Origin of the sequence: Salipiger aestuarii (assembly GCF_003259905.1) — a bacterium.
Taxonomy (GTDB): Bacteria; Pseudomonadota; Alphaproteobacteria; order Rhodobacterales; family Rhodobacteraceae; genus Salipiger; species Salipiger aestuarii.
The window spans coordinates 1-47,183 of the sequence record NZ_QLMG01000034.1 but is presented as its reverse complement, the minus strand read 5'-3'; the positions used below and the strand labels follow the sequence as shown (position 1 = coordinate 47,183).

The 47,183-nt window shown below is 60.0% G+C and carries 48 protein-coding genes, 2 tRNA genes and 3 pseudogenes; 23 read left to right on the top strand and 30 right to left on the bottom strand.

Annotated elements, in window-relative coordinates; genetic code table 11:
- The coding region (locus tag ATI53_RS16075; protein ID WP_146609895.1) for a transposase at window positions 1-233 on the bottom strand (233 nt) is incomplete at its 3' end.
- 96 nt (window positions 234-329) lie between these two features.
- On the opposite strand from ATI53_RS16075, the pseudogene ATI53_RS24645 reads away from it, so the two are divergent.
- Together ATI53_RS24645 and ATI53_RS24640 are read left to right on the top strand one after the other, a co-directional pair.
- Window positions 330-485: pseudogene (locus ATI53_RS24645) on the top strand (recombinase family protein); the annotation flags it as partial.
- Window positions 474-662, top strand: a complete 189-nt coding sequence (locus ATI53_RS24640; protein WP_282958003.1) for a helix-turn-helix domain-containing protein — start codon at window positions 474-476, stop codon at window positions 660-662. The pseudogene ATI53_RS24645 and the gene ATI53_RS24640, both read left to right, overlap by 12 nt.
- 383 nt (window positions 663-1,045) lie before the next feature.
- Here the strand turns inward: ATI53_RS24640 and ATI53_RS16065 are convergent, their stop codons facing one another.
- From ATI53_RS16065 to ATI53_RS16050, 4 genes are read right to left on the bottom strand one after another with little or no spacing between them, the layout of a single operon-like run.
- Window positions 1,046-1,954, bottom strand: coding sequence for a DMT family transporter (locus ATI53_RS16065; RefSeq protein WP_009507338.1), 909 nt, complete (start codon window positions 1,952-1,954; stop codon window positions 1,046-1,048).
- A 28-nt stretch (window positions 1,955-1,982) separates the two neighbouring features.
- Window positions 1,983-3,278 (bottom strand): alanine racemase, encoded by a 1,296-nt coding sequence (locus ATI53_RS16060; RefSeq protein WP_111550847.1) that lies wholly within the window; start codon window positions 3,276-3,278, stop codon window positions 1,983-1,985.
- An 11-nt stretch (window positions 3,279-3,289) separates the two neighbouring features.
- A complete protein-coding gene (locus ATI53_RS16055) occupies window positions 3,290-4,384 on the bottom strand; it encodes a pyridoxal-phosphate dependent enzyme (RefSeq protein ID WP_111550846.1) in 1,095 nt (364 codons plus the stop codon).
- Between the two features lie 16 nt (window positions 4,385-4,400).
- A complete protein-coding gene (locus ATI53_RS16050; RefSeq protein WP_111550845.1) occupies window positions 4,401-5,327 on the bottom strand; it encodes a GHMP family kinase ATP-binding protein in 927 nt (308 codons plus the stop codon).
- 225 nt (window positions 5,328-5,552) lie between these two features.
- Between ATI53_RS16050 and ATI53_RS16045 the strand changes: the two genes are divergently transcribed.
- Together ATI53_RS16045 and ATI53_RS16040 are read left to right on the top strand one after the other, a co-directional pair.
- The gene (locus ATI53_RS16045; protein ID WP_009507334.1) at window positions 5,553-6,476 is read left to right on the top strand and encodes a LysR substrate-binding domain-containing protein; all 924 of its coding nucleotides are present in this window, start codon (window positions 5,553-5,555) and stop codon (window positions 6,474-6,476) included.
- Window positions 6,477-6,857: 381 nt separating this feature from the next.
- Window positions 6,858-7,586: a tyrosine-type recombinase/integrase gene (locus tag ATI53_RS16040; RefSeq protein ID WP_111550844.1), complete on the top strand. Its 729-nt coding sequence runs from the start codon at window positions 6,858-6,860 to the stop codon at window positions 7,584-7,586.
- Between the two features lie 6 nt (window positions 7,587-7,592).
- Here the strand turns inward: ATI53_RS16040 and ATI53_RS16035 are convergent.
- Window positions 7,593-7,666 (bottom strand) — tRNA-Cys (locus ATI53_RS16035).
- A 1,254-nt stretch (window positions 7,667-8,920) separates the two neighbouring features.
- On the opposite strand from ATI53_RS16035, the gene purE reads away from it, so the two are divergent.
- The 3 genes from purE to ATI53_RS16020 all read left to right on the top strand — a co-directional run bounded on the left by purE (window position 8,921) and on the right by ATI53_RS16020 (window position 11,140).
- Window positions 8,921-9,415, top strand: a complete 495-nt coding sequence (gene purE, locus ATI53_RS16030; RefSeq protein WP_009502321.1) for a 5-(carboxyamino)imidazole ribonucleotide mutase — start codon at window positions 8,921-8,923, stop codon at window positions 9,413-9,415.
- Between the two features lie 207 nt (window positions 9,416-9,622).
- Window positions 9,623-10,693, top strand: a complete 1,071-nt coding sequence (locus tag ATI53_RS16025) for a 5-(carboxyamino)imidazole ribonucleotide synthase (RefSeq protein ID WP_009502322.1) — start codon at window positions 9,623-9,625, stop codon at window positions 10,691-10,693.
- A gap of 240 nt (window positions 10,694-10,933) precedes the next feature.
- Window positions 10,934-11,140, top strand: a complete 207-nt coding sequence (locus ATI53_RS16020; RefSeq protein WP_009502323.1) for a cold-shock protein — start codon at window positions 10,934-10,936, stop codon at window positions 11,138-11,140.
- 84 nt (window positions 11,141-11,224) lie between these two features.
- On the opposite strand, the gene ATI53_RS16015 is transcribed toward ATI53_RS16020, so the two are convergent.
- Window positions 11,225-11,830 carry a CDP-alcohol phosphatidyltransferase family protein gene (locus tag ATI53_RS16015; protein WP_111550843.1) on the bottom strand — a complete coding sequence of 202 codons (606 nt, stop codon included), beginning with the start codon at window positions 11,828-11,830 and terminating at the stop codon, window positions 11,225-11,227.
- 106 nt (window positions 11,831-11,936) lie between these two features.
- Between ATI53_RS16015 and modA the strand changes: the two genes are divergently transcribed.
- The 7 genes from modA (at window position 11,937) to ATI53_RS15980 (ending at window position 17,849) form a co-directional block, all read left to right on the top strand.
- Window positions 11,937-12,704, top strand: coding sequence for a molybdate ABC transporter substrate-binding protein (gene modA / locus ATI53_RS16010; RefSeq protein ID WP_009502325.1), 768 nt, complete (start codon window positions 11,937-11,939; stop codon window positions 12,702-12,704).
- Window positions 12,701-13,393, top strand: a complete 693-nt coding sequence (gene modB / locus ATI53_RS16005; protein WP_009502326.1) for a molybdate ABC transporter permease subunit — start codon at window positions 12,701-12,703, stop codon at window positions 13,391-13,393. The genes modA and modB overlap by 4 nt, the downstream gene beginning before the upstream one ends.
- Window positions 13,390-14,487 carry a molybdenum ABC transporter ATP-binding protein gene (gene modC / locus ATI53_RS16000; protein ID WP_111550842.1) on the top strand — a complete coding sequence of 366 codons (1,098 nt, stop codon included), beginning with the start codon at window positions 13,390-13,392 and terminating at the stop codon, window positions 14,485-14,487. Before modB ends, modC begins: the two co-directional genes overlap by 4 nt.
- Window positions 14,488-14,608: 121 nt before the next feature.
- Entirely contained in the window at window positions 14,609-15,463 is an 855-nt protein-coding gene (locus tag ATI53_RS15995; protein ID WP_111550841.1) for a UDP-2,3-diacylglucosamine diphosphatase, read from the top strand.
- Complete coding sequence (locus ATI53_RS15990; RefSeq protein WP_111550840.1) at window positions 15,460-16,578, top strand: ceramide glucosyltransferase; 1,119 nt, start codon at window positions 15,460-15,462, stop codon at window positions 16,576-16,578. The genes ATI53_RS15995 and ATI53_RS15990 overlap by 4 nt, the downstream gene beginning before the upstream one ends.
- A gap of 3 nt (window positions 16,579-16,581) precedes the next feature.
- Entirely contained in the window at window positions 16,582-17,154 is a 573-nt protein-coding gene (locus ATI53_RS15985) for a DedA family protein (RefSeq protein WP_111550839.1), read from the top strand.
- Complete coding sequence (locus ATI53_RS15980) at window positions 17,151-17,849, top strand: glycosyltransferase (protein WP_111550838.1); 699 nt, start codon at window positions 17,151-17,153, stop codon at window positions 17,847-17,849. The genes ATI53_RS15985 and ATI53_RS15980 overlap by 4 nt, the downstream gene beginning before the upstream one ends.
- 9 nt (window positions 17,850-17,858) lie before the next feature.
- Here ATI53_RS15980 and argE read toward each other — a convergent pair whose 3' ends face one another.
- The 9 genes from argE to ATI53_RS15935 form a co-directional block, all read right to left on the bottom strand.
- Window positions 17,859-18,926 (bottom strand): acetylornithine deacetylase, encoded by a 1,068-nt coding sequence (gene argE, locus ATI53_RS15975; RefSeq protein ID WP_111550849.1) that lies wholly within the window; start codon window positions 18,924-18,926, stop codon window positions 17,859-17,861.
- Window positions 18,926-19,603, bottom strand: a complete 678-nt coding sequence (locus ATI53_RS15970; protein WP_111550837.1) for a DUF1028 domain-containing protein — start codon at window positions 19,601-19,603, stop codon at window positions 18,926-18,928. The genes argE and ATI53_RS15970 overlap by 1 nt, the downstream gene beginning before the upstream one ends.
- Before the next feature lie 81 nt (window positions 19,604-19,684).
- A complete protein-coding gene (locus ATI53_RS15965; RefSeq protein ID WP_009502334.1) occupies window positions 19,685-20,809 on the bottom strand; it encodes an aromatic ring-hydroxylating oxygenase subunit alpha in 1,125 nt (374 codons plus the stop codon).
- Between the two features lie 116 nt (window positions 20,810-20,925).
- Window positions 20,926-22,296 (bottom strand): aminotransferase class III-fold pyridoxal phosphate-dependent enzyme, encoded by a 1,371-nt coding sequence (locus tag ATI53_RS15960; protein WP_111550836.1) that lies wholly within the window; start codon window positions 22,294-22,296, stop codon window positions 20,926-20,928.
- Between the two features lie 3 nt (window positions 22,297-22,299).
- On the bottom strand, window positions 22,300-23,067 hold the full coding sequence (locus ATI53_RS15955; RefSeq protein WP_111550835.1) for a carbon-nitrogen hydrolase family protein: 768 nt from the start codon (window positions 23,065-23,067) through the stop codon (window positions 22,300-22,302).
- Window positions 23,064-24,083, bottom strand: a complete 1,020-nt coding sequence (locus ATI53_RS15950; RefSeq protein WP_009502337.1) for an extracellular solute-binding protein — start codon at window positions 24,081-24,083, stop codon at window positions 23,064-23,066. Before ATI53_RS15950 ends, ATI53_RS15955 begins: the two co-directional genes overlap by 4 nt.
- Window positions 24,084-24,103: 20 nt before the next feature.
- Window positions 24,104-24,910: an ABC transporter permease gene (locus ATI53_RS15945; protein WP_009502338.1), complete on the bottom strand. Its 807-nt coding sequence runs from the start codon at window positions 24,908-24,910 to the stop codon at window positions 24,104-24,106.
- A gap of 8 nt (window positions 24,911-24,918) precedes the next feature.
- Window positions 24,919-25,839, bottom strand: coding sequence for an ABC transporter permease (locus tag ATI53_RS15940; RefSeq protein WP_205912151.1), 921 nt, complete (start codon window positions 25,837-25,839; stop codon window positions 24,919-24,921).
- Window positions 25,839-26,903 (bottom strand): ABC transporter ATP-binding protein, encoded by a 1,065-nt coding sequence (locus ATI53_RS15935; RefSeq protein WP_111550834.1) that lies wholly within the window; start codon window positions 26,901-26,903, stop codon window positions 25,839-25,841. The genes ATI53_RS15940 and ATI53_RS15935 overlap by 1 nt, the downstream gene beginning before the upstream one ends.
- A gap of 117 nt (window positions 26,904-27,020) precedes the next feature.
- Between ATI53_RS15935 and ATI53_RS15930 the strand changes: the two genes are divergently transcribed.
- Entirely contained in the window at window positions 27,021-27,821 is an 801-nt protein-coding gene (locus ATI53_RS15930; protein ID WP_111550833.1) for a helix-turn-helix transcriptional regulator, read from the top strand.
- Between the two features lie 26 nt (window positions 27,822-27,847).
- Here the strand turns inward: ATI53_RS15930 and nusB are convergent, their stop codons facing one another.
- The 4 genes from nusB to rlmB form a co-directional block, all read right to left on the bottom strand.
- Entirely contained in the window at window positions 27,848-28,339 is a 492-nt protein-coding gene (gene nusB, locus ATI53_RS15925; protein WP_009502342.1) for a transcription antitermination factor NusB, read from the bottom strand.
- Window positions 28,336-28,887 carry a 6,7-dimethyl-8-ribityllumazine synthase gene (locus ATI53_RS15920; RefSeq protein ID WP_009502343.1) on the bottom strand — a complete coding sequence of 184 codons (552 nt, stop codon included), beginning with the start codon at window positions 28,885-28,887 and terminating at the stop codon, window positions 28,336-28,338. Before ATI53_RS15920 ends, nusB begins: the two co-directional genes overlap by 4 nt.
- A complete protein-coding gene (gene ribB, locus ATI53_RS15915) occupies window positions 28,887-30,011 on the bottom strand; it encodes a 3,4-dihydroxy-2-butanone-4-phosphate synthase (RefSeq protein WP_009502344.1) in 1,125 nt (374 codons plus the stop codon). The genes ATI53_RS15920 and ribB overlap by 1 nt, the downstream gene beginning before the upstream one ends.
- Window positions 30,012-30,118: 107 nt before the next feature.
- Window positions 30,119-30,898, bottom strand: coding sequence for a 23S rRNA (guanosine(2251)-2'-O)-methyltransferase RlmB (gene rlmB / locus ATI53_RS15910; protein WP_009502345.1), 780 nt, complete (start codon window positions 30,896-30,898; stop codon window positions 30,119-30,121).
- 133 nt (window positions 30,899-31,031) lie between these two features.
- Here rlmB and ATI53_RS23380 point away from each other — a divergent pair.
- A tRNA-Tyr gene (locus tag ATI53_RS23380) sits at window positions 31,032-31,115 on the top strand.
- 562 nt (window positions 31,116-31,677) lie between these two features.
- On the opposite strand, the pseudogene ATI53_RS23995 reads toward ATI53_RS23380, so the two are convergent.
- From ATI53_RS23995 to ATI53_RS15890, 5 genes and pseudogenes are all read right to left on the bottom strand, one after another.
- Window positions 31,678-32,652 (bottom strand): annotated as a pseudogene (locus tag ATI53_RS23995) (recombinase family protein); the annotation flags it as partial.
- A 32-nt stretch (window positions 32,653-32,684) separates the two neighbouring features.
- Entirely contained in the window at window positions 32,685-33,242 is a 558-nt protein-coding gene (locus ATI53_RS23020; protein WP_146609945.1) for a hypothetical protein, read from the bottom strand.
- 28 nt (window positions 33,243-33,270) lie between these two features.
- The gene (locus tag ATI53_RS15895) at window positions 33,271-34,893 is read right to left on the bottom strand and encodes a type IV secretory system conjugative DNA transfer family protein (RefSeq protein ID WP_111550830.1); all 1,623 of its coding nucleotides are present in this window, start codon (window positions 34,891-34,893) and stop codon (window positions 33,271-33,273) included.
- A 100-nt stretch (window positions 34,894-34,993) separates the two neighbouring features.
- Window positions 34,994-35,143: a hypothetical protein gene (locus tag ATI53_RS23375; protein ID WP_170134597.1), complete on the bottom strand. Its 150-nt coding sequence runs from the start codon at window positions 35,141-35,143 to the stop codon at window positions 34,994-34,996.
- A 22-nt stretch (window positions 35,144-35,165) separates the two neighbouring features.
- Entirely contained in the window at window positions 35,166-35,378 is a 213-nt protein-coding gene (locus tag ATI53_RS15890) for a hypothetical protein (RefSeq protein ID WP_111550829.1), read from the bottom strand.
- Between the two features lie 304 nt (window positions 35,379-35,682).
- Here ATI53_RS15890 and ATI53_RS15885 point away from each other — a divergent pair, with 304 nt between their 5' ends.
- Together ATI53_RS15885 and ATI53_RS15880 are read left to right on the top strand one after the other, a co-directional pair.
- Window positions 35,683-36,549, top strand: a complete 867-nt coding sequence (locus tag ATI53_RS15885) for a hypothetical protein (protein WP_111550828.1) — start codon at window positions 35,683-35,685, stop codon at window positions 36,547-36,549.
- A gap of 168 nt (window positions 36,550-36,717) precedes the next feature.
- Window positions 36,718-37,092: a hypothetical protein gene (locus ATI53_RS15880; protein ID WP_111550827.1), complete on the top strand. Its 375-nt coding sequence runs from the start codon at window positions 36,718-36,720 to the stop codon at window positions 37,090-37,092.
- Here the strand turns inward: ATI53_RS15880 and ATI53_RS23015 are convergent.
- From ATI53_RS23015 to ATI53_RS24445, 3 genes are read right to left on the bottom strand one after another with little or no spacing between them, the layout of a single operon-like run.
- A complete protein-coding gene (locus tag ATI53_RS23015) occupies window positions 37,084-37,515 on the bottom strand; it encodes an aspartyl protease family protein (RefSeq protein WP_146609944.1) in 432 nt (143 codons plus the stop codon). The genes ATI53_RS15880 and ATI53_RS23015 overlap by 9 nt on opposite strands.
- The gene (locus ATI53_RS23010; RefSeq protein WP_146609943.1) at window positions 37,512-37,724 is read right to left on the bottom strand and encodes a hypothetical protein; all 213 of its coding nucleotides are present in this window, start codon (window positions 37,722-37,724) and stop codon (window positions 37,512-37,514) included. The genes ATI53_RS23015 and ATI53_RS23010 overlap by 4 nt, the downstream gene beginning before the upstream one ends.
- A complete protein-coding gene (locus ATI53_RS24445; RefSeq protein ID WP_375342741.1) occupies window positions 37,708-38,055 on the bottom strand; it encodes a trypco2 family protein in 348 nt (115 codons plus the stop codon). Before ATI53_RS24445 ends, ATI53_RS23010 begins: the two co-directional genes overlap by 17 nt.
- Window positions 38,056-38,730: 675 nt before the next feature.
- On the opposite strand from ATI53_RS24445, the gene ATI53_RS15875 reads away from it, so the two are divergent.
- The 4 genes from ATI53_RS15875 to ATI53_RS15860 are packed head-to-tail and all read left to right on the top strand — an operon-like array spanning window position 38,731 to window position 45,109.
- Complete coding sequence (locus tag ATI53_RS15875) at window positions 38,731-41,466, top strand: class I SAM-dependent DNA methyltransferase (RefSeq protein ID WP_111550826.1); 2,736 nt, start codon at window positions 38,731-38,733, stop codon at window positions 41,464-41,466.
- Window positions 41,459-41,863 (top strand): hypothetical protein, encoded by a 405-nt coding sequence (locus ATI53_RS15870; RefSeq protein ID WP_205912150.1) that lies wholly within the window; start codon window positions 41,459-41,461, stop codon window positions 41,861-41,863. The genes ATI53_RS15875 and ATI53_RS15870 overlap by 8 nt, the downstream gene beginning before the upstream one ends.
- Window positions 41,864-41,865: 2 nt before the next feature.
- Window positions 41,866-43,920, top strand: a complete 2,055-nt coding sequence (locus tag ATI53_RS15865; RefSeq protein ID WP_111550824.1) for a DEAD/DEAH box helicase — start codon at window positions 41,866-41,868, stop codon at window positions 43,918-43,920.
- Window positions 43,913-45,109, top strand: a complete 1,197-nt coding sequence (locus ATI53_RS15860) for a GIY-YIG nuclease family protein (protein WP_111550823.1) — start codon at window positions 43,913-43,915, stop codon at window positions 45,107-45,109. Before ATI53_RS15865 ends, ATI53_RS15860 begins: the two co-directional genes overlap by 8 nt.
- 61 nt (window positions 45,110-45,170) lie before the next feature.
- Here ATI53_RS15860 and qatD read toward each other — a convergent pair whose 3' ends face one another.
- Together qatD and qatC are read right to left on the bottom strand one after the other, a co-directional pair.
- Entirely contained in the window at window positions 45,171-45,884 is a 714-nt protein-coding gene (qatD, locus tag ATI53_RS15855; protein WP_111550822.1) for a Qat anti-phage system TatD family nuclease QatD, read from the bottom strand.
- Window positions 45,877-46,995: a Qat anti-phage system QueC-like protein QatC gene (gene qatC / locus ATI53_RS23005; protein ID WP_146609942.1), complete on the bottom strand. Its 1,119-nt coding sequence runs from the start codon at window positions 46,993-46,995 to the stop codon at window positions 45,877-45,879. Before qatC ends, qatD begins: the two co-directional genes overlap by 8 nt.
- 3 nt (window positions 46,996-46,998) lie before the next feature.
- On the opposite strand from qatC, the pseudogene ATI53_RS15845 reads away from it, so the two are divergent.
- Window positions 46,999-47,183 (top strand): annotated as a pseudogene (locus ATI53_RS15845) (IS256 family transposase); the annotation flags it as partial.

Here is a 47,183-nt window from a genome sequence, read left to right as displayed (position 1 = left end):
GTCCGCGCCTCACCAAAATCGACCGGAAGGAAAACGGTCCCGCGATCCGGCGACCACAAGCCCTTCTTCTTCAGATCACGCCGCCAGCCGTAGATCTGGGAGCGCGTGATCTCGTGCCGCTGCGCCACCTGCGTCACCGACGCGCCGCCGACACCGACCTCCGACAGGATCTCGAGCTTCTCGTCTTCGCTCCACCGCCGGCGCCGCTCAACGCCCAGAACCTCGCCCAGCATGGCCCCTCCTAATAAGACACGTCGTTAAGGACGTCGTTATGCACGTGTCTTAGCTCGGAACCCCGCCGTCAGGCAGGCGGCCTCAATCGGGCGGTTACGTTGGATGCGAAGGGCGCGTCGTTACGTATCCTTGAACCCGAGGTGACGACGGCAGGCGACATGGGGCGCATGGTGATCACCGTCCTCGGCATGGTTGCCGACATGGAATTGAAATTCATCCGGGACCGCCAACGTGCAGGTATCGACGCCGCGAAGGGCAAGGGGATCTACAAGGGGCGGCAGAAGAAGGTCGATGACGCTGAAATTCAGAGACTGGCCGCAGCGGGCACATCCAAATCCCAGATTGCCCGAGATCTAGGGGTTTCGCGCATGACCGTATATAGAGCGCTTGATACGGGAAGTACCAAAGCGGACGCAGATGCGGACTAGGCCCACTGGCAGCTATGCGGACCTTCCGGCCGTTCGCCGCATCTGCAGCCTCACCTTCTCTACTTATCTCCATATCTGCCCGAGAAGCAAAGATCCGCCTGATGGCGGTGCAGCATGCCGGGCATGCTGCCTCCGATAGCGGACATCCACATTTCGCTTCATAAACGGAAAAATCCTAACGCGCAGCTAGTATGCGGGGCTGGTATGTTGACCGTATATAGCTGACGGTTCCACAACGATGATTGTGGAGCATCAGGCTCTATCTGAGACGCATACAAGGAGTACGTCAGTCGATGAAGAAGCGGGCGGCTCATGTATTTGAGCGTTAGCGTCCAAGGACCGCCTGACCGTCTGTCACACCACCACCACCGTGCCGCGGGTCTTCATTGCATCGGCTTTCGGTTTCGGGAGAAGGCTAGGTAGCAGCCTCCGCAAAGGATAAGAACCATGCCGCCCCATGTCGCGGCCAAAGGAATTTCGCCGAAGAAGAGCCATCCGAAAAGGGCGCCCCAGATGATCCAAGTGTAGCGGATTGGACCGATTAGGGCGGCGTCCGATCGTCTGAAGGCGAAAATGTTGCAGAGCTGGCCCGCTAGGGCGATTGGTCCCAGAAGAAGAAGCAGACCGATTGCGGCGGGACCGAGTGAGTTCCAAGAAGCCGCGGCCGGAACCGAAAAGAGGACTGTTCCGAAAAGACTGACATAGAAAAGTACGCTCACGCTCGTCTCTGAGCGCGCCAGCTTCTTGATCATGATGCTCTCAGTTGCCACGAGAAACGCACCTAGTAGTGCCGCACTGGCCGGCAACATGTCCTCAAGCCGCACCGTGGCCGCCCCGCTGGCAAGAACGACTACGGCTGCCCCGAGAAGGCATAAAGCGGCGGCCGCCCACTGCTTGGCAGAAAAGCGTTCACCCAACAGCACCACGCCTAGGATGATGACGAACAGGCCGTCCAAGAGTCCGATTGCGGTTGCACTGGTTACCGACATATGGCTCGCGGCGTAGATCGCGGCCATGCCGCCGCCGCCGCCGGCCATGGCTCGCAGCCCATGCACCGGCACCTGCCGCGAGCGCACCTTGGCCCGTTCGGAAGGGAAAATGGTGATCCAGAGTGTCATCGCGATCAGCGCGCCGACGTATCGGAACCAGATGAGCTGGCCTGCGGAGATGCCGCCGCCGCTGAGCCTTCCGGAGATGTAGATGAAGCCGAACAGCCCTACGCCGAGGAATGCCCAGAACACCCCGGTCAGGTTGCTGCCCGCAAGATTCGGCTTCATTGTCGCATAGGTCATGGGGGCATATCTTTATGAGAGGTTAGTATCAGAAGAGGAAGCGCAAGCTGGAGGGGCTGGCCCCGAATGCCGACGTGACGAACTCGTGCTGCACGCCACCCATCCATTTGGCGATGCGCGGGATCGTAGGGGCGCAGTCTGTCCCGTGGAAGTCGGTCGTGAGGAAGCACATGTCGCCCGTCTTAAGGTTGCCGCCTCGCGCGGATTTGGCGGCGATGGTCGAGATGTTCATGGATTGCCGTCCAAGGAACCTGTGAGGCGAACCATCGGGACCTATGCACCAAGCCGGTAGCTCCGTTTTCCCGATGCCTTGCTGATAGCGGCTCAGGGTTAGCCAGCCTGCACCTAGGAGAGCCACGTCCTCACCGTTCGCCGCCTCGACTGCGTATGACCGCTCATAGCCAACCGTCTCCCCGACCTGACGGTGCACGACATCACAGACAGCCGTGGATACATGCATCACCTGGGACGTGTTCCGCTCTCCATGCCCGTTGCCCTCCGTCAATCCGAGGAGCGAGCTGCCGATGCGGTCGAATACAGCACAGCCGAGATCCAAGAGACTATCGCTCTGTCCGAACGCACAGGACGACGCGGATGAGTAGGCGGATAGTTCTGGCAGCTTGCGACCATTCTCCCGCATATGACGCAGAAGCACCGAGACCGCAGCGCGAAACTTGTCGATGGCAACGCGGCTCGGGTCGTCTCGATCCGACGGGTCTGCGTTTCCGGCATCCGGAAGATGGCAGGCGATGCTCGCGACCGTTACATTCGGCATGGCCATGATGTCGCGCGCCAGGACGTCGATATCATCAAGGTCCCTGAAGAAGAACCCGTTCCGTCCTAACCCGGCCGCATCTAGGGTGAGGTGGATCTCCGCGCGTGCCCCAAAATGAGCGTGAAGACGGGAGATTCGCTCGATCTTGTCGCGCGAGGCGGCCATCTCGCGAATGCGCCACCCGGCGCGGGCGGCCTGACTAATTTCAGCCTCTGTCCCGACCCTGAGCCGGAGGAGCGGGGTGTTGGGGGCCATCTTCCGCAGCGCGACGAGCTCATAGTTATCTACGGCTGCCATGTGAGTGCACTGGTCAAGAAGGCACGAGCCAACGAGGTCGATGCCATGCCCATAGGCATCGCCTTTCAGGACCGCGCAGAGGCCTCGCGCTCCAAGTCGACGTCGAATGATGCCGACGTTTAGGGATAGCGCCTCACGGTCAATGCCCACCAACACCGGCTTCCCGCCGTCGCGCTGCTGAGATGCCAAGGTCGCTCTGTTGAACCTCAACCTGCGGGATGCACTGAATGAAGAATCGGAATGCATGTTCATGGCGCGGCCCTTCAGGGATTGTAACCGGCGTGCCGGGGGAGCGGCGGGTGACCGGCGATGGCCTCGAAGGGCTTTCGGCCCCACGTCATCCGGCACCACCCCTCGGTAATGTCCTCAAGGCTTTCTTTGTCTTGGGGGCTGTCCCACGTTACACGCAGGTCGTCCGGCCAGCGATCGAGCCATTCCGGATCAAAAAGGGTCTCAACATATCTCACGCCGTGATCGGGAAGAATCGTCAGCACGTTGCGGTCCGGCTCCCGTTCCGCATGCCACTTCGCTACCGTCAGCGCGGCTCCGCTCGACGCGCCGACCAGCAGCCCGGTCTCGGCGTGAAACTGATGGACTTGCTGCACCATCTTGGGAACTGGCACCCAGTGGACCTCGTCGCAATCTTGGAAGCTGACATTGCCCATCGGAATGCCGGCGCCCATAGCGAGAACCTGCTCGAAGGACTCACGGCACATTCGTGTAATCTTGCTGGCCTTCGCCCCGAAAATGACACTCCTGTTGTGGTCGACTGCAACGACCTTCAGGCTAGGGTTATCTTCTAGCAGGACGCGGGCGAAGCCAAACAGGGATCCCCCCGAGCCGACAGTTCCGACGAGCGTGTCAAAACGGCGGCCTTCATCGAGAAGCTTCGTGGGAAAAGGGCGATAGGACGCGGCATTCAACGGGTTCGTGTGTTGCTTGGGCCAGAAGGCGTCAGGGTTCTCTTGGAGCAGCTCTGCAAGCACGCCAAGCCGCGCCTGCTGGATCCCGCCTTCGCAGAGATTGCTCTGATTGACCACATGGAGCTTTGCCCCGAGACTTTCGAGTCTCCAGCGAACGACTTGGGAGACCGGCCCTGTGACGAGGGTGAGGTGTAATCCGAATTGGGAGCACAGGATCGCGAGCGCGAGGGCAAAGGTGCCCGAACTGCTTTCGATGACGTGACTGCCATGCACCAAGCGCCCGGATGAAAGCGCGTCCTCAATTATGCTCTTTGCCGGCGTGAATTTCATGAGGTCGAACTTCGCTGCGGTCAGGTTCGGGCGAAGGTTGACGAACATCGGCTCGGAGAAGGTCCGAAGCACACTGGGGTGGGGCTTGGCAAAATTGATGGTCATGGTGAACTTTCCGATGTCAGATTCTGTAAAGACCGAGATAGCGGCTGCCCCATGACGTGATTTCCGATGAGGCTTCATTTAGGCTGGATTGGAGGGGGAGAGCATCAAGGGGAAAAATTAGTCCTGTGACCGTTCCCGAGTGAGAAATGCAGATACCCGACGCACTCAACGTCTTCCGGAGTACCAGCAAGTGCTCAATATTGCTCTTGGGGTATTTCCGCTCGTTGATCATGGCGCTTTCCGTGGCGATCGCCGCCAAGGAGCGGACGTCGCCGTCACGGACTGCAAGTCTCAGGCGTTGCAGGAGCTCGTCGAAGTGGCCGATTTCGGCAGCAGAGTATTCGGCCGGAGGCATGTCATCGGTAACGAAGACTTCGCCAGGCATCATGTTGACGCCAAGGACGTAGAAGGGCGGAAGCCTGACGCCGAACTCCTCCCTGACCTTGCCATCGCGCTGCGCGAAAAGCCTTACGTTGTGATCCAGCATCGTGGAGTCGCACGCTTCCTCGACGCTGAGCACGAGCGCGACGAGATCATCGATGCCCGTCAGGTGCCCGCATGCCTGATCCAGGGCGCGGACGGTGGCAACGATATCGGCAGTTGATGAGCCCATTCCGATGCCAGATGGGATGCTGCTGATGATGTCGATCCGGAAATCTTGATCACGCGGCACATGGTGGAGGTTGCGGTATGTTTGTGCGGCCCGTGCCACCTTGCTCAGGCCGCGTGGCGCCTCAATGTCGCCATCCCCGGGAACGATTATCGCGCGAGCAGTCGAGCCGACGCTCCGGCACGACAGCGTCACCAAACCCCTGAAGCTGCCTCCCTGGCCATCGCTAAACCGCCCTTGCAGCAGTTCCCCGAAGTGCCCCGAGCAATGGCCGACCCCCTGCCACAGCCAGCTATGGGGATCCAGTCTCTCGAAATTCATCGTCTGCAGCATGTTCGCACCCGGGTTGCGTTGCAGCGCGGCAGACGCTCATGAAAATACATGGCACCATACCGCAGCAGATTATTGCAAAAAACACGCTCCCCGCCTGTTGCGCGGGCAGCCTATACTGACGAATAGGTAGCAGTTGCCCCTTCCGTCATGACCATATCTACCGAGGTTCACAGAGATCAAATAGAGAGGTTCACATCTTCCATTCATTTGTGATATGGGTGAGTGATGAAGTTGACGACGACCCAGATCGAAGCTTTTTCCGCAGTCTTGGCGGTGGGAACAGCGACGGGTGCGGCGAGTATTCTCAACACATCCCAACCCTCCGTCAGTCGTTCCATCAAGCAGTTGGAAGACGCGACGGGGCTGCGGTTGTTCGACCGCTCTAAAGGAGGTTTCCTCCCGACCGCTGCGGCAGTGGAGCTGTCGGCGGTGATAGAAGAGTCCTACCGCGGCATGAACGACATCCGCAGGACGGCCGAGGCTATCAGAAAGCGTGAGACAAAGCAGATTCGCATTGCCTGCCTGCCGGCATTCTCAAACATGTTTCTTGCCGACGCTATCTCGAGGCTTATGGAGAGGGATCCTACCCTCTCCGTCTCAGTCCAGTCCTTGCTGTCGAAGGAGGTTCATTCAGCGGTGCACAAGGGCCTCATCGACATCGGCATTGCTGCCTACGAGGTGGATGATCCCAATCTTTCGGTTCACCGGTACACGACCATGAGCGAGGTCGTCTTACTGCAGCGCTCCCATCCGCTGGTAGAGGAGGAAGTGATTAGGCCACAGCATCTGTCAAGGCAGAACCTGATCCTGCTGTCGGCCTTCGACCCGTATCGCATCCGTCTTGATAATCTTCTTGCCTCCGAGAATGTCTACCCGTCCAGGACGCTGGAGGCGGAGACATCTGCCGGAGCCTGCGCCTTGGTAGCCTGCGGGATGGGCGCGGCGATTGTGAACCCGATAACCGCTCTGGAATATCTCGACAGGGGACTGGTGATCAGGCCGTTTTCTCATGACCTTCCCTTCGTGACGACCGTCGTCTCCGCGAAATCCGGCTCGCAGCCAAGGCTCGTCCGCGAGTTCGAGAAGACCCTTGTAGCGAAACTTGCGTTGGCGAAGGCCGAAATCGCATGCCGCCTATGCTCTCAATGACAAATATCCTCCGCTCTTATCCAGTCTCGCTGCACAGCCAGCGTGCCACCGAAACGCCAGATACTCTTTGCAGAAATCAAAGCGGCCTTACTGAACCCTCACATGGGTTTCTAAAGATGGCAACGGCGGTGAGGAAACCTGCGCGATCCGCTTGTCGCAACTGCTAACGCCGCGGAAAGCACCAACGGCTGCTTTGGAGAAGCTGCACCGCAGCAGCAGGTCGGGCCTCACAACCCGCTAGGACTCAACTCTAATTTCTGTGACTGCACTCGCTGCGACAAGCATGAACGGCGGCTTTGGGCTCCTTCAAGCCGTTCGCTGCGGTCTGGCACACATCCCGATCACATCGAAGCGGCAGTGCAGTGTGTCGCCCGAGGCCGGATGCTCCGCCGAGATCATCTCGCCATCCTATGTGAGCACGCGATCGATCTTGGCTGGCTCTCGCAGAACCCAGCGAAGGGCGTCCGCCATTTGCCGACGCCCGACGACAAGAAGCAGGCCCACCTGCCGTGGACCGACCAGGCTGTTGCAACCTTCCGAGAGCAGGCGACGAGTATCGAGCGGCTTATCTTCGAGATTGGCGTCGGCACGGTGCAGCGGCCCGGGGACTGGGTGGATTTCACCTGGTCGGACTTTGACGGCGAGACGCTGGCGGTTCAGCAGAACAAGACCGGCTACGCGCTTCAATTGCCCTGTACAGCGGAGCTGAAGACCGCGCTGCTTGATGCGCAGACGTGGTTTGACGGTGCTGCGGCGGAGGGGCCGATCCTGCGCACGCAAACCGACGGCAAGATGAGCTATCGCAACATGGCGCAGATCATGCTCAAGGCGCGGCGGCGCATGCAGCTGGAGCAGTTCGACCTGCACGCTCTGCGCTACCGCGGAATCAAGGAGTTGGCCTGGGCGGGCTGCTCTGACGACGAGATTAAATCTTTCAGCGGCCACGCGACCGACGCGATGGTCCGGAAATATGCCGGTGAAGCGCGCCAGATCATGCGGGCGCGGCAGGCGGCAGAGAAGCGAAATGACACGGGGAACGAACGGGGATCAGAGAAAGAACCTGATACCCACAGTGATACCCCTAAGAAGAGGAACCAGCTATGTCATTGAAAATAATGGAGGCGAGTACCGGAATCGAACCGGTGTACACGGATTTGCAATCCGCTGCGTAACCACTCCGCCAACTCGCCATTTCAATCATCTAGGTGATCCGTGGTTAGGGCCGACACACCCTCTGCCGCACTTTCTATTTTCGTTCTGTTCTGTTCGCAAGGCGAAAATCACCCCCGCTGTCCGGCTCTGCCGCGCTGGCGCATATGCCGTGTGTATTGCTGGTCCGTGCGCTTGCTCTGTCCCGTAACCGATGCGATCAGAACATCATCGCAACCGGCCAGCGGCAACTTCACGACAGCGACATAGCGCGGTACATACAGGTCGTACTTTTGTGCCCTCACTGCCGGCCGGCGCTACGGGCGTCGGCCGGGGTAGCAGCCGCTCACGCTGCAGGTGCCGCGCACACGGTGTTGGGTCGCCCTCCGGGAACTAAGTTTGTAGGCGCAGCTCCGAATTCATGCCGCCGTGCTTTTCGGAACAGCAACACGCCGTCCCGCTTGCGGGGACCATCGACGCTTTGGTCAATTTCGATCTTCTTGACGGACGGGTTCCCGTATCAGGACGGGCGGTCCGGGCGCAGAAGGCTGAACGGGTCAAACTGGAACCGCCCACCAGCCGCCCGGATTTCCGCTTTGCCCATGGCCGGTGCCTGATGTCCGCGACTTTGCTCAAGCCGACGCGGATCGGAGACCGCAGGCCGGGCTTATCAGCGGTGGCCTGTTCGGGCGGGGGCCTACTCGGCGCGGTCTACCCGTTGACCGATGTTCCGGACGGTCAGGAACTGCAATGTAACTTCGTGGCGGATGGTAGACCGCGCGACAGGGCATGGGCGTTCCCCAGATGGCCTCACGACCAAGGCGCCCTGCGCCCGGAACGGCGCGCGGCCCTGCCATGAGGACAGCGATCACGCGGGGTGAGACGACGGGCTGACTTGGCTTCGGCATTGTCTTGGCGGATCATTCAGGCCGACCGAGCGTGCGGCTTGGGGATCGAGCCCGGACTGCAGACGGGATCCGGCAAAATATGGAAACGCGCCAGATCCCGACGCGCAGGTCCCGCAGGACGTGCATCACGTGGACCAATGGCCGCGCGACCTGGCCGCCCGATGCGCCAACACGTCGACGAACGCCGGGCGCGCCGAAATCCGCGACAAGACATGGCCGAAAGGTCCGCCGGTGTTATGGGAACCGCCTCTGGATGCGCTATTTTTCAGCATGAGCGACCGCTGAACAGCTTCCGCCACAAGCGGACTCGGTGCGCGCCCCGCCGCAGGCATGGACAACCCTGCGAGGCGAGGTATGATGCCGCCTCTTTCGCGATGAGGACACGGGATGCCGGGACAGGAAATCAAGGTCGGGATCATCATGGGCAGCCAGTCCGACTGGCCCACGATGCAAGAAGCCGCACGGATTCTGGATGAGCTGGGCGTCGCTTACGAGAGCCGCATCGTGTCGGCGCATCGCACGCCCGATCGGCTTTGGTCCTATGGCAAACAGGCGACCGGACGCGGATTGCAGGTGATTATCGCCGGGGCGGGCGGGGCGGCGCATCTGCCGGGGATGATGGCATCCAAGACGCGCGTGCCGGTGATCGGGGTGCCGGTACAGACCCGGGCGCTGTCGGGTGTCGACAGTCTGTATTCCATCGTTCAGATGCCGCGCGGCTTTCCGGTCGCCACGATGGCGATCGGCGGGGCCGGGGCGGCCAACGCGGGGCTGATGGCCGCTGGCATCCTGGCGCTGAGCGATGCGGCGCTGGCCGACCGACTGGATGCCTGGCGCGAAGCTCTTTCTGCGTCGATCCCGGAAGAGCCGTCCCGCGACTGACGCGGGCCACTGACCTGCGCGACTGACGCGGGCCACTGACCTGCGCGACTGACGCGGGCCACTGACCTGCGCAACTGGCGCGGGCCACTGACCTGCCCGACAGGCGCTGGCCATCGAGCTGAGCGACTGGCGCTGGCCATCGACCGACACGCTTGCGGCGGGCGGCGTTTCAAGGGAAAACGCCACACGGCAGCACGGAGACCCCTTATGACAAATCCCCTTCCCCAGGGCGCGACCATCGGCATTCTCGGCGGCGGCCAACTGGGCCGAATGCTGTGCGTGGCGGCAAGCCGTCTCGGGTTCAGGACGCATGTGTACGAACCTGCGGGCGCCCCCCCCGCGGGTCAGGTCGCCAATGCGCTCACGACCGCGGGCTATGACGACACGGCGGCGCTTGACGCCTTCGCCGCCTCGGTCGACGTCATCACCTATGAATTCGAAAACATCCCCACCGAAGCTCTGGACCGGCTTCAGGCGCTGCGCCCGATCCGGCCGGGCCGCGAGGCGCTGCGCGTCAGCCAGGACCGGCTGACCGAAAAGACCTTTCTTACCGACCTGGGGCTGAAAACCGCGCCGTTTGCCGATGTCACGGACCAGGCCAGCCTGATCGCGGCGCTGGCCACCATCGGCACGCCCGCGATCCTCAAGACGCGGCGGCTGGGCTATGACGGCAAGGGTCAGGCGCGGATCGCGGCGCCCGACCAGGCCGAAGCGGCGCTGGCGCAGATGAACGGCGCCCCGGCGATCCTGGAAGGGTTCGTGCAGTTCCAGTATGAGGTTTCGGTGATCGCCGCGCGCGGCGCCGACGGGGCGGTTGCCTGTTTCGATCCGGGTGAGAACATCCATCGGATGGGTACCCTGCGCACCACCACCGTGCCCGCCCGGTTGTCGACCCGGCAGGCGACCGATGCGGTGCTGCTGGCCGCGCAGGTGCTGAACGCGCTGGACTATGTGGGCGTGATGGGGGTCGAGCTGTTCGTGACGCCGCAGGGCCTGCTGGTGAACGAGGTGGCGCCGCGTGTACACAATTCCGGCCACTGGACCCAGAACGGCTGCGTTATCGACCAGTTCGAACAGCATGTGCGCGCGGTGGCCGGCTGGCCGCTGGGGGACGGCAGCCGCTATGCGGATGTCCAGATGGAAAACCTGATCGGCGATGATATGGACAGGCTGCCCGATCTCGCGCGCGAAGCGGACACCGCGATCCATCTTTATGGCAAGTCCGAGGTCAAGGCCGGGCGCAAGATGGGCCATGTCAACCGCATCATGCGTGGTTGACCGATCCGGCGGCGCCGGCCTTTTGCGCAAAACTGGCGGCGCCCCGATCGGGGCGCTCTCCTTATGGGTGCAATTCGGGTTGCAAAAAACTTGCGCCGACTCATCACGCATGAAATATTGAATGTGCTTACGTTCTTCTACTTCGACGACCAACCCTTACGGCCAGTGTCTTTCGAATATGACGACAAGGCCAGGCTGCCGCAGTCCCGCGGGCAGCGTCAAAACCGAAGGGTTCCCGCCATGGCAACCGGCACCGTCAAATGGTTCAATACCACCAAGGGTTATGGCTTCATTGCCCCCGAGAACGGAAATAAGGACATTTTCGTCCATATATCCGCGGTCGAGCGTTCCGGCCTGACCGGTCTTCAGGACAATCAGAAGGTATCATTCGAACTGCAGTCGGGTCGCGACGGACGCGAGAGCGCAGTCAACATCGAACTTCTCTGATCTCTCTCCGAGAGCGGCGACAGCCCTGAAAGGCGCGTCCCGGTCGGCGCGCCTTTTGCGTTGCTGACAGCCCGGTAGCAAGGGCTAGCGAAACAGCGCCCAGCCAGCGTACAATCGCGTCAAGGTTGTAACGACGCAGGCGGCGGCGTAGATCCCCGCAAGCCAGGGAAAGGCGGCGGGCCACAGGCAGAACAGCACGAACAGGGCGATGGTTTCGGTGCCCTCGGTCAGCCCGCCAAGGTAGAAGATGCCCTTGGTCGGATAGTCTGCGGCTTTCAGTCCGCGCCGCTCCGCAATCACCGAAAACGCCAGGAACGACGATCCGGTCCCGACGAAGCTGGCCAGAAGCACCGCGGCAGGCAGCGCGTTCGCGCCCGGATCGGCCAAGGCGAACCCCAGCGGGAACAGCGCGTAGAATACGAAATCCAGCGCAATATCTAGAAAGGCGCCCCGGTCCGTCGGCCCGGCCATCCGCGCCACCTCGCCATCCAGCCCGTCGGCCAGCCGGTTCGCCACAAGCCCCGCAAGCGCAAGACCAAACGCGCCGCAAGCCACCGCCGCCACCGCGCAAAGCCCGATGGCAAAGCCCGTCAGCGTGATCGCGTCGGCCCGCGTGCCGTGGGCGTGCAGCCAACGGGCCGGGGGTCGCAGCAGGCGGCGTTGAAACGGCAGGATCCGTGCGTCCAGCATCCGGGGGCCTTTCGGTTGGGGCGGCGGCGAGTGAACCGCGCGCCGCTTGCAAGTGCAAGGTCGATCCATGACACTGTGCCCGCGCCCATCATCCGGAGGCAGGCCCATGTTTCGCTTTATGTTTCGCCCGGTGTCCCGGCGCGGCCTTGCCGCGCTGCTGACCATCTGCGCGACGGGCGTGGCCGCCGACACCGTCACCGTGTTCGCCGCGGCAAGCACCAAGACCGCGCTCGACGAGATTTCCGCCCTGTACGCCGGTTCGACGGGCAACCGGGCAGTGGTGTCGTTTGCGGGATCGTCGGCGTTGGCGCGCCAGATCGAATCGGGCGCCCCGGCGGATGTGTTCATTTCGGCCGACACCGGCTGGATGGACCGGCTGGAAGATCAGGGGCTGGTCGATCCGGCCACCCGCCGGGATCTGCTGGGCAACAGCCTTGTGCTGATCGGGACCGGCGGCGATCCTGTCGCGATCACGCCGGATCTGGATTTGCCCGCGCTGCTGGGCAATGGCAGGCTGGCCATGGCGCTGGTCGACGCGGTGCCCGCCGGCATCTACGGCAAGGCGGCGCTGCAAGGCCTGGGCCTGTGGCAGGGTGTTGCGCCCCATGTGGCACAGACCGACAACGTGCGTGCCGCGCTGGCCCTTGTCGCGTCGGGCGAGGCGCCGCTGGGCATCACCTATGTCACCGACGCGGTGGCCGAACCGCGCGTCACCGTGTTGGGCCGCTTTCCCGCCGAAAGCCATCCGCGCATCGTCTACCCCGCAGCGGCGGTGACCGGCGGAGCTGCGCTGGATTTTCTGGATTTCCTGCGCTCACCCCGGGCCCGGGCCGCCTTTGCCGCGCAGGAGTTTGTGGTGCTTGGCGACGAATGACCTGGCTTGGCCCCGAGGAATGGCAGGCCGTTGCGCTGTCGCTCAAGGTGGCGCTTTGGGCCACCTTGGGCGGGCTGCCGCTGGGCATCCTCACCGCCTATGCGCTGGCGCGCTGGTCGTTTCCTGGCAAGCAATTGCTGAACGGGTTGGTACATCTGCCGCTGATCCTGCCGCCGGTGGTCACGGGGTACCTGTTGTTGCTGACCTTTGGCACGCGCGGCCCCATCGGCGGCGCGCTGCAAGAGATCGGCATCACCTTCGCCTTTCGCTGGACGGGGGCGGCACTGGCGGCGGGGATCATGGCCTTTCCGCTGATGGTCCGCGCCATCCGCCTGTCGGTCGAGGCGGTGGACCCCAGGCTTGAAGAAGCGGCCGCGACGCTCGGCGCCTCGCGCATGTGGGTGTTCGCCACCGTGACCCTGCCGCTCAGCCTGCCGGGAATCCTGGCGGGTGCGGTGCTGGCCTTTGCCAAGGCAATGGGAGAATTCGGCGCGACCATCACCTTTGTGTCCAACATCCCCGGCGAGACGCGCACCATGCCCTCGGCGATCTATGCCTTTCTTCAGGTGCCCGGCGGCGAATCCTCGGCGCTGCGATTGGTCGCGGTGTCGGTGGCCATCGCCATGTCGGCGCTGCTGCTGTCCGAAATGCTGGCGCGCCGGGCCGCCGCACGGGTGGCAGGTGCATGACTCTGCGCGTGGATATCCGCCAGACGCTCGGGCGCTTTGTGCTGGATGCGCAATTCGTCGCGCCGCCGGGGGTGACGGTGCTGTTCGGGCGGTCGGGGTCGGGCAAGACGTCGATCGTCAACGCAGTGGCCGGGCTGTCGCGGCCTGGAGACGGCCGCATCACGCTGAACGACAAGCTGCTGTACGATGGCGCGCGGCGCGTGTTCCTGCCGCCGCACAAGCGCAGGCTGGGGTATATCTTTCAGGACGCCCGGCTTTTTCCGCATCTCAGCGTGCGGCAGAACCTGCGCTACGGCGGTTGGTTCGCGGGGCAGCACGACCCTGCCGACTTTGCGCGCGTGGTCGAGATGCTGGGGATCGGCGCGCTGCTGGATCGCCGACCGGGCCGGTTGTCCGGGGGGGAACGCCAGCGTGTTGCCATCGGGCGGGCCTTGCTGTCGCGCCCGGCGCTGATCCTTGCGGACGAACCGCTCGCAGCGCTGGACGAGGCGCGCAAGGCCGAGATCCTGCCCTATTTCGAACGGCTGCGCGATGAAACACGAATGCCCATTCTGTATGTCAGCCATGCCCCGGCCGAAGTTGCGCGGCTGGCGACATCTGTCATCGCGCTGGACGGAGGCAGGGTGGTGGCGCAGGGCGCTGCGGCTGAAATCCTTGGCGACCCGTCGGTGACCCCGCTGGGCCCCCGCGCCGCCGGAGCAATGTTGCAGGCGGTGATCGCCGTGCAGCACGGCGATGGCATCACCGAGCTGTCCGCCGGCGACCTGCGCCTTCTGGTGCCGCAGATCGCGGGCGCGCCCGGCGCGGCGGTCAGGGTTCATGTGCAGGCGCAGGATGTGATGCTTGCAACCGCTCGCCCCGAAGGCATTTCCGCGCTGAACGTGCTGCCCGCACGGATCACCGCGCTGCGGCTGGGCGGGGGGCCGGGGGCGCTGGTACAGCTTGACGCGGGTGGGAACCTGCTGCTGGCGCGGGTTACGCGGCGGTCGGTGGCGGCGCTTGGGCTGGCCCAGGGGCAGGCGGTGTTCGCCGTGCTCAAGGCGGTGTCAGTCGCGCGCGACGGCATCGCCGGCGCGGCCGGATCGCAACGCTGATGCGGCATCGCGGCAAAAGCCGTTGCCCCTTGGGAACCCTTGCGCGTCTGGCGCGTTTGCGCGTCATAATGCCGATACACGCACGGGCCATAAGTCGCGCGAGCGAACAAGGATTTTACCCATGGCGCCCATTGCTTCCCGTTCGTCGGGCCATGCAGGTCATGTCGGTCATGCCACGCGCACGAACGGTCTTCGCAGTCTGTTCCTGTCGGATCTTCATCTTGGCGCGCGTGCGAGCCGGCCTGCGCAGGTTCTGGATTTTCTCAAGGGGGTCGAGGCAGACACGATCTATCTTGTCGGGGACATCTTCGATCTCTGGCATGGCGGGCGCGTGCACTGGAACGACGCCCATGAGGCGGTGATGACAGATCTTGCGGTGCGTGCGGGCAATGGCGCGCGCATCGTCTACCTGCCCGGAAATCATGACGCGGCGATGCGCGTCCCCGATGCGCGGGTCGCCGGATGGGAGCTGCGCGAGGCGGTGGTGCACCGGGCCGCCGATGGGCGGCGCTACCTTGTGCTGCACGGCGATCAATGCGATCCGCGCTTTCTGCGCTGGCATTTCATGACACGGCTGGGCAGCCGCCTTGACGCGATGCTGCGCCAGACCGATCTCTGGCACCGTCGCCACTTCGCGCTTGCGCACGATGCCCCGAGTCCGGCGCAAAGGATTATCGAGCGAGCCAATACGCTGCTGGCCATGGGCGACAGGTTTGAAAAGCGGCTGGTCAAACTGGCGCGCGCCAGTGGCACCACGGGCGTGATCTGCGGGCATTCCCACAAGCCGGTCCTGCGCCACCACGACGATGTGATTTACGCCAATTGCGGCGACTGGATCGACAGCCTGACTGCTTTGGCCGAAGATCAGTCCGGCGCGCTGCGCATGATGCAGCACGTTGCGCCGCCCGCTGCCGCGCCCTCGGGACCCAGGCCCGCGACCGGCAAGGGCGGTGCGCTGGCGGAGGGCATGGCATGACGCTGCTGCTGGTCTGCGTGGTTCTGGGCCTGCTGGGCATCCACCTTGCCACTGCGGCGCTTGCGGCCTGGCGGTATCGCGATGCAACGCCGGTGCGGGCCGCGCCGGACAGCCCGTTCGTGTCGCTGGTGCGCCCGGTCTGCGGATTGGATGCCTTTGACGAAGAGACGCTGGAATCCTCGTTCCAGCAGGATTACCCCCGCTACGAGGTAATCTTTTGCGCGGCCCGTGAAAGCGATGCCGCCGTGCCGCTGGTGCGCCGGATCATCGCGCGCAACCCGCAGGTCGCGTCTTGTCTGCTGATCGGTGATACCGCCATCAGCGGCAACCCCAAGCTGAACAACCTGCACAAGGGCTATGGCGCGGCACGCGGCGGCTGGCTTGCGATGACCGACAGCAACCTGTTGCTGCCGCGCGACTATCTGGCGACGCTGGTGGCGCGCTGGGATGCCCGCGCCGGTCTGGTGACATCGCCGCCCGCCGGGATTCGGCCGGGAAATTTCTGGGGTGCGCTGGAATGCGCGTTTTTGAATACCTCGCAGGGGCGCTGGCAACTGGCGGCGGATGCGCTGGGGTTTGGCTTTGCCCAGGGAAAGACGCTGTTCTGGAAACGCGACGTGCTGGAACGGGGTGGCGGTCTTGCGGCGCTGGGGCGCAACCTTGCCGAAGATGTCGCCGCGACCAAGCTGGTGCGCGCTCAGGGGTGCCGTGTGCGCCTGGCGCCACGGCTGTTTCCCCAACCGGTCGGCACTCGCGATGCCCGCAGCGTCTGGGACCGCCAGCTGCGCTGGAGTCGGGTGCGCCGCGATGGGTTTCCGCTGATTTTCGCCGCTGAAATCGCGCAGGGGCCGATGCTGCCGCTGGTCGCGCTTGTGACGTTGGTCTTGTCGGGCGCGCTGTCCGGGTGGGCGCTGCCGGGGCTGCTGGCGGTCTGGTACGGCGCCGAATGGGCGCTGGCGCGGCTGGCGGGCTGGCCGTCGAGGCTGCGCGATGTTGCAGCCATGGGCGCGCGCGACCTCTTGCTTCCGGCGCTGTGGGGGGCCACATGGGCAGGGCGCACCATCACCTGGCGCGGAACCGATATGGCCCCTGTCAGGACAGGGCCGGCGGAGTAGCACTTGTTGGGACTTGAAACCGTGGCTGCCCTGATCGCCAAGGACGGGCTCGTCCTGCTTGCGCCCATTGCGGTGCTTGAGGGGCCAATCGTCACCGTCATCGCAGCCTGGCTGGCATCGCGCGGGCTGCTCGATGTCTGGAGCGTCGGCGTGGTGGTCATTCTTGCGGACCTGCTCGGCGACGCAGTGTTCTATTCGCTTGGGCGCTGGGGGCTGCACCGCCTGCCGATCCGCTGGCGGTATCGCATGGGGCTGTCGCGGGCGCGGCTTGCGCAGGTATCCGGGCATTTCCAGCGCAACGGCGTCAAGACGCTGGTGGTGGGCAAGCTGACCCATTCCGCCGGAGCGGCGGTGCTGGTCGCGGCCGGGCTTGCGCGGATGCCGATGGGGCGGTTCCTGTGGGTGAACCTTGCGGCGACGATTCCAAAAAGCCTGTTTTTCGTGGCCATCGGATATGCGTTCGGATCCGCCTACAGCCGTATTGATGACTGGATTGCACGGATCTCTTTGCTGCTTCTGGGCGTTATTCTGCTGGCCGGGATCGTCTGGCTGATCAAAAGGACAACATGGAAATGACCGCCGCCACCCTGACCTGCATCATCCCCGCCTATAACGAGGCGCCGCGCATCGGCGCGGTGCTGGACGCGGTGCTGGATCACCCGCTGATCGACGAGATCCTGGTGGTCGACGATGGGTCCACCGACGACACCGTTGCCCGCGCTCGCGCGGTGGCGCAGCGCGCATCCCGTCTGCGGATCATCCGGCAAGAGCGCAACGGCGGCAAGACCTGCGCCGTCACGCGCGGCATCACCGAAGCGACCGGCAGCCACGTCCTGCTGCTCGACAGCGACCTGCTGGGGCTGCGTACGGATGAACTGAGCGCGCTGATCGCGCCGGTGCTGGAGGGGCGCGCCGATGCCTCGCTGTCCCTGCGGGGCAATGCGCCGCTGGTCTGGCGCGGTCTCGGGATCGACTATATCTCAGGCGAAAGGGTGATGCGGCGCGATCTGCTGGCCAGCCGCACCGACACGCTTCTGGCGCTGCCGAAATTCGGGCTTGAGGTGTTCGTCAACCGGCTGTGGATCGAGCAGGGGCTGCACATCGCCGTGGTCCGCTGGCCCGGTGTCGAAAGCCCGATGAAGCACCAAAAGCGCGGCGGCTGGATCGACGGGCTAAAGGCCGACGCGGCGATGCTGGGCGACATCTTTCATACGGTCACCCCGATGGAAACGCTGCGCCAGGTGTTTTCGCTGCGCGCGCGCAGGGTCTAGGGCGCGTCGTCACACCAGCGCCCTCAGCATGTCCACGCAACGCGTCAACTGTTCGATGTCGATGAACTCGTCGGGCTGGTGGCCCTGGGCCATGTCGCCGGGGCCGCAGACCACGGTGGGCAGCATCGGGGCAAAGAATCCGGCTTCGGTCCCGTAGGACACTTTGATCAGACCGCGCGACAGAGCGCGGATCCGGGACAGCGCGGGGGCATCCGGGTCCGCATCAAGGCCGGGATAGGCGAAGGTTCTGGACACCTCGATGCCGGTCAGCCCATCCATCACCCGCGCCAGCAGATCGGCGGGGTCGTCCACCGCCAGATGGCGCGCCTCGAACAGCACTTCGGCGCTGTCGGGCACGATGTTCAGCGCCGTGCCACCGCGCAGCACGCCCACATGCAGGGTCGAGCAGGGCACATCATAGCCATTGTCCTGCGCCCCGTCAGCGATCAGCGCGGCCTGTTCGCGGCGCAGCGCGGAGACCAGATCGCAGGCCCCGTGCAACGCGTTGCGAAACATCGGCGCCATGGCGGAATGCCCGGCCTGACCGGAGCATACCCCGCGCCAGGCGATCTTGCCCTTGTGTCCCGTCGCCATGCGCAGGGACGTCGGCTCGCCCACGACACACAGCTTTTGCGGCCCCAGCGCGCGCACGGCGTCCATCATGTGCGGAATACCGATGCAGCCGAGTTCCTCGTCCCAGGACAGCACAATGGAAACCGGACCGGCATCGGCGGGCATGTCCTCGGCCAGGGTCAGCGCGCAGGCGACAAAGCCTTTCATGTCGGTGGTGCCGCGCCCATATAGCCGCGTGCCCTCGCGGGTCATCGCGAATGGATCGCGGGTCCAGGGCTGGCCCTGGGTCGGAACAACATCCACATGCGCCGACAGGATCGTGCCGCCGCTGCCACCCCTGTTGGCAACCAGCCCGGCCTTGTGTCCGCAGGGCGAGGGCACGCGCGTCACATCGAAGCCGCAGGCGACAAGATGGGTCTGCGCCCAGTCGATCAGCGCAAGGTTGCTGTCTTTCGACACGGTGGGAAAGGCGATCAGCCGGTCGAGAAGCTCAAGCACGCGCATCATTCATCCCCCGGAACGCCATAGGACGGCGCGGCTGCCGGGTTGAGCGCCCGCGTGACGTAGTCTTTCGCCTGCGGGGCGTAAACCTGCCAGGCGCGTGAGATGAAATCAATCGGGCAGCCATCGTCGATCCAGTCGCAGCGCAGTTCGGCATAGGGCCATGCCTGCCGGTCGACGATCAGCAGCCCGGCGGACCGCACCGGCCCGGCCTCGCCCCCCGCCTTCAGGCCCGCGCGCATGGCGGCGATCAGGCGGTCGCCCAGCGGGCCCGTGGCGGTCTCGAAACCCGCGACGATGGCCGTCGGCACGCCGTCATTGGCCAGCAGGTTGCCGCCCGACACCGCGTCGCGCCCCATGGCGGAGGTCCAGATGCCCAGCGAATTCGGCCCGGAATGAATGCCGGTCACGCCCTGCGCATCCACCGTCAGCACCTGCCGGTAATCCATGTGGTCGCGCGTGGCGACCAGCTTGGCCACGGCCTGCGCCGCCGACATGCCGCCCGCCATAAGATCCAGCGCCGCGGTGCCCAGCCGCGGGTCGGTCACGTTCTGCGATGCCACCGCGCCGACGCCCGCGCGCGCAAAGGCGCAGCGCGCCGCGACAGCGGGCGACGAGGACGAAATCGCCACCCCGAATTGCCCTGTTTCGGCGCAGCGCGCCACCAGTGAAAACGTCATGAGGTCACTCTCCGGGGTGGCCCCGGCCCTTGCATTGCTCACGCCCCGCGCGACGGTGGCGCGCAGGCCATATGGATCGCGTCACCCCGGAAGACGCGACGCGATCCATGTGGCGAATTCGTAATTCGGACGCTCCAGATGCGACAGTGCGCCCGGCACCGCGTGTCTGGACTGCATCCCCTTCCAGACCCGTTCGGTGCAGCCGCGATCTTCGTCATTCACATCGTCCAGCAGGCCCTTGAGCGCGGTGAAATGCTGTTCGGCATCGGCATCGGCGATGAAATCCGGGCTCAGCCCGCCACCGTACAGGATTTTCACGCCGCCCGGCCCGTCTGGCATCAGGCTGAGATACCAGAAATAGCCCGGCGTCAGGGTGATCATCAGCGACGGATAGATCGCCAGCAGCCAGGTGCGGTAGCGGTCCTCGCCTTGCAACGCGGTGTTGTCCCTGTGGGCGATGGACAGCGCGATGCTGTCATCCTTGAGAATATGGTGAAAGTTGAACCCCGAAAACCCCTGCGGGCAGGTCATCCTGCGCAGATCGACCGCGCCGCCGATGGTGCCACCGTGGCACACCGGCAGATGATAGCTTTCCATGAAATTCTCGGCGAGGATCTTCCAGTTGGTATCCCAGCGGTGTTCCTCGCGAAAGGTCTCGACGTAGTTTTCCATCGGCAGATAGCCGACAAGATCATCCATCTCCTTCAGCGTTTCGGCGGGTTCGGGCAGGTCGGGGTCCAGCGTGACCATGATCCAGCCTTTCCAGTTGACGCAACGCACCTGCGGCAGGCCGGTCGCCTCTTTGCAAAAGCTCTGGTTCAGGTCCATCGCGGGCGCGCCGCGCAACGCGCCGTCGAGGTTATAGGTCCAGGCGTGATAGGGGCAGACGATCGACCGCACGTGCCCGCGCCCTTCGAGCAGGGTCGACATGCGGTGGCGGCATACGTTCGACATCGCACGCAGATCGCCGGCGCGGTCGCGCAGCACCATGATGGGTTCGCCCGCGATTTCCATGGTCATGTAATCGCCCGATTCTTTCAGCGATTCCGCCCGCCCGGCGCACAGCCAGCTTGCACCAAAGACGTGCTGCTGTTCCAGGTCCAGGAAATCTTTGGACGTATAGACCGACACGGGCATCGCCTGCGCGGCCTCAAAGGGGGTGGCGACATTGGCGCGCAGCTCGGCTGCGGGATCGTGAACGTTCATTCCGCGGGGGCCTTTGAAAAATTGATACGGCAGGCGTTATGGGCCTGCCGGAAACTGTGCCAGAGCGTATTGCTTTGGGAAAGTAGCTCTTGTCGAAGGTGTGGCTTAGGCGTTGGCTATGCCGCCAGATCGTCCATCACTTCGGCAATGCTGTCGCGCAGGATGCCGCCGACCTCGGCGATCTGAGCGGGCGTCAGGATCAGCACAGGCGACAGGATCAGGATGTTCCCCAGCGGGCGCGCCACGAGGCCCCGTTTCTGCGCCGCCTGCGCCACACGCATGCCGATGTTCAGATCGGGGTCGAACATCGCCTTGGTGGCTTTGTCCTTGACCAGTTCGATGCCCATCATGAAATGGCTGCCGCGCACCTCGCCGACGATGTCCAGATCGGCCAGGCCACGCAGCGTGTTTTCGAACAGCTTGCCGGTGGTCTGTACCTGGCCCGGCAGGTCGTCGCGTTCCATCAGCGCGATATTCGCCAGCCCGGCGGCGGCGGCGGCGGGGTGGCCCGAATAGGTCATGCCATGGGTGAACATGGCGCCTGGCGCGCTGATGACTTCGTGAACCTCATCCGCGAAAATGGTGGCCGACAGCGGCTGATAGCCCGAGGTCAGACCTTTGGCGGTGGTGATGATGTCGGGCTGGAAATCGAACAGGTCCCTGGACGCAAAGAAATGCCCAAGGCGGCCAAAGCTGGTGACAACCTCGTCCGAGATCACCTTGATGTCGTAGCGCGCGCACAACTCGGCGGCGCGTCTGTGATAACCGGCGGGTGGCACGATGACCCCGCCCGCACCCATGATCGGCTCGCCGATGAAACAGGCGATGTTTTCCGCCCCGATGGATTCGATGCTGGCTTTCATGTCGGCCATCAGCGAATCCAGAAACTCGGGTTCGGTCATGCCGTCGCCTTCACGCCAGAAATGCGGTTTCGCAAGGTGATGCACGACTCCTTCGGCCTTGTGCCAGCCTTCGGAATAGCCCGGCGTCGTCATGGCGATCGCAAGATGGGTGGACCCGTGATAGGCGCCATGGCGGCTAAGCACCATGCGCTTTTTCGGCCGGCCAAGGCGCTTGTAATAATGGTGCAGCACCCGCACGGCGGTTTCATTCGCCACCGACCCGGAATTGCCGAAATGCACCTTGTTGAGGTTCCCCGGCGCCAGTTGCGCCAGCTTTTCCGCAAGCGCGGCGGCGGCGGGGTGGGTGAAGCTGTAGAAGGTCGAATAGAAATCCAGCGTGTTGAGCTGGTCGGTGACCGCGTCGATGATCTCGGCCCGCTTGTGGCCGACATTGACACACCACAGCCCGCCGATGCCGTCGATCAGCTTGTTGCCTTCGCTGTCGGTGACATAGCTGCCTTCGGCTGCGACAATCGCGGTGCGCGCGCCGTTCTGCTTGAGCGCGTTCAGGTCGGCCCAGGACTGCACCAGGTGCACATCGGTGGTAAGGATTTCATCGGTGGTGACGGGCAGATCAAGGGTCATGGATCAGATCTTTCTGAAATCGGTCAGTTGGGTGGACAGCAGCAGCGGGTCGATGCCCCGCGTGCCGGGAATGTCGGTCATCAGCAGCGTTTCCTGCGCGCCCGCCTGCGCCAGAACCGCACCCAGCGGCCCGGCGATCACCGAACAGCCGCCGAACGCCAGCCCGGCATCCTCGCCGCAGTAATTGGCATAAGCGACGGTGACGTTCAGTTCCGCCGCGCGGGCGGGCACCAACAGGCGCTGCACATGTTCAAACCCCTGCGGATTGGCGGTGGGCACCAGAAACAGCGTGACACCCCGCGCGGCCAGCGCGGTCACATGGGCGGCGTGTTCGATGTCGTAACAGATCAGCAGGGTGCATTTGACGCCCCCCAGATCAAAGCTGCAAAACCCGTCGCCGGGCTGGAATGACGCGCGCTCCATCGGGCCGAACAGCTGGACCTTGCGATAGTGGCCCAGCACCTTGCCATCGGAACCGAATGCGGTGGCGGCGTTGTAGACGGCGTCCCCGTCGCGTTCGGCCCAGCCGATGGTCAGCCCGCAGCCGGCATCGCGTGCCATGGCCGCCAGCCGGGTTTCCCATGCGCCGCCGCGCGGTTGTGACAGATCGCGGTGATGGTCGGGGTGGTTGTAGCCGGGCAAATAGAGTTCGGGCATCACCAGCATCGACGCGCCCGCCGCCGCAGAGGCGGCAAGCTGGCGCCTTATGGTGGCAAAACCCGCCTCGGTGGCCCCGCTTTGCACGGGGCCCTGATAGAGCGCGAGCTTCATTTTTTCAGGTTGGTCCAGATCGCGTCGTACATGACCTGGATGTCCTCGGGGCAGGCTTCGACGAAAACGGTTTTCGTGCCTTCGGGCGGGTTGGCTTCGGGGGAATCGGCGACCTCTGGGTCCAGAAATTCGGTAACACCCGTCACGCCGGCGGAATATTGCGCGTAGTTGGTAAGCGTGGCGGCGTTTTCCGGTTCCAGCATGAAGTTCATGAAGGCCAGCGCCGAGTCGCGGTTGGGCGCATCCTTGAGCAGGGCGAGGTTGTCCATCCACACGATGACGCCCTGCCTGGGAAAGGCATATTCGATCGGGGCGCCTTCGCCGCGCGCCTTGGCGGCAAAGCCCGACCAGATCATGCCCGCCGCGGCATCGCCCGAGGTCAGCACGTCCTTGGCCACGTCCGACCCGAAGCTGGCCCAGTCGGGTTTGGCCCCGGTCACCAGCGCGTTCAGCGCCTTGAGCTGTTCGCGGTCAGAGGTGCATTGCGGGATGCCCAGATGCATCGACGCCAGCGTCAGCAATTCGCCCGAGGTGTCCAGAACGTTGATCTTGCCGGCCAGTTCCTCGGGCGGATCGAAGATGATGGCGGTGTCCTGGATGTCGCCGTCAAACACCTCGCGGTTGACGGCAAACGAGGTCGAGCCCCACTGATAGGGCACCGACGATTTGCGGCCCTCGTCAAACGGGACTGTCAGCCACTGGGTTTCGATGTTGCCGAGGTTGGGCATTTCCTCTGGGGCAAAGGTGTCGAGCATGCCCTCGTCGGCAAGGATCTTGACCATGTAATCGCCCGGAACGGCGATGTCATAGGCCCCCAGCTTGCCCGCCTTGAGCGAGGCCAGCAGCGATTCATTGCTGTCGTAGGTGTCCATGGTGACCGCGATGCCGGTTTCTTCGGTGAACGCGTCCAGCAATTCCTGCGGCATGTATTCGAACCAGTTGTACAGCTTCAGCTCTTGCGCCTGCGCGGCCGAGGCCGTCAGCGCGACAAGCGAGGTGGCCAGGAATTTGTTCATGTCTTGTGCTCCACTGTTGGTTATTGGGTCTTTTGGCCGGATCGCCCGATCAGCCAGGACAGGGTGACGAACGCCACCGACACACCAAGCATCAGGGTGGAAATCGCCATGATGTTGGGCTTGATACCCTGTTTCACCGCTCCGAAAATGGCGGTGGGCAGGGTTTCGACCCCGGCGCCCTTGACGAAATTGGTGATGAGGAAATCGTCCAGCGAGATGATGAACGCCAGAAGGAAGCCCGAAAAGATGCCGGGCCTCATCAGCGGCAGCAGGATCAGCCTGAAGGCTTCGCGCGGTGTGGCGTACAGGTCCATCGCCGCCTGTTCGTAGCTGTCGGAGATGCTTTGCATGCGCGCCGCGATGGGCAGGTAGGCAAACGGAATGCAGAACGTCAGATGTGCCAGCAGGATCGTCCCGATGCCCCCCGAAAATCCGATCGCGGTGAAAAAGATCAGGCTGGCCACCGCCGTGACGACCTCGGGGACCATCAGGGGCAGGTTTATCAGGGCGAATGTCGCGGTCTTGGCGCGGAAGCGCCCGGCGCGATGCATGGCGACGGCGGCGCTGGTGGCGATGATGGTGGCGCCGGTGCCCGCCAGCACCGCGATGATGATGGAATTCATCGCGGCGCGCTGGAATTTCGGGCTTTCCGGCCCGGTGAACACATCCGCGTACCAGGCCAGCGAAAACCCGCCCCACCGGGTGATCGAGGTGGATTCGTTGACGCTGTAGACCGCCACCACCATCAGCGGCGCATACAACACCGCCACGCACGCGAGCGTTATGGCGAAAAAGCCGGGAAAGCGGCGCAGATCAAGCTGTTTCATGCCCCCGCTCATGTCCGGGTCTCGCGGGTTTGCGACCGGGCGTAGGCCAGCAGGACGATCATCACGATGGCCATCAGGATCATTGCGCTTGCGGCTCCGAACGGCCAGTTGCCGGCGGCGCCCTTGAACTGTTCCTCGATCAGCGAGCCGATCATGAAACTTTTCGCGCCCCCCAGCAGGTCGGGCGCCAGGAAGGCGCCAAGCGAGGGCACGAACACCAGGATGCAGCCCGCGATGATGCCCGGTTTCACCACCGGCAGGATCACGAGGCGCAGGATGGTCCAGCGCGACGCGTAAAGATCGGCCGCCGCCTCGCTGAGTGAGAAATCATAGCGTTCGACGGCGGCGTAGACCGGCAGAACCATGAACGGCAGGTAGCTGTAAAACAGCCCCAGCTGGACCGCGAGGTTGGTGTTGATGATGCCCAGCGGCGCGTCGATGATACCGGACCACATGAGGGCGGCGTTCAGGGGGCCTTCGTCGCGGATCAGGAATTTCATCGACACGGTGCGGATCAGCAGGTTGACCCAATAGGGCACCGTCACGATCAGCAGCCAGACCGTACGCATCCGGGCGTCGCGCGTGGCGATGAACCAGGCGGTGGGAAAGCCGATGAGCAGGCACAGGATCGTCGCCAGCCCCGCCTGCCAGATCGACCGCCAGAAAATGCCAATATAGGTCCATTCAATGCTGGCGGGGTCATCGCCAAACAACCCGCGGTTCAGGAAAAACTGATCGTAGGCGGTCAGGGTGAACTCCCAGATCACGCCGCCGCGAAATTCCTTGGTCAGGAACGAATAGACCGCCATCAGCATCACGGGGATCAGCAGGAACACCCCGATGACCAGCCATGTGGGCAGCAACAGCTTGACCGCGTTGCCCTTGTAGATATCGGAACCCGATGCGCCGCCCGGCGCCATCGCCGCCATCAGGCCGCCAGCAGGCGCGCGGCGCCCGCCTCCAGCCGCAGGCCAAGCCGGGCACCGCTTTGGGGCAGCACGGTCGCGGCGGCGTTTTGCAGGCGGACGGTCATTTGCTCGCCGCCTGCCAGATGCGCCTTGAGCTGAATATCGGTGCCCAGATACACCTGTGCGCCGGCGGTTGCGATCAGGTCGGCCTCGGACGGCGCGCAAAGGTCGATGCGTTCGGGGCGCACCGACAGCACGCCTTGCGTGGCGTCCACCAACCGGGTGGGGCATTGGATCGCGCGGCCGCCGGGCAGGGACACCTCGGCGAGACCGTTCGAGATGTTCAGCACGGGCACCTCGATCAGGTTGGTTTCACCGATGAAATCCGCGACAAAGCGGTTTGCGGGGGATTCATAGATTTCGCGCGGGGTGCCGACCTGCTGCACACGGCCATCCGACATCACCGCGATGCGGTCGGACATGGTCAGCGCTTCTTCCTGGTCGTGGGTGACGAAGACAAAGGCGATGCCGGTTTCGCGCTGGATCTGCTTCAGCTCCATCCGCACCGCCTGGCGCAGCTTGAGATCCAGCGCCGACAGCGGCTCGTCCAGCAGCAACACGCGCGGTTCGGGGGCCAGCGCGCGGGCCAGCGCCACGCGCTGCTGCTGCCCGCCCGACAATTGGCCCGGACGGCGTTTCAGAAACGCCGACAGATGCACCAGTTCCAGCGCCTGCCTGGCGCGCCCTTCGGCATCCACCACGCCCCAACCCAGCCGTTGCAACCCGAACATGGCGTTTTCCAGCACGGTCATATGGGGAAACAACGCGTAGTGCTGGAACACCGTGTTCACCGGGCGCCTGTAGGGGGGCAGGGGGGCGATGTCTTCGCCGTTCAGGCGGATCTGCCCGCCCGACACCGGCTCGAACCCGGCGATGCACCGCAGCAGCGTGGTCTTGCCACACCCCGACGGCCCCAGCAGCGTGAAAAATTCATTGTCGGCGATGTCCACGGACACACCATGCAACGCGGTGAAGGTGCCAAAGCGTTTTTCGACGCGGTCGATGCTGATCACGGTTCCGATCACCTGTGTCCCCTGTCTGTCCGGATCGTTGTCCGGGCTTGTACGGGCGATACCACCCGGTTAGGTGGGTATACCCTATTCCGGGTGAAATATGGGGGTATATACCCCCAAAGAGGTATCATGCGAGATTTGCCAAATCTGACGGAAAATTTCCTTGGGCACGCCATCGCCGCGCTGAATACCGAAGACTTCGCGGGCCTGTTCTTTCAATGGCTGACGCGCTGCTTTGAAATCGACAACACCACGATGCTTGCGTATTTCCAGAACCGCGCCCCGCAACTGTTATTCTCTCACGCGCATGAGCCGCGCGTCCACGACAGGATCGTGTCGGACTACCTGACAGGGGCCTATCTGCTGGATCCGTTCCACGCTTTGCACATCGAACGGGCACCGGCGGGGGTATACCGGATGCGCGACATCGCCCCCGACCAGTTCACCCGCAACGAATATCACGCCGTCTACTATCAGGAGACGACGCTGTGCGACGAACTGGCCTATGTCGGATGTCCCGCGCCCGGCGTGTCGGTGCATGTCTGTCTCGGGCGCGACGCCAGTTCCGGGCGGGCGTTTTCGGCGCGCGACATGGAACGCGCGCTGCGCATCGCGCCCATCGCCTGCGCGCTGATCGAACGGCAGTGGTCGGGGCTGAGGTCGACGGGTGATTTCAGGGACAGCGATGTGTCCGCCGCGCTGAGGCGCCGGATCATGAGCGATCATGCCATCGCGCTGACCGAACGGCAGGCGGAAATCGCGCTGCTCGTGCTCAAGGGGCATTCATCGGGGTCGATCGCGATGCGGTTGGGGATCAGCCCGCAGACGGTCAAGGTGTTCCGCAAGCAGCTGTATCGCAAATGCGCGATTTCATCCCAGGCCGAGCTGTTTTCGCTGATGATGCCGCTGCTGTCGACGCTGGAATTCTAGCGGCGGCAGGCATTGACGGTCGGCGTTCAGAACGCCTCGGACCGGGCCTCGCGCGCCATGTGATCCAGCACGGCGTTGACGAATTTCGATTCACGACCCTCGGGAAAAAACGCCTGCGTGACCTCGACATATTCGGCGATGATGACACGGGGGGGCGTGTCGCTGTCGACCAGCTCCGCCCCGGCGGCACGGAACAGCGCGCGCAAGGTCGGATCGATGCGGGCGATGGGCCACTTGGCCACCAGCGCCCGGTCGGTCATCTGGTCGATGCGGGCCTGATAATTCACCGCCGACGCGGTGATCTTGCCGAACAGGGTGATGTCGCCCTCGATCATCTCGACCCCGTCGTCGATTTCCGCGCCGAAACGGTGGTCGATGAACTCGTTCTGGACACGCTCGACCGTCTGTCCGGCCGCTTCCATCTGGTAAAGCGCCTGAACGGCATAGAGACGCGACGCGGATTTCATCTTTCGCTTCTGATTGCCCGAAAGGGGCTGGGGCATGTCGGGGGTGGTCATGCGGTATCTTTTCCTGCGCCGGTTCCCGCCACCTGGTACTCGTCACGGGCGGGCACGAATCCCACCCCTTTGCGGGAAGAGCCCCACCTACGGGCCAGCGCGATCAGATGCAAGGCTGCAGCCGCTGCGCCGCCGCCCTTGTTCTGGCCGGCGGTTTCGGCGCGGGCCCAGGCCTGATCGTGGTTTTCGACCGTGAGGATTCCGTTCCCGATGCACAGCCCCTGCAACCCCAGCAGCGTCAGCCCGCGGGCGCTGTCGTTGCATACGGTGTCATAATGTGTCGTCTCGCCGCGTATGACGCAGCCAAGGGCGACGTACCCGTCGAAATTCGACATGCGCCCGGCGATGCCTATGGCGGTGGGCAGTTCCAGTGCGCCGGGCACTTCGATCACCTCGTGAAACCCGCCGGCGGCTTCGATCTCGGCCACGGCGCCGGCGACGAGCTGTTCTGCGATGTCCTTGTAGTAAGGCGCCACCGCGATCAGGATCTTGACCGGTTTGTCGAATTCGGGGCGGGGCAGGATGTAATGGGGTTCACTCGATGCCATCAGAGGCCTCCGATCTTGCGTGTACCGGTGATTTCAAGCCCGTAGGCGTCCAGACCGACGACCCTGGGGATCGGCGAGTTGGTCAGCAGGACCAGCTTTGACAGCCCGAGCGAGGACAGGATCTGCGCGCCAAGCCCGTATTGGCGCAGGGTGCGCGGAGAACTGCCTTCTTCGGGGTCCAGCTTCATCGCGGTGTCGCGCAGCAAAACGACAACGCCGCGCCCTTCGGCGGCGACGGCATTCATCGCATCGCGGTATTCATTGGCGCGCCCGGTATGGCCGGTGCCGACGATGTCGAGCATCGGGTCCATGGCATGCATCCGCACCAGAACCGGGTCCGGGGTCGAAAGGTCGCCCTTGGACAACACGATATGTTCGTCGCCATGGGTGGTGTCGGTGTATATCTTCATGTCCCAGACGCCGCCGAATTCGGACGTGACGGTCTGTTCGCGCACGCGGCGCACAAGGTTGTCGTGGCGGCGGCGATAAGCAATCAGATCCGAGATCGTCCCGATCTTCAGCCCGTGGCGCTGTGCAAAGGCGATCAGTTCGGGCAGGCGGGCCATGGTGCCGTCGTCATTCATCACCTCGCAGATCACCCCGGCGGGGTTCAGCCCGGCAAGCCGGGCCACGTCCACCGCAGCCTCGGTATGGCCCGCGCGCACCAGCACGCCGCCGGATTTCGCGCGCAACGGAAACAGGTGCCCCGGCGTCGCGATATCGGCAGAGCCTTTGCTGGCGTCAATCGCCACGGCCACGGTGCGCGCCCGGTCGGCGGCGGAAATCCCGGTGGTGATGCCCTCGCGCGCCTCGATCGAGGTGGTAAAGGCGGTTTCGTGCCGCGAGCTGTTGTTCACCGACATCATCTTCAGCCCCAGCTGGTCGCAGCGTTCCGGCGTCATCGACAGGCAGATCAGGCCACGGCCATAAGTGGCCATGAAATTGATCGCATCCGGGGTGGCCCATTGGGCGGGGATGATCAGATCGCCCTCGTTCTCGCGGTCCTCGTGATCGACGAGAATGAACATACGCCCGTTGCGGGCATCCTCGATGATCTCTTCCACCGCAGAGATCGCTTCCCTGAAATCAGTTTCGACCGGTCCGGGGGTTTCGTATTCCGCCATGTCTCGCCACTCCTTGTCGCAAGAGCGAAATACGGTTTTCGCGCGCGGAAGACCAGAACGGTTTTTGGATCGGCAGCCGCGGCGCCGGCGGGGACAGGGGGGGGCGCCTAGGGACGGGCCGCGTAAAGCGCCACGGCAGCGGCGTTCGACACATTGAGAGAGCCAAAGCCGCCCGCGAAGTCGATGCGCACAAGTCGGTCGACCGTTTCCCTGGTCTTCTGGCGCAATCCAGGTCCTTCGGCGCCAAGCACCAGGGCGACGGCGCGGTCGCGCAGCCCGTCCAGCGCGGCCTCGACAGTGTCTTCGGCGTCGCCATCAAGTCCCAGCACAAGGTAGCCCATTTCCTGAAGCGCCTGAATTGTGTCGGAAAGGTTGCGTTCGCGCAGGTAGGGCTGGCGCTCCAGCGCGCCGCTCGCGGTCTTGGCCAGCGCGCCGGTTTCGGGGGCCGAATGATGCAGCGTCCCGATGACGGCCTGGGCGCCGAACACCTCGGCCGAGCGCAGAATGGCGCCGACGTTGTGCGGATCCGTCACCCGATCAAGCAACACAAGGCGCGGCGGGCGCGTGCCGTCCCCCAGCGCCACGTCGCCAAGATGGCCCCAGTCAAGCGGTTTTGCCTCAAGCGCGGCGCCCTGGTGGACGGATTGCGGATCGAGTGGCGCGTCGAATCTGCGCGGGTCCTGAACATCCGGCGTGATGCCGGCGGCCGCGATGGCGTCGGCAAGGCGCAGTTCGGCATTGGGCGTCACGATCAGCCGCAACTTTTCACGCCGGGGGTTGAGCAGGGCATCGCGCACCGCGTGCAGGCCGAAAAGCCAGACCGTCTCGGCGGCGCGGGCCTTGCGGGTCTGTTCCTTTTCGACGACCCATTTCGGTTTCTTCACCATGGTATTGCTCCTGCTTGCGAGGTTCGCTTTCCTTGCAACGCGCTGGGCAGGGTTGCAACGGATTTTCCTGTTGACGCCGGTTTTGGCCGAAGGTAATCAGCCCCCCACACGCTGGGCAGGCCCGGTGTGACGTGGGCGACAGGCCGCAAGGTGTGGCAGGGGACTGTAACTCCCTCGCGGAGACGCACGCCTGGTTCGATTCCAGGGTCGCCCACCATCCCGCACTTCGGGGTTGAAAAATCCGCTAACACCTTGAATGGAAAGGTGATTTCAGCGGTTCGATAACCTTCATTCCGGCTATAGCGAAGTGGCTCTGCGAAGGTCAGACGCAGCACTGTTTGCTGCATCGCAAAGTCGCCTTTCTTGTAAAGATTCCAAGGGTTTGTCAGGAACTGAATGGCCGGTTCGATAAATTCAGACAGGTGTCCCTTTGCAGGGAGCGCGGAATCGATCTTATCCTCCAGTTTCAGACGTTGAAGCTCCAGCTCTTCGATATGCGCTTCATAAGCGCTAATCACGGTCGGGCTGGATGATTGCACAATGCGCCCAAGCAGCGACTTCACTTCGCTATCCAGAGACTTGAGCTGCTTGTTGAGCGTCTCTTTCGCGTTCTTGGCCTCAGAGAGGCGCATCTCCCAAAGATCGGTGAACATTGCCCGTGCCATCGCTACAAGTTGCTTGGCTGGCTGAAGCGAGCGGAGAATGCCTTCTGCCCCATGCTCAATCTCGTCACGGCGGATCGACTTGCGCTTGGAGGCGCAACCTTTGGTATCGCAGAGATAGTATGGATAGAGCTTATTGCGGCCTTTGGACCAACAGGAGGTCATGGGCTCGCCGCAATCATCGCAAGCAACAAAGCCGCGCAGCGGGAAGTCTTCGTTGATGTCCTTTCGCGCAGGCGCATACACCACGCCATTTAGGACGTTTTGAACGCGCTCAAAGGTCTCGAAGCTAATCAGAGCTTCATGATGCCCCTTGCGAATGGTGACGCCCCAATCCGGCGCTTCAACGCAGCCAGCATAGACAGCGCGCTGTAGAATGTCTTTGACCTTTGAAGGATGCACATAACCCGATGCCCCACTTTTGGGGAAGTCGGGTTGGCTCTCAAGGAAGCGTTTGACCTCAACTTGCGAGCGGAAACGCCCACTGGCGAAACCTTCGAGCGCTTCTTGAATGATCGAGGCCACAGGCTCATTGCGCACAAGGAGCTTTCCGTGCTCACGGTTCTTGGAGTAGCGGTAGCCAACAGGCGGGTGAAAGACATAGTAGCCTTTCTCCACGCGGGCTTTCATTTTCTGGACCACCTGGCGGCGGTTTTGTTCGCGCTCAAGTTCACCTTGAGCGGCGATAATAGTTTCGATGAATTTGCCTTCCGGCGTATCTTCAAATTTGAAGTTCAGGCATTCGACAAGCGCACCGCGCGTCTTGAATGCCTGACGAAGCTTGATGTGCATTTCGGTCTCACGCGCAAAGCGCTTGAGATCGTCAAAGATCACAACGTAATTTTTGTCGGGCTGCGCATCGAGGTAACTAAGAAGCGCAACCATGCCTGGGCGCTTCATGAAGTCGCCGCCGCCCGATGCGTCATCGGGGAAAACGGCTTCGACGTCATAGCCCTTGGCTACCGCATACTCGCGGCAGCGGTGTTCTTGGCTTTCCAGCCCGCTCCCTTCCAGCTTTTGTTTGGTCGAGGAGACCCGGCAGTAAATCACTGCTTTAAGCTGGGTCTCCTCTTTTTTGTTTGCAATGGCCATGAGGCCTCCTTTCAATCTTTGGCGGTCCGCGATCACGTATCATCGCTGGCGCGCTCGAATTCTTTGCTCAGAGTGTTTACAGGCTTGGATTCATTAGAATCCTTGTTGCCTTGCACATCAAGCTGTTGCTCAGCTTTTCCACAGGCTTCTTGGCCTAGCACCTCTTGAAGAGGGTGAACGCCGAAGCCGAGGTCCACGAACGCAACGATGATACCCCAGAGCGCCTGCACGATCTCTTCTTTTTGATCATCGGTCAGAGCGGGATCATCGAGATAGGCTTGATACTTCGCCGTATCGATCCCGATGCTGGGCTTGGCTGCCGCATTCAGCGCGAAACGGAAGTCCTGGTCTTCATCGTGTTCATTCATGGCCGCACCCTCCTTTCCGATTTTAGGCGTGCGCGTTCCCGCATCCGCTCCAAGCGGATGTGCATCAATTCCGTCGTGCCCTTGAGGTGCCACGCGCTGAACAGCCGAGGCGGAAAGTGGTACGGCATAAGCCGAACCTTGCTCTACTTTCATTTTACCACTTTTCGGGCCAACCCCGCAAATTTCTGCGGTTTTTTGGCTTTTGATCATTTCCTGTTTCATGTCGTTTTCCTTTTGCTTGTTTCAGTTTTCAGTATTTGGGGCGGTGGCCTTCAATGAAGCTCCATGTCCCATTTTGGTATTGCGGCAGATCAGCGAGCGCCGAAGGCACGGATTCCGTGATTACCTTGAGAGATCGCATCCGTTTGAAGCGGCCAGGCACTTTGACCGATCCAAGATCACGGTCGAAGTAAGGGTTCGGCCCGCAAAGGCCCGTGTATCGCGGCATGGCGAAGTACGGGCTTTTGTCCGCAAGAAACGGCGGAATGCCGTATCCCGAGGCCATGACGAGGGATTGCTTGTGGCTCATCCCGAGAATTTCTTCGGGCGTCATGAGCGCGCGCGCCTGTTTGCGTTTGTGTCCGCGCTCATAGTCCAGCGTCTTCATAGACAGACCCGTGCGCGTAGCATTGCCGCGCCCGAAGAGCGCATCGTGCATCGCTTCGCGCATGGCGCGCTCGGCGCGGTGCTGAGTGAGATGATCCTCCAGCTCCAGCGTTTGGTTGCCGAGCTTGGCGCTTAGATGCCGCGCGGTTTCCAGGTCAGAGATACCGCCGCCGAGATAGACTTCGATGTCTGCGCTCGCCGAGAGCGTCATCGCGCCTGTGGGCCCAAGGTTGTTTCGAATTTGCCCGATGTCCTGATAGACGCAGACGGGGGAAAGTCCGAAGCCGCGCCCAATCGAGTAGAACTCGGCAATCTCGGGGAAGCGCCCGAGTTGGGCCGCTTCATCGATGACCAGATTGAGCGTTGGTGCATCAGGCCGCATTTGCTTGATCGTGCGCAGCGTCGAGAAGAACTGGCGAATGACCGCCGCGTTCTGCTGCGTCATCTCCGGCGGCATGACAAAGAAGACAAAGACAGGATCGGATGTGTTCTCGCAGAGCACATCTAGAGTGAAGTCGGCTTCCTGTGTGCGAACGAGAGCAGTTTGCAGGCGCGGATCGTTCATGAACGCCAGAGCGTTGCTGATGCCGCCCATGACAGAATCGAAGGTGCGGCGGCTCTCTGCCGCCATATCCAGCATCTCGTCAAAGGTGATGCGAAGATCGCCTTCACCCATAGCGCTCATGACCGAAGCCGTCTCTTCCCAGGCGTCGGGGTACGAGCGCACCATCCCGATCAGTTCATAGAGCGACGTCGGAGACACCCCGCCATCCAGATGCACAAGGCCGCGCATAAGAGCATCGAGCCAGTTCTGGCCCTTCTGGTCGAAGAATTGGGAATCTCCGCCGCCGCTTTCGGGCAGAAAGGTTCGCGCCGCACGTCGTGCATCTGCGACCAGACGCGGACTATCAGGCGTGAGGTGGCTTAGAAGCGAGAGCCGATTTCCCTGCACCCCATGGGTGAAGTAAGGATTGATCTCGTAGACCCGCGCCTTGATGGATGCAAAGTACGGCTCCATGACAGCCCGCAGCTCACGCTTGGGATCGAAGATCGCATAGCGTGCGGGCTCGCTGCCCCGACCAGGCGCATCCATGAGATGTGCTAGGACGGATGTAAACTTGCCTGAGCCAGCGCCGCCGATCAGCAGCATGCCCGCATTCTTCGAGTGATAGAGTTTGCGTCCGCCCGCGAAGCCAAAGGGCACACCGCCCTTTGCCATGAAGGCGCGGTGGATTTCGAGGTCTTTGCGCAAATCGCGCCGAGCCATAGGGGTATTGTTCCTCAAATCGCATGAGGGTCTCCTTTCATGTTTCAGTTGTGGTTTTGGGTGGGATGACCGCTTTTAGAGAGCGGCCATCCCGCTTCGATTATTGGCCACCGATAAATAGGCCGATGAGTGCCAGAACGAAGGCAACGGATGCGATCCCTTGCAGGACCTCCTTCACTTTGTCCCCGAAGGTTTTGACCTTACGGCGACGCATGATGGTTCCGACTTGTTCTTCAATGATCTTAGGCATTTGGTTTCCTTTCGTGTTGGTTTCAGATGAGGCGGTAGGCGATGTAGACGCCTGCCACAGTCAGTGCTGCACTGATTGCTGCGCGTGCCGCGAAAAAAGTCAGCGGCCAGGTGAGGATCATCCACATCGCCATGATGAAGTTGACCATTTCGGGCCCATAACTTTTTGAAGACAGCTGCCAGACATAGGGAGCTGTAAACTCGTGGAACGGTGGGCTGACCACGATGGAGACCATCGCAGCGGCGCATGTTGCGAAACCGCCTTTCAGGTCTTCACCAGGTCCTCGGCCTCCTTGGCCTGGGTGTTGAGGTGGATACATTATTTACGTCCTTTCTCTTTTCCTTTGCTGCGTCAGACACAGCTCGATTGATCGCTGAAATTGAAACTTTCAGCGCTTAGGGTGTTTGTTTCGTTTGTAGTTTTTGTCGTCTCAGCGCCATGATCAGCGCATGACCAGTAACTAAGCCCCGACCATAAATCTGTCACGGAGCTGAGTTGGAACTTGTCAGCTTTAGGAATTATGGGCCAAGCTGCACGTCATGAGCGACAAGGCTAAGAAACCTAAAAACCGCTTTCTTGCGGGCACGCATGTCTCAGAGGACGTACTTGTACGGGTGTTATTTTGTTGGCTGCATGGCATGACATACTCTTCCATCCCAAAGGCTGTGATCGAAGATGGTGGCTATGTTGATCTAGGCATGACCAAGCTTCAGCAAACCTTAGGCACTCGCTTCAAACTCGCAAAAAGCAAAGATCGAAAAGTCTCCCGCCAAGCCTCGCATCGCATTATTAGGGATGTGTCTACCAAGATAATTGTCAGGGAGTTCTATGACCGCCGAAACAGTCTTGCCAAGATGATGGAAGGCGAAATTCCCGATGTCTTGAATGGACGAAAATGGCTTATGCCAGCCTTGGGAAAAACCACGACGCAGGCAGAAAAACTAAGGTTTGTAAAAAGTATGCGAGACACTAACATCAATGCATACGTAAAACCCATCGCCAACAGAGTATTAGAGATCAGCTCTAATACGATCCCTTACGATGACATCAGGAAGATTCCCGGAATGGTACCAGCCGATGTCTTTGAAAACCACGTTGTAATAGAGAAGATGCGGGAGCGATATAGGCGCTTCAGAGGGTACAAGCCCTCGGGCATGAGTTCGCATGTGGCTCATCAGATGTCGATCCGCCAAGGCGCTGATATGTTGTTTATCCATGAAGGATACATCCACAACAAAGCCCTGCCCAAATATGATCAGATGGAAACGGCTGAATATTGGTTGCTTTGTGTCACGCATGCTTTGGCGGTACTGCTCATCCAGCTTGAAACAGGCCAGACCTATGATTTCATCAAGAGCAATGTGCTGGGGTCATCCTCAACCTCACAAAATACGCAGCCAACCTGACTGACAATCTTATCGTGTAATTGCAGCGTAAATAGAATGCCGACATATTCTTGAAAGCTGGTATTGCGTCCAACTAGTTCAGAAAGACAAATCGCACTTAGGTCAGCATTATTGACCATAGTATTTTTAATGTGCTAGCGTGCTTACTTTCTTAAAAGTGAGGGCTAAATGAAAAAATACGAATTGGTATTAGAAGATTGCATTAACGTCTCAGGTGAACCACTGTACAGAATTCGCGCACTTGTTGATTTTGCCAATGCAGCATCTGGTGATTTGGGAGGTTATGTTCAAAGTGAAACGAATTTGTCTCACGATGGTGAATGCTGGATTGCAGATGAAGCAATAGTTCAGCATGATTCAAGAATTGAAGACGATGCGCTCATTTACGGACATGCACATATTTTTGGTGGCGCAACAGTTAAAGATGGGGCAAAAATCGGCGGATTCGCACAAGTGTCGAGACAGATGGTAATTTCGGGCGACGGAATAATTGAGGCAGATCGCCCCACTGCCGGGCCGTCCCCATTTGAGTTGCTAGGGTAAGGCTAAGGCTAAGGCAGACTTTGCGTACAGCCATCCCTGCTCATCAAGACCAAACTTCAGTGTTCGTTGGATCGTAGTTCTGCCAATCAATGGCGTTCCAACAACCCCGAATAATGCATCAACTTTATTGCGATACCCCTTAATCGAAACTTGAATTGTCGCCAAAGAGTATTCCTCTTCACATCCATTTGCGAGAAGCATTTTCCGCTTTGGACATTGGTTTAAGTCGATATTCAAGTACTTTGCTTCTCCTGAATTTAGCATCAGGTGATCGGCCCCAGTATCTAGCAATCCCCATATTGGAATCGCGACGTTGCCGCTCCCGTGCAAGGTTATCATTGTAAAGGGTAGGAGCCTATTCTTCGTGAGCTGGGTTCCAAAATAGTCTTTTCCAGCATACCGAACATTGGCTGGAGCCATCATACTCGCTCCCGAAAATCAACAAAGGCGAACAGCGGAGCCTTTCCTTCAGAAATCGCATGCTCAAATTGTTCCAGTAAATATGCCTGGGAGTCGGCGGACGTAATGACGCCGTCGCTAGCTGTAAATGCTATCCATAGTCCCAAACAACTTTCGAGAGCTTCAGGGTGCCAGATTTCTGCGAGTGCTCTGCTGTCAGCTTCCGTCGCCACTAGAATCGTCTCCTTCGAGCACATTGGGGTCGGGATCAGTTCCACTAGTTTGCTCGCCAGCTCTCGCTGCGATACCTGGCTTCCCCGGGACCGGCCCAAATTTCAATGTGACTCGACTAACGCTTTCAAGGTTTCCTTTAGCACTCGTATCCACGACCCAAAACTTGATCCCGCCACCAGCTTCGGCACCAACAGTGACGGCCAGCTCTAGCTCGCAATCTGTAAGTTGGATTACTGTGTCATCAGGAGCTCTATCACGCACTGCCCGAAGCTCATTGGCAGTCGTTTCAATAAGTTGGGCGAGGGAGAATCCCGGATGTACATGAGGCATCTTTCGTTTTCCAAACCACCGAATCAATTTCATTTGTTGACTATAACACCGCAATGGATTTTTTGACGCAATTACTGAACCTCCTTGACCGCAAGCGAGATAGCTCCGCGTGGACCCGAATCTAACGTACAGACGTGTCTTAGCGAGGCTGAAACCTGATGTGCGAGATGTGTCCCAGCGAGGCTGAAACCTGATGTGCAAGATGTGTGCGTGGTAGTACCACTCACATCTTGACAAGGGGGCCCGCTCCAGACTTTCAGTCTTGCGCGCCCCCGTTGCATCCCCCCGGCCAGTGGCTCGGATCAGGGTTTGAACCCATCCCAGAGCCAGCAGAACGCATCCCCGTTCAATCAGTCGCAAGGAGACTTCGCTCTCCTTTGCAAACCTTCGATCCAAGAGCCTTCGTGCCCTTAGAAAACCTGACCATGCCATGGAGACGATTTCATCGAGACCAAAGGGCGTTCCTGCCCCTTGAAACCCAGACCAAAAAGGGAGCTGTCGCGCTACCCTTCCTTGGAACCATCCCATCGACCAAAGGTGCTTCGCGCCCTTGGAGCCCAGACCAACAATTCCGTTCGGTTGGAATGTGGATATCCGCTAGATTTTGTATGTCTGTGGATGCACACAACAAAGCTAGCTGCTAGGTTCAACTCATAGCTATGGAGTCGTTGAACCTTGAACGCCGTTGAAATCGAAGAAGCCATTTCCGCACTCGCTGAGCAGCCTTTTGACGCTCAGGAGTTCCCGTATGCTTTCCTCGAAGCATTCGGGAACAAGGCCACGACGCTCAAGCGGCTTCGCACCGGGGCTTCCAACAAGTCCGATCTTGGAGGTGTTCTCCAGACCAACAACATCCACATTGCCGTCTGTGACGCTGGCGACGTCACACACACGTTGGCGGAGCTGAAGGCAAGCCCCTCAACCGCCAAAGCCAAAGCTAAATTCGTGCTCGCCACGGACGGCGCTGTCCTTGAGGCCGAAGACCTTACCACGGGCGAAACGATTGCCTGCGCCTACAAAAATTTTCCCGATCACTTTGGCTTTTTCTTACCCTTGGCGGGTATCAGCACCGTAAAGCAAATCCGCGAAAGCTCGTTCGACATCAAGGCAACGGGTCGCCTCAATCGCCTCTACGTCGAGCTTTTGAAAGACAATCCCGAATGGGGCACTGCGGAACGCCGTCACGACATGAACCATTTCATGGCGCGGCTGATATTCTGCTTTTTCGCGGAAGACACGGACATCTTTGCCAGCGCGGATCAGTTCACCAAGACGATTGAACAGATGAGCGAACGCGACTCCTCGAACACACACGAAGTGATCAGTGAGCTCTTCCGCGCCATGAACACCAAGGCCGAAGATCGAACTTCGGCAGGCATTGCCCGCTGGGCGAATGCCTTTCCATACGTGAACGGCGGCCTCTTTTCCGGCACTACGGACGTGCCGCGTTTCAGCCGGATCGCGCGCTCCTATCTGATCCATATCGGCAGCCTCGACTGGACGAAGATCAACCCTGACATTTTTGGGTCGATGATCCAGGCCGTAGCGGATGATGAGGAACGCGGCGCGCTTGGCATGCACTACACATCCGTGCCAAACATCCTGAAGGTGCTCAATCCACTCTTCCTCGATGATTTGCGCGAGAAGTTGGAAGAAGCGGGTGACAACCCCCGCAAGCTTTTGAACCTGCGCAATCGCATCTCCAAGATCAGGGTGTTTGATCCAGCCTGTGGATCGGGCAACTTCCTTGTTATCGCCTACAAGGAAATGCGCGCCATCGAGGCTGAGATCAATGAACGGCGCGACGAGGCCGATCGGCGCACGGAAATCCCGCTAACCAACTATCGCGGAATCGAACTGCGCGACTTCCCCGCTGAGATCGCGCGGCTGGCGCTGATTATCGCCGAGTATCAATGTGACGTGACCTATCGCGGTCAGAAGGAAGCTCTGGCGGAATTTCTTCCGCTTGACGCCAAGAATTGGATCACCTGTGGCAATGCTCTGCGGCTTGACTGGCTAAGTATCTGTCCCCCGACCGGTACAGGCGTCAAGATGCAAGGCGACGACTTATTCAGCACACCATTAGACCAAGCTGAAATTGACTTCGAAAATGAGGGTGGAGAAACCTACATCTGCGGGAATCCACCGTATCTAGGAGGAAAAAAACAAGACGACGAACAGAAATCAGACATGATCTCAGTCTTTGGCAAGAGCTTTCCATACAAGAATTTGGACTACATTTCTGCGTTCTTTGATAAAGCTTCCGACATATTAACTTATGCAGAAGCTGTTGCTTTTGTGACTACGAGTTCAGTTAATCAGGGCTCTCATGTTCCTACGCTTTGGCCGCGTTTGAGAAAGAAAGGGATATCGATAGATTTTGCCTATGCACCTTTCAAATGGGCCAATAATGCTCAAAATAATGCAGGCGTCTTTGTAACGATACTAGGACTATCCAAGCGTCCTTCATCGAGAGCGATATTATTCGAAGCCGAAGTTAGGCGCGAAGTCTCGCATATCAATAGCTATCTAATTCCAGCCAGCGAAGTTATCGTTCAAAAGGAAGGCAGGACGATTTCTGATATTGCCAGAATTATTACGGGTAATGCAGCTTATGACGCTCAACACCTGAGAATTACCCCAAGCGATTTGGATGAAATTAGAAAATCCCCGGTCGATGTGCGGGATATGTTAAGGCGCGCTACAGGTACGACTGAGTTCATAAACGGAAGCTTAAGCTGGTGTTTGTGGATCGACGACGACCAACTAGATCGTGCCAATGAAGTTCCCAGAATAAGAGAAAAGATCTCAGCGGTTGAGGCATATCGGGTCGGTGGCGGTGACGTTGCAAGAAGTCTCGCCAATCGGCCTCATCAATTTCGATTTCGGAATACAGCGCAATCCAAACAGATTGTCGTGCCACAAGTATGCGTCGCTGACGCAGGATATTTACCTGTCGGGCTACTAGAGCCTGAAGTTATCGTTACCCACCTTGCACACGTAATGTATGATCCGGAGTTGTTCAACTTTTCATTGATAAGTTCCAGAGCTCACTTTGCTTGGGCTACAGCACTATCCGGTCGACATGGAAACGGTCTACGCTATGGGTCCAATCTTTGCTGGAACACCTTCCCCGTTCCAAAGCTGACAGAGAAAAACAAGGTGGATTTGACCCGTTGCGCCGAAGACATCCTTCTAGCGCGCGAAGCACACTTCCCGGCGACCATCGCCGATCTCTACGATCCCGAGGATATGCCTGCGGACCTGCGCGCCGCGCATGACCGCAACGACGAGGTTCTAGAACGTATCTACATCGGACGACGCTTCCGCAACGATACCGAGCGGCTGGAAAAGCTCTTTGAGCTATACACTAAGATGACCAAGACAGTTGGGAAGAAGCAAAGTGTTTGAGCGCGTCTCCTACAGCGACCTGAATTCCCGACAGAAGGAAAATTACAACTTCCAGAAGGTTGCGGGCGAGCTAGCCGACTACGGGTACAATTGCTTGCGCTTGAATGACGATTGGCAAGGCGCTGATTTTCTCGCCTGCCATATCGATGGCAATGTGTTCCTGAAAATTCAGCTCAAGGGACGCATGACCATCGACAAGAAATACTTAGGTAAGGACATCCATATCGCATTTCTCAATGGCGGTGAGTGTTTTGTGTACCCACACGATGAGATGCTTGAGCGCATTTTAAAGCTCGACAAGATTGGCACGTCCAAGTCCTGGCTCGAAGTTGGTGCATACTCGTGGCCGCAACCACCGGTGTGGGCCAAAGATATTTTGAATGATTATAAGGTTTGAAAATGAAGAATAAGAATGTTCCCTCAGTCTCCGTAAATTACGCCCAAAACGGCAACTCGACCAAATCGAACGAGCTTGGCATGCGGGCGATGCAGGAGCGTGCTTATGAGAAGCGGGGCGAACAATATCTTTTGATCAAGTCGCCGCCTGCATCAGGGAAGAGCCGTGCACTGATGTTCATCGCGCTGGACAAGCTGCACAATCAGAGGCTCAAGCAGGCAATCGTGGTGGTGCCGGAAAAATCCATCGGATCGAGTTTTGCTGACGAGCCGCTGAGCAAGTTTGGCTTTTGGGCAGACTGGAGCGTTCAACCGAAGTGGAACCTCTGCAACGCACCTGGCGGGGATGATGGTAAAGTTGGCTCGGTTGGAAAGTTCCTGGAGAGCGATGACCAAGTGCTTGTCTGCACGCATGCCACTTTCCGCTTTGCCGTCGATAAGTTTGGGGTACAGGCATTTGATAATCGGTTGATCGCGGTGGATGAATTCCACCACGTCTCGGCTAACCCTGACAACAAACTCGGTCAGCACCTTGGTGACTTCATGGCGCGCGACAAAGCGCACATGGTTGCCATGACGGGATCGTATTTCAGAGGTGATGCCGAAGCGGTTCTCTCGCCCGAGGACGAGGCCAAGTTCGATACCGTCACCTATACCTATTACGAGCAGTTGAACGGCTATAAATATCTGAAGACGCTTGATATTGGCTACTTCTTCTATTCCGGCTCCTATGCCGACGACATTCTGAAGGTGCTCGATGCGAACGAGAAGACCATCCTGCACATCCCGAATGTGAACTCGCGTGAGAGCACCAAGGACAAGCATCGCGAGGTGGAGCATATCATTGATGCTTTGGGCGACTGGCAAGGCACCGACCCGAAGACCGGCTTTCAGCTTGTGAAGACAGAGGACGGACGCGTTTTGAAGATTGCTGATCTTGTCGATGACGAGGCCGTCAAACGCGACAAGGTTTCGGCGGCATTGAAAGACCCTGATCAAAAGAACAATCGCGATCATGTAGATATCATCATCGCTTTGGGCATGGCCAAGGAGGGCTTTGACTGGATTTGGTGCGAGCACGCCTTGACGGTTGGCTATCGAGCGAGCTTGACTGAAATCGTTCAGATCATTGGCCGAGCGACACGCGACGCCGAAGGGAAATCACGCGCGCGCTTTACAAACCTCATCGCCGAGCCGGATGCAGCCGAGGAAGCCGTAACGGAGGCGGTGAACGATACGCTCAAAGCAATTGCCGCCAGCCTTCTCATGGAACAAGTGCTTGCGCCACGCTTCAACTTCACGCCCAAGAGCCCGAAGAGTGGGCCTGTTGAGGGTTTCGACTATGGTGAAGGTGGCTACGATCCAGCGAAAGAGAACGTTGGCTTCAACGAGGATAGCGGTCAGTTTCAAATCGAGATCAAAGGGCTGGCCGAGCCCAAGAGCAAGGAAGCAGCGCGCATCTGCCAAGAAGACTTGAACGAGGTAATTACAGCCTTCGTTCAGGACAAAACGACGATTGAGCGCGGACTGTTTGATGAAGAGCTAGTACCCGAAGAGCTGACCCAAGTGCGGATGGGCAAGATCGTCGGTGCAAAGTTCCCCGAGCTAGATGCTGACGATCAGGAAGCCGTTCGGCAACATGCTGTCGCAGCGCTCAATTTGACCCAGAAAGCCAAGGAAGTTGCTCTTTCTGCGCCCGATGATGACGCGCAGACAAGCGGCAACACTGCGCTCATCGATGGCGTTCGGAAGTTTGCGATGGACGTGCGTGAGTTGGACATCGACATGATCGATCAGATCAATCCATTCAGCGAGGCCTATGCGATTTTGGCCAAGACGATGAGCGAAGAAAGCCTCAAGCAGGTTCAAGCGGTTATTTCAGCAAAGAAGGTGCAGCTTTCACCTGAAGAAGCGCGCGACTTGGCGCGGCGGGCCGTGAAGTTCAAACAAGAGCGCGGGCGTTTGCCCTCCATTACATCTGCTGATGCCTGGGAAAAGAAGATGGCCGAAGGTGTGGCTTACCTCGCACGCATGAAGCAGGAGGCCGCAAATGGCTAGAGCATTTACCGAGGACGACGATGCTCTTCTAGCTGAGCTTGGCGTTGATGTTGACGTCAAGAAAGCCGTATCTCGCACGCCGCGCGAAGAGCGCATCATTGCTGGCTTTGAAGAGATTCAGCGGTTTACTGAAGAAAAAGGACGAGCGCCTGAGCATGGTGAAGAGCGCGATATTTTTGAACGGCTTTATGCTGTACGCTTGGACCGCATCCGCGAGCTTCAAGAGTGCCGTGATCTGGTAGAGCCGCTTGATCACCAGAATCTTCTAACCGGATCAGCCGTAAAACAGTCAATTGATCCTGACGAGCTCGACGACGACGCCTTGCTTGCTGAGCTTGGAATTGAGGTGGAAGCGCCATCAATCGCAGAGCTCAAGCATGTCCGTTCAACAGCAGAGAAAAAGGCTGCCGAGAACATTGCGAACCGTGAGAAGTGTGACGACTTCGAAACCTTCAAGCCACTGTTTGAGGAAATTCAGAAAGAGCTTAACTCGGGCCTTCGTGAAACCAGAAAGTTCGAGCTAAAGGCTGAGATCGAGCCAGGGCGGTTTTTCATCGTCGGCGGTCAAAAAGCTTATGTCGCTGAGATGGGGGAGATGACTCTTACCGATCAGGGTCGCACTGATGCCCGTCTGCGTGTCATCTTCGACAACGGGACCGAAAGTAATATGCTCATGCGCTCACTCCAACGCGCGCTTAACGCGGATGGTGAAGCAGGACGTCGAATTACAGAGCCTAACGCGGGACCGTTGTTTTCGGATCAAACTATCGATGGCGATGAGGCGAGTGGTACGATCTACGTGCTACGCAGCAAGTCTGATCATCCTCTTGTGATAGAAAACCGAGAATTGGTTCACAAGATTGGTGTCACCAATATGAGCGTGGAGAAGCGCGTTGCAGGTGCACACCTTCAACCAACATTTTTGATGGCGAATGTCGAGATTGTCGCGACATATGAGCTTTACAACATTAATCGAACCAAGCTCGAAAACCTGATCCACCGGATCTTCGAACCTGCACGGCTGGAAATTGAGATCATGGATCGTTTCGGTCGGCCAGTTTTGCCGCGCGAATGGTTTCTTGTGCCATTGTTTGTAGTCAAGGAAGCCGTTGAAAAGATCAAAGATGGTACTATTTCAAGTTATGTCTATGATCCTAAGCGGGCCTGCTTAGAGCGGACGGAGACCTGATGTTCGGATGATAAAATGACGAGCCATTGGTTCCATTATCTCGAAATATTAAATTGAAAGTCTAGGCAATCAAATTTGCCAAATTAGACTTCAAACGACTGTTGGCCTCCTTCACATCCACTCCCCAAATCTTTGCGAGACCTTTCGCTGCGGCTGTTAAAGAAGCCGTAACGTTCGTGCTTGCGAACGGGGCATCTGTTTCGGTCAAAATGCGTTCATTCGGAATAGTTTTTAGTGCGGCTATGCCTTTTTTGCTGCGTAACATAGGAACGCCAACTGAAAACCAGCACCCCATCCTGATCGCTCTTTCAAGCTCATTCTGGGTTCCGGTGAACCAATGGAGTACGGGAATGCCACACTTTGGATGGTCAGCGAGTTGATCTAGAACCGCTGACGCCGCATGCCTGCTATGTATTGAGATAATTTTTGAACCGTGTGAACTGCAAAGGCTAAGTATTGTGGTAAAGACTTTGGATTGTGAATTTTTTGAGCTTGCGAACTCTTTTCCACCATCCAATCCAACTTCACCTACGTAGCGTGTTTCGCCGAGCATCCTTTCGAACAAGGGCAGCTCATCGGCGCGCTCGGCGACAAGTTGCGGATGATATCCAAGAGCAGTTCGAATGCGGCCATCTTTCTTTACCAGCCTTGATGTCTTTGGAAATGCCTTAGGGGTGGTGGTTACCGACAACACGTAGGCCTGTGCATCCTCCAGTTCTCTAACCACTTTTTTCGGGTCATCCATCAAGTCGAGGTGGCAATGGAAATCAATCACATTTGATTCCTTGGCTAATAAGATAGTCGCGAAGCTCTGCTAGCCCGCGGTCATAGACAGCAAGCCAGTCTTGTCTATCGTTATTCGCAGTCGGCAAAGGTCCCGTTTTCAATGCTTTCGCGAGCCGCTCATTCGGCGTCGTAGGTCGAACCGCTCGAATGACTGCCAACAGATCGTCTTTCTTCACACCCTCTCGTTCCGCAAAATTCTGCGGGACTGAATAGGTGTATTTTGTCGTGTCCGTAATACCAGACCTGTGGAAGGATGAACGGCGTATAAGGCATGGCAAGCAACGGCCACACTGTTCACTCTTACGTTTCCATTTCCCACAAGAAACAGTTTCACTGGCGTATCGTTGATCATCCACCGAAAGTGAAGCGTTCAGCATCATTTCGCCCTTGGTCTGATTCCAGAAAGGGTTTTGAATGCGGGCTTTTATGCCGACAATATCGAAAAGCTCCTGCATCAGGGAAAGGTAATTGGGGTGCGCTGTACGGGTGCTATGAGAACCAATACGCCTTGGTGTTAGCGGTGCGTTGAGAGCGATGAAGCCATTCTCTGGTATGTATAGCGGGACCTGGTTCAAGCTATTGAGCTCAGCAACTGCATCCGCGCAAACGGCAGCCATTGCCAAAAAGTTAAAACTACGACCGCGCATCGTCGTGTCGTTTGCTCCCCCTGATTGGCGGGGGCTTGCATTGAAGGCCAAGCGCTGAAGTGTAAGCCCTAAGCGATCATACAAGTAATTTTGACGTTGAGCGTCCTGTGGGTAAGAGTGACTGACTAAAATTGGATTGCTGCCGTTTGCAGCCAGGTGTTTTACGCCCAGCCAACTATCCAAGCCGCCTGAGTACAAGCAGACGCTATCTACCCCAGTCAGATTGGACTTCTTGCGAAGCTTGCCACCTACAGAATTTGGTTTTGAGGGACCGTTCGGCAGGAACGTGAAGCTCCACCGATCTCCGGTTAAGAAATCGAGTGTGTTTTCTAGTAGTGGCTTAACGGCGGTCCACTGGTCGTGTCGCGGAAGTGGTGGAAATTCGAAGGCGGCGTAATCTCCGGGTGACCTGAAACCCACCCAACCGGCGGCGCCAACCGCCAGGGAGATCACGCCATGACCCAGATTACCGACACCGCGAGCTTTGCGCTACTGGCCGGGGAGGCCGGGTTCGACCCGATCGAGGATCGCCTTCGGGCGAACGTCCGCCTCACCATCGAGGCGATGTTCGAGGAGGAGCTGGCCGCCTTTCTCGGCCGCCTGCGCTATGGCCGGTCGGGCAGCCCGGCGAAGGGGTATCG

Excerpts from the sequence above, each read along its gene's own strand:
- ATI53_RS16065 (WP_009507338.1), bottom strand. The coding sequence starts at position 1,954 with ATGACCTATGCGACAATGAAGCCGAATCTTGCGGGCAGCAACCTGACC.
- ATI53_RS16060 (WP_111550847.1), bottom strand. The coding sequence starts at position 3,278 with ATGAACATGCATTCCGATTCTTCATTCAGTGCATCCCGCAGGTTGAGG.
- ATI53_RS16055 (WP_111550846.1), bottom strand. The coding sequence starts at position 4,384 with ATGACCATCAATTTTGCCAAGCCCCACCCCAGTGTGCTTCGGACCTTC.
- ATI53_RS16050 (WP_111550845.1), bottom strand. The coding sequence starts at position 5,327 with ATGCTGCAGACGATGAATTTCGAGAGACTGGATCCCCATAGCTGGCTG.
- ATI53_RS16045 (WP_009507334.1), top strand. The coding sequence starts at position 5,553 with ATGAAGTTGACGACGACCCAGATCGAAGCTTTTTCCGCAGTCTTGGCG.
- ATI53_RS16040 (WP_111550844.1), top strand. The coding sequence starts at position 6,858 with ATGCTCCGCCGAGATCATCTCGCCATCCTATGTGAGCACGCGATCGAT.
- purE (WP_009502321.1), top strand. The coding sequence starts at position 8,921 with ATGCCGGGACAGGAAATCAAGGTCGGGATCATCATGGGCAGCCAGTCC.
- ATI53_RS16025 (WP_009502322.1), top strand. The coding sequence starts at position 9,623 with ATGACAAATCCCCTTCCCCAGGGCGCGACCATCGGCATTCTCGGCGGC.
- ATI53_RS16020 (WP_009502323.1), top strand. The coding sequence starts at position 10,934 with ATGGCAACCGGCACCGTCAAATGGTTCAATACCACCAAGGGTTATGGC.
- ATI53_RS16015 (WP_111550843.1), bottom strand. The coding sequence starts at position 11,830 with ATGCTGGACGCACGGATCCTGCCGTTTCAACGCCGCCTGCTGCGACCC.
- modA (WP_009502325.1), top strand. The coding sequence starts at position 11,937 with ATGTTTCGCTTTATGTTTCGCCCGGTGTCCCGGCGCGGCCTTGCCGCG.
- modB (WP_009502326.1), top strand. The coding sequence starts at position 12,701 with ATGACCTGGCTTGGCCCCGAGGAATGGCAGGCCGTTGCGCTGTCGCTC.
- modC (WP_111550842.1), top strand. The coding sequence starts at position 13,390 with ATGACTCTGCGCGTGGATATCCGCCAGACGCTCGGGCGCTTTGTGCTG.
- ATI53_RS15995 (WP_111550841.1), top strand. The coding sequence starts at position 14,609 with ATGGCGCCCATTGCTTCCCGTTCGTCGGGCCATGCAGGTCATGTCGGT.
- ATI53_RS15990 (WP_111550840.1), top strand. The coding sequence starts at position 15,460 with ATGACGCTGCTGCTGGTCTGCGTGGTTCTGGGCCTGCTGGGCATCCAC.
- ATI53_RS15980 (WP_111550838.1), top strand. The coding sequence starts at position 17,151 with ATGACCGCCGCCACCCTGACCTGCATCATCCCCGCCTATAACGAGGCG.
- argE (WP_111550849.1), bottom strand. The coding sequence starts at position 18,926 with ATGCGCGTGCTTGAGCTTCTCGACCGGCTGATCGCCTTTCCCACCGTG.
- ATI53_RS15970 (WP_111550837.1), bottom strand. The coding sequence starts at position 19,603 with ATGACGTTTTCACTGGTGGCGCGCTGCGCCGAAACAGGGCAATTCGGG.
- ATI53_RS15965 (WP_009502334.1), bottom strand. The coding sequence starts at position 20,809 with ATGAACGTTCACGATCCCGCAGCCGAGCTGCGCGCCAATGTCGCCACC.
- ATI53_RS15960 (WP_111550836.1), bottom strand. The coding sequence starts at position 22,296 with ATGACCCTTGATCTGCCCGTCACCACCGATGAAATCCTTACCACCGAT.
- ATI53_RS15955 (WP_111550835.1), bottom strand. The coding sequence starts at position 23,067 with ATGAAGCTCGCGCTCTATCAGGGCCCCGTGCAAAGCGGGGCCACCGAG.
- ATI53_RS15950 (WP_009502337.1), bottom strand. The coding sequence starts at position 24,083 with ATGAACAAATTCCTGGCCACCTCGCTTGTCGCGCTGACGGCCTCGGCC.
- ATI53_RS15945 (WP_009502338.1), bottom strand. The coding sequence starts at position 24,910 with ATGAAACAGCTTGATCTGCGCCGCTTTCCCGGCTTTTTCGCCATAACG.
- ATI53_RS15940 (WP_205912151.1), bottom strand. The coding sequence starts at position 25,839 with ATGGCGGCGATGGCGCCGGGCGGCGCATCGGGTTCCGATATCTACAAG.
- ATI53_RS15930 (WP_111550833.1), top strand. The coding sequence starts at position 27,021 with ATGCGAGATTTGCCAAATCTGACGGAAAATTTCCTTGGGCACGCCATC.
- nusB (WP_009502342.1), bottom strand. The coding sequence starts at position 28,339 with ATGACCACCCCCGACATGCCCCAGCCCCTTTCGGGCAATCAGAAGCGA.
- ATI53_RS15920 (WP_009502343.1), bottom strand. The coding sequence starts at position 28,887 with ATGGCATCGAGTGAACCCCATTACATCCTGCCCCGCCCCGAATTCGAC.
- ribB (WP_009502344.1), bottom strand. The coding sequence starts at position 30,011 with ATGGCGGAATACGAAACCCCCGGACCGGTCGAAACTGATTTCAGGGAA.
- rlmB (WP_009502345.1), bottom strand. The coding sequence starts at position 30,898 with ATGGTGAAGAAACCGAAATGGGTCGTCGAAAAGGAACAGACCCGCAAG.
- ATI53_RS23020 (WP_146609945.1), bottom strand. The coding sequence starts at position 33,242 with ATGAAACAGGAAATGATCAAAAGCCAAAAAACCGCAGAAATTTGCGGG.
- ATI53_RS15895 (WP_111550830.1), bottom strand. The coding sequence starts at position 34,893 with ATGGCTCGGCGCGATTTGCGCAAAGACCTCGAAATCCACCGCGCCTTC.
- ATI53_RS23375 (WP_170134597.1), bottom strand. The coding sequence starts at position 35,143 with ATGCCTAAGATCATTGAAGAACAAGTCGGAACCATCATGCGTCGCCGT.
- ATI53_RS15890 (WP_111550829.1), bottom strand. The coding sequence starts at position 35,378 with ATGGTCTCCATCGTGGTCAGCCCACCGTTCCACGAGTTTACAGCTCCC.
- ATI53_RS15885 (WP_111550828.1), top strand. The coding sequence starts at position 35,683 with ATGAGCGACAAGGCTAAGAAACCTAAAAACCGCTTTCTTGCGGGCACG.
- ATI53_RS15880 (WP_111550827.1), top strand. The coding sequence starts at position 36,718 with ATGAAAAAATACGAATTGGTATTAGAAGATTGCATTAACGTCTCAGGT.
- ATI53_RS23015 (WP_146609944.1), bottom strand. The coding sequence starts at position 37,515 with ATGATGGCTCCAGCCAATGTTCGGTATGCTGGAAAAGACTATTTTGGA.
- ATI53_RS24445 (WP_375342741.1), bottom strand. The coding sequence starts at position 38,055 with ATGCCTCATGTACATCCGGGATTCTCCCTCGCCCAACTTATTGAAACG.
- ATI53_RS15865 (WP_111550824.1), top strand. The coding sequence starts at position 41,866 with ATGAAGAATAAGAATGTTCCCTCAGTCTCCGTAAATTACGCCCAAAAC.
- ATI53_RS15860 (WP_111550823.1), top strand. The coding sequence starts at position 43,913 with ATGGCTAGAGCATTTACCGAGGACGACGATGCTCTTCTAGCTGAGCTT.